Source organism: Pseudotabrizicola sp. (assembly GCF_030656345.1).
Lineage (GTDB): Bacteria > Pseudomonadota > Alphaproteobacteria > Rhodobacterales > Rhodobacteraceae > Pseudotabrizicola.
The window spans coordinates 279,269-333,243 of the sequence record NZ_JAUSNR010000026.1 but is presented as its reverse complement, the minus strand read 5'-3'; the positions used below and the strand labels follow the sequence as shown (position 1 = coordinate 333,243).

57 protein-coding genes and 1 other RNA gene (2 of these 58 running past the window's edge) are annotated in these 53,975 nt (G+C 65.0%); 26 read left to right on the top strand and 32 right to left on the bottom strand.

Features of this window, described 5'->3' with window-relative positions; translation table 11 throughout:
* The 7 genes from Q7J44_RS16825 to Q7J44_RS16795 all read left to right on the top strand — a co-directional run.
* On the top strand, positions 1-855 hold the 3' portion of the coding sequence (locus Q7J44_RS16825) for a cupin domain-containing protein (protein ID WP_304881844.1). Its footprint begins 231 nt before the window's first position; only the last 855 of its 1,086 coding nucleotides appear in the window; its start codon lies off the left edge, out of view; the stop codon is at positions 853-855.
* A 64-nt stretch (positions 856-919) separates the two neighbouring features.
* Complete coding sequence (locus tag Q7J44_RS16820; protein ID WP_304881842.1) at positions 920-1,312, top strand: cytidine deaminase; 393 nt, start codon at positions 920-922, stop codon at positions 1,310-1,312.
* Positions 1,312-2,619 (top strand): thymidine phosphorylase, encoded by a 1,308-nt coding sequence (locus Q7J44_RS16815; protein WP_304881840.1) that lies wholly within the window; start codon positions 1,312-1,314, stop codon positions 2,617-2,619. The genes Q7J44_RS16820 and Q7J44_RS16815 overlap by 1 nt, the downstream gene beginning before the upstream one ends.
* Positions 2,619-3,815 carry a phosphopentomutase gene (locus tag Q7J44_RS16810; RefSeq protein WP_304881838.1) on the top strand — a complete coding sequence of 399 codons (1,197 nt, stop codon included), beginning with the start codon at positions 2,619-2,621 and terminating at the stop codon, positions 3,813-3,815. The genes Q7J44_RS16815 and Q7J44_RS16810 overlap by 1 nt, the downstream gene beginning before the upstream one ends.
* A gap of 75 nt (positions 3,816-3,890) precedes the next feature.
* Entirely contained in the window at positions 3,891-4,862 is a 972-nt protein-coding gene (locus Q7J44_RS16805) for an adenosine deaminase (RefSeq protein WP_370693026.1), read from the top strand.
* Positions 4,863-4,864: 2 nt separating this feature from the next.
* A complete protein-coding gene (gene upp, locus Q7J44_RS16800; protein WP_304881835.1) occupies positions 4,865-5,497 on the top strand; it encodes a uracil phosphoribosyltransferase in 633 nt (210 codons plus the stop codon).
* Positions 5,498-5,564: 67 nt separating this feature from the next.
* Positions 5,565-6,698: an SPOR domain-containing protein gene (locus Q7J44_RS16795; RefSeq protein ID WP_304881833.1), complete on the top strand. Its 1,134-nt coding sequence runs from the start codon at positions 5,565-5,567 to the stop codon at positions 6,696-6,698.
* A gap of 35 nt (positions 6,699-6,733) precedes the next feature.
* Here Q7J44_RS16795 and Q7J44_RS16790 read toward each other — a convergent pair whose 3' ends face one another.
* Positions 6,734-7,756 (bottom strand): hypothetical protein, encoded by a 1,023-nt coding sequence (locus Q7J44_RS16790; protein WP_304881830.1) that lies wholly within the window; start codon positions 7,754-7,756, stop codon positions 6,734-6,736.
* A 176-nt stretch (positions 7,757-7,932) separates the two neighbouring features.
* Between Q7J44_RS16790 and Q7J44_RS16785 the strand changes: the two genes are divergently transcribed.
* Positions 7,933-8,865, top strand: coding sequence for a DMT family transporter (locus tag Q7J44_RS16785; RefSeq protein WP_304881828.1), 933 nt, complete (start codon positions 7,933-7,935; stop codon positions 8,863-8,865).
* Between the two features lie 6 nt (positions 8,866-8,871).
* Here the strand turns inward: Q7J44_RS16785 and Q7J44_RS16780 are convergent, their stop codons facing one another.
* Both Q7J44_RS16780 and Q7J44_RS16775 read right to left on the bottom strand, forming a co-directional pair.
* The gene (locus Q7J44_RS16780; protein ID WP_304881826.1) at positions 8,872-9,447 is read right to left on the bottom strand and encodes a thymidine kinase; all 576 of its coding nucleotides are present in this window, start codon (positions 9,445-9,447) and stop codon (positions 8,872-8,874) included.
* A 300-nt stretch (positions 9,448-9,747) separates the two neighbouring features.
* On the bottom strand, positions 9,748-11,088 hold the full coding sequence (locus Q7J44_RS16775) for a DEAD/DEAH box helicase (RefSeq protein ID WP_304881824.1): 1,341 nt from the start codon (positions 11,086-11,088) through the stop codon (positions 9,748-9,750).
* Between the two features lie 294 nt (positions 11,089-11,382).
* Here Q7J44_RS16775 and Q7J44_RS16770 point away from each other — a divergent pair, with 294 nt between their 5' ends.
* The gene (locus tag Q7J44_RS16770; RefSeq protein WP_304881822.1) at positions 11,383-11,805 is read left to right on the top strand and encodes a BrnA antitoxin family protein; all 423 of its coding nucleotides are present in this window, start codon (positions 11,383-11,385) and stop codon (positions 11,803-11,805) included.
* Between the two features lie 92 nt (positions 11,806-11,897).
* On the opposite strand, the gene Q7J44_RS16765 is transcribed toward Q7J44_RS16770, so the two are convergent.
* The 3 genes from Q7J44_RS16765 to carB all read right to left on the bottom strand — a co-directional run bounded on the left by Q7J44_RS16765 (position 11,898) and on the right by carB (position 16,497).
* Positions 11,898-12,539: a hypothetical protein gene (locus Q7J44_RS16765; protein WP_304881820.1), complete on the bottom strand. Its 642-nt coding sequence runs from the start codon at positions 12,537-12,539 to the stop codon at positions 11,898-11,900.
* Positions 12,536-12,988, bottom strand: a complete 453-nt coding sequence (locus tag Q7J44_RS16760) for a hypothetical protein (RefSeq protein WP_304881818.1) — start codon at positions 12,986-12,988, stop codon at positions 12,536-12,538. Before Q7J44_RS16760 ends, Q7J44_RS16765 begins: the two co-directional genes overlap by 4 nt.
* Positions 12,989-13,167: 179 nt before the next feature.
* The gene (gene carB, locus Q7J44_RS16755; protein WP_304881816.1) at positions 13,168-16,497 is read right to left on the bottom strand and encodes a carbamoyl-phosphate synthase large subunit; all 3,330 of its coding nucleotides are present in this window, start codon (positions 16,495-16,497) and stop codon (positions 13,168-13,170) included.
* A gap of 361 nt (positions 16,498-16,858) precedes the next feature.
* On the opposite strand from carB, the gene Q7J44_RS16750 reads away from it, so the two are divergent.
* From Q7J44_RS16750 to Q7J44_RS16740, 3 genes are all read left to right on the top strand, one after another.
* Complete coding sequence (locus Q7J44_RS16750) at positions 16,859-17,998, top strand: aminodeoxychorismate synthase component I (protein ID WP_304881814.1); 1,140 nt, start codon at positions 16,859-16,861, stop codon at positions 17,996-17,998.
* Complete coding sequence (locus Q7J44_RS16745) at positions 17,956-18,582, top strand: aminotransferase class IV family protein (RefSeq protein WP_370693025.1); 627 nt, start codon at positions 17,956-17,958, stop codon at positions 18,580-18,582. The genes Q7J44_RS16750 and Q7J44_RS16745 overlap by 43 nt, the downstream gene beginning before the upstream one ends.
* A gap of 108 nt (positions 18,583-18,690) precedes the next feature.
* Positions 18,691-19,542: a DMT family transporter gene (locus Q7J44_RS16740; RefSeq protein ID WP_304881812.1), complete on the top strand. Its 852-nt coding sequence runs from the start codon at positions 18,691-18,693 to the stop codon at positions 19,540-19,542.
* On the opposite strand, the gene Q7J44_RS16735 is transcribed toward Q7J44_RS16740, so the two are convergent.
* Genes Q7J44_RS16735 through mce form a run of 3 tightly spaced genes read right to left on the bottom strand, consistent with a single transcriptional unit; the run spans position 19,518 to position 20,682 of the window.
* Entirely contained in the window at positions 19,518-20,000 is a 483-nt protein-coding gene (locus Q7J44_RS16735) for an N-acetyltransferase (RefSeq protein ID WP_304881810.1), read from the bottom strand. The genes Q7J44_RS16740 and Q7J44_RS16735 overlap by 25 nt on opposite strands.
* On the bottom strand, positions 19,997-20,281 hold the full coding sequence (locus Q7J44_RS16730; protein ID WP_304881808.1) for a DUF1467 family protein: 285 nt from the start codon (positions 20,279-20,281) through the stop codon (positions 19,997-19,999). The genes Q7J44_RS16735 and Q7J44_RS16730 overlap by 4 nt, the downstream gene beginning before the upstream one ends.
* Positions 20,278-20,682: a methylmalonyl-CoA epimerase gene (gene mce / locus Q7J44_RS16725; RefSeq protein ID WP_304881806.1), complete on the bottom strand. Its 405-nt coding sequence runs from the start codon at positions 20,680-20,682 to the stop codon at positions 20,278-20,280. Before mce ends, Q7J44_RS16730 begins: the two co-directional genes overlap by 4 nt.
* Positions 20,683-20,898: 216 nt before the next feature.
* Between mce and Q7J44_RS16720 the strand changes: the two genes are divergently transcribed.
* Positions 20,899-21,660 carry a response regulator gene (locus Q7J44_RS16720; protein ID WP_304881804.1) on the top strand — a complete coding sequence of 254 codons (762 nt, stop codon included), beginning with the start codon at positions 20,899-20,901 and terminating at the stop codon, positions 21,658-21,660.
* 5 nt (positions 21,661-21,665) lie between these two features.
* On the opposite strand, the gene Q7J44_RS16715 is transcribed toward Q7J44_RS16720, so the two are convergent.
* The 6 genes from Q7J44_RS16715 to Q7J44_RS16690 all read right to left on the bottom strand — a co-directional run bounded on the left by Q7J44_RS16715 (position 21,666) and on the right by Q7J44_RS16690 (position 28,230).
* Complete coding sequence (locus Q7J44_RS16715) at positions 21,666-22,394, bottom strand: GNAT family N-acetyltransferase (RefSeq protein ID WP_304881803.1); 729 nt, start codon at positions 22,392-22,394, stop codon at positions 21,666-21,668.
* Positions 22,395-22,469: 75 nt separating this feature from the next.
* Positions 22,470-23,669, bottom strand: coding sequence for a DUF1501 domain-containing protein (locus Q7J44_RS16710; protein WP_304881801.1), 1,200 nt, complete (start codon positions 23,667-23,669; stop codon positions 22,470-22,472).
* A gap of 3 nt (positions 23,670-23,672) precedes the next feature.
* A complete protein-coding gene (locus tag Q7J44_RS16705; RefSeq protein WP_304881799.1) occupies positions 23,673-25,034 on the bottom strand; it encodes a DUF1800 family protein in 1,362 nt (453 codons plus the stop codon).
* 134 nt (positions 25,035-25,168) lie between these two features.
* A complete protein-coding gene (locus Q7J44_RS16700) occupies positions 25,169-25,639 on the bottom strand; it encodes a DUF1993 family protein (RefSeq protein ID WP_304881797.1) in 471 nt (156 codons plus the stop codon).
* Complete coding sequence (gene aspS / locus Q7J44_RS16695; RefSeq protein ID WP_304881795.1) at positions 25,639-27,420, bottom strand: aspartate--tRNA ligase; 1,782 nt, start codon at positions 27,418-27,420, stop codon at positions 25,639-25,641. Before aspS ends, Q7J44_RS16700 begins: the two co-directional genes overlap by 1 nt.
* A gap of 66 nt (positions 27,421-27,486) precedes the next feature.
* A complete protein-coding gene (locus Q7J44_RS16690) occupies positions 27,487-28,230 on the bottom strand; it encodes a triacylglycerol lipase (protein ID WP_304881794.1) in 744 nt (247 codons plus the stop codon).
* A 77-nt stretch (positions 28,231-28,307) separates the two neighbouring features.
* On the opposite strand from Q7J44_RS16690, the gene Q7J44_RS16685 reads away from it, so the two are divergent.
* On the top strand, positions 28,308-28,757 hold the full coding sequence (locus Q7J44_RS16685; RefSeq protein WP_304881792.1) for an NUDIX domain-containing protein: 450 nt from the start codon (positions 28,308-28,310) through the stop codon (positions 28,755-28,757).
* Between the two features lie 92 nt (positions 28,758-28,849).
* Here Q7J44_RS16685 and dtd read toward each other — a convergent pair whose 3' ends face one another.
* The 11 genes from dtd to Q7J44_RS16630 form a co-directional block, all read right to left on the bottom strand.
* Positions 28,850-29,284, bottom strand: coding sequence for a D-aminoacyl-tRNA deacylase (gene dtd, locus Q7J44_RS16680; protein ID WP_304881790.1), 435 nt, complete (start codon positions 29,282-29,284; stop codon positions 28,850-28,852).
* Complete coding sequence (locus Q7J44_RS16675; protein WP_304881788.1) at positions 29,281-30,204, bottom strand: carbohydrate kinase; 924 nt, start codon at positions 30,202-30,204, stop codon at positions 29,281-29,283. The genes dtd and Q7J44_RS16675 overlap by 4 nt, the downstream gene beginning before the upstream one ends.
* A gap of 77 nt (positions 30,205-30,281) precedes the next feature.
* Positions 30,282-31,346: a sensor histidine kinase gene (locus Q7J44_RS16670; protein WP_304881786.1), complete on the bottom strand. Its 1,065-nt coding sequence runs from the start codon at positions 31,344-31,346 to the stop codon at positions 30,282-30,284.
* Positions 31,347-31,441: 95 nt separating this feature from the next.
* Positions 31,442-32,416 carry a phosphoribosylaminoimidazolesuccinocarboxamide synthase gene (locus tag Q7J44_RS16665; protein WP_304881784.1) on the bottom strand — a complete coding sequence of 325 codons (975 nt, stop codon included), beginning with the start codon at positions 32,414-32,416 and terminating at the stop codon, positions 31,442-31,444.
* 301 nt (positions 32,417-32,717) lie between these two features.
* The gene (locus Q7J44_RS16660; protein WP_304881782.1) at positions 32,718-33,965 is read right to left on the bottom strand and encodes a lytic murein transglycosylase; all 1,248 of its coding nucleotides are present in this window, start codon (positions 33,963-33,965) and stop codon (positions 32,718-32,720) included.
* A gap of 70 nt (positions 33,966-34,035) precedes the next feature.
* On the bottom strand, positions 34,036-35,133 hold the full coding sequence (locus Q7J44_RS16655) for a primosomal protein N' (replication factor Y) - superfamily II helicase (protein WP_304881780.1): 1,098 nt from the start codon (positions 35,131-35,133) through the stop codon (positions 34,036-34,038).
* Between the two features lie 12 nt (positions 35,134-35,145).
* Positions 35,146-36,252, bottom strand: coding sequence for an SPFH domain-containing protein (locus tag Q7J44_RS16650; protein ID WP_304881778.1), 1,107 nt, complete (start codon positions 36,250-36,252; stop codon positions 35,146-35,148).
* A gap of 45 nt (positions 36,253-36,297) precedes the next feature.
* A complete protein-coding gene (locus Q7J44_RS16645) occupies positions 36,298-37,254 on the bottom strand; it encodes a DUF2927 domain-containing protein (protein ID WP_370693024.1) in 957 nt (318 codons plus the stop codon).
* A 10-nt stretch (positions 37,255-37,264) separates the two neighbouring features.
* Complete coding sequence (locus tag Q7J44_RS16640; RefSeq protein ID WP_304881774.1) at positions 37,265-38,437, bottom strand: toxic anion resistance protein; 1,173 nt, start codon at positions 38,435-38,437, stop codon at positions 37,265-37,267.
* 47 nt (positions 38,438-38,484) lie between these two features.
* A complete protein-coding gene (locus Q7J44_RS16635) occupies positions 38,485-39,363 on the bottom strand; it encodes a 5-bromo-4-chloroindolyl phosphate hydrolysis family protein (protein ID WP_304881772.1) in 879 nt (292 codons plus the stop codon).
* 225 nt (positions 39,364-39,588) lie between these two features.
* Complete coding sequence (locus Q7J44_RS16630) at positions 39,589-40,863, bottom strand: pseudouridine synthase (RefSeq protein ID WP_304881771.1); 1,275 nt, start codon at positions 40,861-40,863, stop codon at positions 39,589-39,591.
* A gap of 117 nt (positions 40,864-40,980) precedes the next feature.
* Between Q7J44_RS16630 and Q7J44_RS16625 the strand changes: the two genes are divergently transcribed.
* Positions 40,981-41,445 carry a nucleoside deaminase gene (locus tag Q7J44_RS16625; RefSeq protein ID WP_304881769.1) on the top strand — a complete coding sequence of 155 codons (465 nt, stop codon included), beginning with the start codon at positions 40,981-40,983 and terminating at the stop codon, positions 41,443-41,445.
* A gap of 94 nt (positions 41,446-41,539) precedes the next feature.
* Here the strand turns inward: Q7J44_RS16625 and Q7J44_RS16620 are convergent, their stop codons facing one another.
* A complete protein-coding gene (locus tag Q7J44_RS16620; RefSeq protein WP_304881767.1) occupies positions 41,540-42,238 on the bottom strand; it encodes a metal-dependent hydrolase in 699 nt (232 codons plus the stop codon).
* A gap of 139 nt (positions 42,239-42,377) precedes the next feature.
* On the opposite strand from Q7J44_RS16620, the gene gatC reads away from it, so the two are divergent.
* The 7 genes from gatC (at position 42,378) to Q7J44_RS16585 (ending at position 47,190) form a co-directional block, all read left to right on the top strand.
* Positions 42,378-42,665, top strand: a complete 288-nt coding sequence (gene gatC / locus Q7J44_RS16615) for an Asp-tRNA(Asn)/Glu-tRNA(Gln) amidotransferase subunit GatC (RefSeq protein WP_304881765.1) — start codon at positions 42,378-42,380, stop codon at positions 42,663-42,665.
* 8 nt (positions 42,666-42,673) lie between these two features.
* On the top strand, positions 42,674-44,155 hold the full coding sequence (gene gatA / locus Q7J44_RS16610; RefSeq protein ID WP_304882024.1) for an Asp-tRNA(Asn)/Glu-tRNA(Gln) amidotransferase subunit GatA: 1,482 nt from the start codon (positions 42,674-42,676) through the stop codon (positions 44,153-44,155).
* A gap of 37 nt (positions 44,156-44,192) precedes the next feature.
* Complete coding sequence (locus Q7J44_RS16605; protein ID WP_304881763.1) at positions 44,193-44,924, top strand: hypothetical protein; 732 nt, start codon at positions 44,193-44,195, stop codon at positions 44,922-44,924.
* Complete coding sequence (locus Q7J44_RS16600) at positions 44,921-45,619, top strand: N-acetylmuramoyl-L-alanine amidase (protein ID WP_304881761.1); 699 nt, start codon at positions 44,921-44,923, stop codon at positions 45,617-45,619. The genes Q7J44_RS16605 and Q7J44_RS16600 overlap by 4 nt, the downstream gene beginning before the upstream one ends.
* Before the next feature lie 12 nt (positions 45,620-45,631).
* An RNA gene (gene rnpB / locus Q7J44_RS16595) (RNase P RNA component class A) lies at positions 45,632-46,084 on the top strand.
* 305 nt (positions 46,085-46,389) lie between these two features.
* Complete coding sequence (rpmG, locus tag Q7J44_RS16590; RefSeq protein ID WP_100197186.1) at positions 46,390-46,557, top strand: 50S ribosomal protein L33; 168 nt, start codon at positions 46,390-46,392, stop codon at positions 46,555-46,557.
* Between the two features lie 99 nt (positions 46,558-46,656).
* Entirely contained in the window at positions 46,657-47,190 is a 534-nt protein-coding gene (locus Q7J44_RS16585; RefSeq protein ID WP_304881759.1) for an AAA family ATPase, read from the top strand.
* Here the strand turns inward: Q7J44_RS16585 and Q7J44_RS16580 are convergent.
* From Q7J44_RS16580 to Q7J44_RS16570, 3 genes are all read right to left on the bottom strand, one after another.
* Positions 47,172-47,648, bottom strand: a complete 477-nt coding sequence (locus Q7J44_RS16580; protein WP_304881757.1) for a cupin domain-containing protein — start codon at positions 47,646-47,648, stop codon at positions 47,172-47,174. The two genes, Q7J44_RS16585 and Q7J44_RS16580, sit on opposite strands and share 19 nt — an antisense overlap.
* Before the next feature lie 94 nt (positions 47,649-47,742).
* The gene (locus Q7J44_RS16575; RefSeq protein WP_304881755.1) at positions 47,743-48,465 is read right to left on the bottom strand and encodes a Bax inhibitor-1/YccA family protein; all 723 of its coding nucleotides are present in this window, start codon (positions 48,463-48,465) and stop codon (positions 47,743-47,745) included.
* A gap of 160 nt (positions 48,466-48,625) precedes the next feature.
* Complete coding sequence (locus tag Q7J44_RS16570) at positions 48,626-48,868, bottom strand: DUF1127 domain-containing protein (protein ID WP_304881754.1); 243 nt, start codon at positions 48,866-48,868, stop codon at positions 48,626-48,628.
* Positions 48,869-48,999: 131 nt separating this feature from the next.
* On the opposite strand from Q7J44_RS16570, the gene Q7J44_RS16565 reads away from it, so the two are divergent.
* Positions 49,000-49,875, top strand: a complete 876-nt coding sequence (locus Q7J44_RS16565) for a LysR family transcriptional regulator (RefSeq protein ID WP_304881752.1) — start codon at positions 49,000-49,002, stop codon at positions 49,873-49,875.
* Positions 49,876-49,959: 84 nt separating this feature from the next.
* Here the strand turns inward: Q7J44_RS16565 and Q7J44_RS16560 are convergent, their stop codons facing one another.
* Positions 49,960-50,838 carry a hypothetical protein gene (locus Q7J44_RS16560; protein ID WP_304881751.1) on the bottom strand — a complete coding sequence of 293 codons (879 nt, stop codon included), beginning with the start codon at positions 50,836-50,838 and terminating at the stop codon, positions 49,960-49,962.
* Between the two features lie 154 nt (positions 50,839-50,992).
* Entirely contained in the window at positions 50,993-51,970 is a 978-nt protein-coding gene (locus tag Q7J44_RS16555; protein ID WP_304881749.1) for an NADPH:quinone oxidoreductase family protein, read from the bottom strand.
* Between the two features lie 360 nt (positions 51,971-52,330).
* Between Q7J44_RS16555 and Q7J44_RS16550 the strand changes: the two genes are divergently transcribed.
* From Q7J44_RS16550 to Q7J44_RS16540, 3 genes are all read left to right on the top strand, one after another.
* Positions 52,331-52,696 (top strand): helix-turn-helix domain-containing protein, encoded by a 366-nt coding sequence (locus Q7J44_RS16550; RefSeq protein WP_304881747.1) that lies wholly within the window; start codon positions 52,331-52,333, stop codon positions 52,694-52,696.
* Positions 52,697-52,834: 138 nt separating this feature from the next.
* Positions 52,835-53,635 carry an inositol monophosphatase family protein gene (locus Q7J44_RS16545; RefSeq protein ID WP_304881745.1) on the top strand — a complete coding sequence of 267 codons (801 nt, stop codon included), beginning with the start codon at positions 52,835-52,837 and terminating at the stop codon, positions 53,633-53,635.
* Positions 53,636-53,811: 176 nt separating this feature from the next.
* Positions 53,812-53,975, top strand: partial view of an 8-oxoguanine deaminase gene (locus Q7J44_RS16540; RefSeq protein WP_304881743.1) — the start only. Its footprint extends 1,177 nt past the window's final position; the window shows 164 of its 1,341 coding nt (coding positions 1-164); it begins with the start codon at positions 53,812-53,814; the stop codon falls past the right edge of the window.

The window sequence follows — 53,975 nt, the reverse complement described above, 5'->3', positions numbered from 1 at the left end:
CAGCGCGTTCTGACCGCGCCCAACGGCACGCGGGTGGAGATTGACGAGATCAATCCCCCGCTGGTTCTGCCGCAGACCGAGCATGCTTTTGTGGTGCGCCGTCTGGCCGATCAGGCCCCTTGGGTGATTGGCCGCGCCGGGATGCACTACCGCGATCTGGTGCCCAGCCGGTTGGGCGGGGCAATGATCGCCAGCCATATCCGCATTCCCGATGGCGGCCCGGTGCCCGATATGGTGCATTTCCACCGGGTCGGGTTTCAGCTGATCTTCTGCATCAGGGGCTGGGTTGATGTGGTCTATGAAGATCAGGGCGGGCCGATCCGGTTGCAGGCAGGCGACTGCTTCATCCAGCCGCCGGAAATCCGCCACCGGGTGCTGGAGGCGAGCGACGGGATCGAGGTGATCGAGATCGGCGTGCCTGCCGAGCATGTGACCGAGATTGACCATGACATGACGCTGCCCACCCCGCATCTGCGGCCTGACCGCGAATGGCAGGGTCAGCGCTTTGTGTTCAACCGGGGCAGCGACGGGGCGTTTGGGCCATCGCGCCTGCCGGGCTTTGTCGCGCGCGATACCACGATCAACGCGAACACCGGCGGCGTGGCCAGCGTGATGGTGCTGCGGCCGGGTGGCGCAGCCGCGCCCTGGACGCGGCATGACGGTGACATTCTGTTCACCTTTGTCAAGGCAGGCGAAATGACGCTGGAGGGCGAGGGCAAAGAGCCGTTCCGCTTGTCGCCCGGGGATGCCTTTGTCATTCCGCCGGGCATGGCGACGCGCTATGCTGATCCGACCGCAGATCTGGAACTGCTGGAGGTGTCTTTGCCGGGTGACCCCGCCACCACCGTTCTGTAACCTTGCGCTTTGCGCGGTGCGCGCCCACACTTCCTGACCCATTGCTCAAGACCCGAGGCCCAAGATGACCCTTTTGCAAGCTGCCACCGATGTTCGCCTGCGGGCCTATGCGCCCTATTCCCGGTTTCTGGTCGGTGCCGCGCTGCGCAGCCCTTCTGGTGCGGTATATGTCGGCTGCAATGTGGAAAACGTGGCATACCCTGAGGGCACCTGCGCCGAGGCGGGCGCGATTGCCGCGATGATTGCCGGGGGCGATACCCGGATTGCCGAGCTGTTCGTGATCGCCGACAGCCCCGATCCGGTGCCGCCCTGTGGCGGCTGCCGCCAGAAGATCGCGGAATTTGCTGATGCGGGCGTCAAGGTCACGCTGTGCACCACCGATGGCAAGCAGCGCACCCTGACGGTGGGGGACCTGCTGCCCGGCGTGTTCACCGCCGCCCATATGGACCGCGCCTGATGGATGCGCGCAGCATCGTAGCGCAGGTGCGGGATGGCACGACGCCTTCGGCTGATGCGCTTGCGTGGTTTGCCCAAGGGCTGGCCTCCGGCACGGTGACCGACGCGCAGGCCGGGGCCTTTGCCATGGCGGTGCTGCTGCGCGGGCTGTCGGAAGAGGGGCGGGTGGCGCTGACGCGCGGGATGCGTGACTCTGGGCGGGTCATGGAGTGGGATTTGCCCGGCCCGGTGCTGGACAAGCATTCCACCGGCGGGATCGGCGATTGCGTGTCCTTGCTGCTGGCCCCGGCGCTTGCAGCCTGTGGGGCCTATGTGCCGATGATCTCTGGGCGCGGGTTGGGGCATACCGGGGGCACGCTGGACAAGCTGGAGGCCATCCCGGGGTTCCGCACCGGACTGTCCGAGGATCATCTGCGCCGCCAGATGACCGGCGTGCATTGTGCCATCGTGGCGGCCAGCGCCGACCTCGCCCCCGCCGACCGGCGGCTGTATGCGATCCGCGATGTGTCGGGGACGGTGGAAAGCATCGACCTGATCACTGCGTCGATCCTGTCGAAAAAGCTGGCGGCGGGGCTGGAGGGGCTGGTGCTGGATGTCAAATGCGGATCGGGCGCGTTCATGAAGACGCCGGAACGGGCCGAGGCTTTGGCGCGCGCGCTGGTCAGCACGGCGCAGGGCGCGGGCTGCATGACCACGGCGCTGATCACCGATATGTCGCAGCCGCTTGCCACGGCGGCGGGCAACGCGCTGGAGGTGATCGAGGTGATGGAGACGCTGACCGGCACATCCGTCAACGCGGCGCTGTGGGATCTGACCTGCGCTTTGGGCGGTGAGGCCCTGGCGCTTGGTGGCCTCGCGGCGGATGCTGAAGACGGGGCCGGGCGCATCGCGCAGGCGCTGGAATCGGGTGCTGCGGCAGAGGTGTTCGGCCGCATGGTCGCGGCACAGGGCGGGCCTGCGGACTTTGTCGAACGCTGGCCCGACCGGCTGCCTGCAGCACCTGTGGTGCGGGAAGTGCCCGCACTGGATGATGGGTTCATCGCGCATATTGATGGCGAGGCTTTGGGCCATGCGGTGGTGCATCTGGGGGCCGGGCGTCTGCGCGAAGGCGACAAGGTTCACCCGGCGGTGGGTCTGTCCGACCTGATCGGGCTGGGGGAAGAAATCGGGGCCGGGGTGCCTTTGGCCATGGTTCATGCGGCGACGGAAGAGGCGGCGGATGCGGCGGTGCGCGCGGTGCAGGCGGCCTACCGCGTCGGCACCTCGGTGCTGGAGGAAGGCCCGCTTGTGATGAAGCGGATCACCTGATGGCGCGCGCGTTTCTGATTGTGCTGGATTCTGTCGGCTGCGGCGGTGCGCCCGATGCGGCCGAGTTTTGCGATGCCGGGGCCAATACGCTGGCCCATATCGCGCAGGCCTGTGCGGACGGCCGGGCTGATACAGGCCGCAGCGGGGCGCTGCGGATGCCCAATCTTGACGCGTTGGGGCTGGGGGCGGCGGTAAAGCTGGCCTCTGGCGTGGAGGCCCCGGGGCTTGGGGCCGCGCCCGCCGGGCTGTGGGGGGCCGCGACCGAAGTGTCGCGCGGCAAGGACACACCCTCGGGCCATTGGGAGCTGGCGGGGGTGCCGGTGCCGTGGGACTGGACCTATTTTCCCACCGAAGGCCCTGCCTTTGCGCCCGATCTGGTGGCCGAGGTCTGCCGTCTGGCGGGAACAGATGGCATCCTTGGCAACTGCCACGCCTCTGGCGTGCCGATCATCGCTGCGCATTGCGAGGCGCATCTGCGCAGTGGCTGGCCGATCTGCTACACCTCTGCCGATTCCGTGTTCCAGATCGCCGCGCATGAAGAGGTGTTCGGGCTGGACCGTCTGCTGAAGCTGTGTGAGGGTCTGGCCCCGACGCTGCACGCGATGCGGGTGGGCCGGGTCATCGCGCGGCCTTTCACGGGCAGTTGCGGTGATTTCAGGCGCACCGCAAACCGCCGCGATTATGCGATTGCCCCGCCTGCGCCGACTCTGCTGGACTGGGTGGCCGGGCAGGGGCGGATGACCCATGCGGTTGGCAAGATCGGCGACATCTTTTCCATGCGCGGCATCAAGGCCCTGCACAAAGGCAAATCCGACGCTGAGCTTTTCGAACATCTGGTGCGGCTGGGGGTCGACGCGCAACCCGGTTCCTTGACCTTTGCAAACTTTGTCGAGTTTGACAGCCTGTATGGTCACCCGCGCGATGTGGCGGGCTACGCCCGCGCGCTGGAGTGGTTCGATGCCAACCTGCCGCGCTTTCTGGCCAGCCTTGGCCCCGGTGATCTGGCACTCTTTACCGCCGACCACGGCAATGACCCGACCTTTCCCGGCACCGAGCACACCCGTGAACGGGTGCCGGTGATTGGCCACGGCCTTGGGATGCGGCCCATCGGTCTGCGCGCCTTTGCAGATGTGGGGGCAAGTGTGGCAGCGCATCTGGGAGTGCGTGCCGCCGCGCCGGGCGACAGCTTTCTCTGACCAGGCAGAAGCGGGGGCCAGCCCCCGCACCCCCGGAGTATTTTTGTCAAGATGAACGAGAAGGACGCGAGAGCCATGATACCCAAAGTCGAGTTGCACCTGCATCTGGAAGGGGCAGCGCCCCCGGCGTTCATCCGCGGGTTGGCATCGGAGAAGCGGCTGGATATCGCGGGCATTTTTGATGAGCACGGGCATTATCAGTACACCGATTTCTGGGATTTCCTCAAGGTCTATGAGGCTGCAACCTCGGCGCTGAAATCACCCGAAGACTATGCCCGCCTGACGCTGGCGGTGCTGGAGGAAAGTGCGGCCAGCGGTGTGGTCTACTCTGAAACCTTCCTCTCGCCCGATTTCTGCGGCGGGCGTGACATCGGGGCCTGGCGCGAATATCTGCATGCGATCCGTGAGGCGGCGGATCAGGCGGAACGGACGATGGGCATCACCCTGCGCGGTATCATCACCTGCATCCGGCATTTCGGCCCGGAAAAGGCCCGCGAGGTTGCGCGCTGTGCCGCCGATACGGCGGGCGACTGGATTGTGGGCTTCGGCATTGCGGGGGATGAAAAGGTGCTGACGCCAAAGGATTACTTGTGGTCGTTTGACTGCGCGCGTGAGGCCGGATTGCGCCTGACCGCCCATGCCGGGGAATGGGGCGGGCCCCAGTCCGTGCGCGATGCGGTGAATGATCTGGGCGTCGAACGGATCGGCCACGGGGTGCGCGCGATTGAGGATCTGGCGCTGGTGGATGAACTGGCCGAGCGCGGCATCGTGCTGGAGGTCTGCCCCGGATCGAACGTGGCTTTGGGGCTTTACCCCGACTGGCGCAGCCATCCGATTGGCCAGCTTTATGACCGGGGCGTCAAGGTGACCGTCAGCACCGATGATCCGCCGTTTTTCCACACCACCATGGAACGGGAGTTTGAGGAGCTGCACCGCGCCTTTGACTGGGATGACGGGGTTTTCAGGACGCTGAACCGCACTGCGCTTGACGCCGCCTTCTGTGATGCCGATACACGCGCACGTATCGCCAAACTTCTGGAGGCCTGACCATGCTGGACCATCTGACCGTCGTTTCGCACCCGTTGGTCCAGCACAAGCTGACCCTGATGCGGGAAAAGGACACTTCTACCGCGTCATTCCGGCAGCTCTTGCGGGAGATATCCCTGCTGCTGGCCTATGAGGTCACGCGCGAACTGCCGATGACCACCAAGCGGATCGACACCCCGCTGGAACCGATGGACGCCCCGGTGATCGAGGGCAAGAAGCTGGCGCTGATCTCTATCCTGCGGGCAGGGAACGGGCTGTTGGATGGTATTCTGGAGCTGATCCCGGCGGCGCGGGTGGGGTTTGTCGGTCTGTACCGCGACCCCGAGACGCTGCAGCCGGTGCAGTATTACTTCAAGGTGCCGACACAGCTCGAAGACCGGGTGTGCATCGTGGTCGATCCGATGCTGGCGACCGGCAATTCTTCGGCGGCGGCGGTGCAGTTGCTGAAGGACAACGGCGCGAAAAACCTGCGCTTTTTGTGCCTGCTGGCCGCGCCCGAAGGCATCAAGCGGATGCAGGAGGCGCATCCCGATGTGCCCATCGTCACAGCTTCGGTCGATAGCCATTTGAATGATCACGGTTATATCGTCCCGGGGCTAGGGGATGCGGGTGACCGGATGTTCGGCACCAAATAGCGGGTTTATCCCTTTACTCGGAAACAATATTATTCCAGTATCCCCCATAAGCTACTTGGGGGTAGTCATGGTGTTGAGATGGGTTCCGGCCGCCGTTCTGGCGGTCGTGGCTGGGTTGAGTGTTGCCAATGCTCAGTCGGCCGGTGATTTTGGTGGTCCGCGTGAACTGCCGCCTGCGTCCTTTTCCGGACAGCAATATGTGGACAGCCGGGGCTGTGTGTTCCTGCGCGCCGGGTTGTCGGGGCGCACCAACTGGGTGCCACGCGTCAGCAGCAACCGCGCGCCGCTGTGCGGCTACCCGCCGACCTTCGGGAACAATCAGGTTGCCATTGTCGAACCTGCACCAAGCGCGAATCCGGCACCCGATGCCGCAGCCAGCGCCGCCCCCGTGCGCACGCAGCAGGCCCCGCGCGTTGTGGCCCCCGCCGGCACTGTGCCCGCACCCGCCGTTCCGGCGGCGCGGATCGTGCAGCAGCCCCGGCCAGAGCCGCAGCGCCAGATCGCAGAGCGGGTGGCGACGACCGGCACCCGGGGCACCATCGGCTGCTACACCACTGCGCCGGTGGCAGAGCGCTTTCGCCTGCGAAACGGTGGCAGCATCGTGCTGTGCACCCGTGGTGACGGCGATATTGCCCATGCCCGCGCGCCGCGTGTGCTGGCCGGGGTGGCTGCCATTGCACCATCAGGCTATCTGGAAGGGCCTGATCCGGCGGCGCATGTGGGCCAACGCCAGGTGCAGCGCACAACCGCCGCGGCAGAGCCGCAGGTTATTCCCAAAGGCTACCGCGCGGCGTTTACCGATGACCGGCTGAACCCCAACCGTGCCAAGGGCACGCAGCAGGGCTGGGCGCAGCAGGATCAGATCTGGACCCGCGAGGTTCCCGCCCGGCTGGTTGCAGATGTCGCAAAGGAACAGGGCAAGCCCGTTGCCACGCCCAAGGTCTACGCCTCGACCAAATCGGAACCGGCTGCCTCGGGGCGCAGCTTTGTGCAGGTCGGCACCTTTGGTGAGGCATCGAATGCCGATGGGGCGTCCTCGCGTCTGGCGGGCCTCGGGCTGCCGGTGGCGCGGTCCAGGATCTCCAGCAAGGGCAAGCCGATGCAGATCGTCTTTGCCGGGCCGTTCGGATCGCGGGCGGAGGCGCAGGCCGCTTTGAACGCCGCGCGGCGGGCCGGGTTCGGCGACGCGTTCATCCGTTAAGGCAACAGGGCTGCGGCGCTGCCGCAGCCTTCGCGTCAGCCCGTGGCGCAGATATCCTGCAGGCTGACCCAATCGCCATCTGCCATCAGCGGTTCCGGGATCAGCCCGGCCAGCGGATCAGCCTCGATCAGACCGATGGTCGTCTCGCCGCTCGGGTCAATCGCATAGGCATAAGGCCCTGACGACAGGCCCGCCGATTTGAACCGGGCGAGTGCCACATCGTCGGGCACGGCAACCGCCTTGTTTTGCAACAGAACCTCGCCGTAGCCCGCCACCGCGCTGCTGGGCAACGTGCCCGATGTCAGAAGGCGGAAGGTCGCGGTCAGCCCTGCATGCCGCAGCACCGGCAGGATCGGATCGCGCGCTTCGGCCCGCAGACGTTCCATCAGCGCCAGTCCCGCCAGAACCTCGGGGCCGCCTTCATCTTCCACCAGATTGCGACCGATCAGGATGATCCCGCTGGGCAGATGCGCGGCCCCGGTCAGCCCGTCACGCAGGATCAGGATCTGCGCCCTATGCGGGCCAAAAAGCTTGTCGCTCAGCGTGGTCAGGGCAAAGGTGCCCAAAGGGCTTGTGCAGGGCGACCCGGTCAACCGCTGCACATCGGCCAGGGCCGCCTGACCGATTGCCGCCCGCGTTGCTGCGGGCAGGACCGATGCGGTGTGTTTGATCAGGGCCTCGGGCAGCCAGAAAATTCCCAGCGCCAGCACCAGAACCGTGCCCGACCCCAGCAGAACCCCCCGCAACCGCCCGGGTTTGGGCCGTTGCCCGGCAATCGCGTTGCGAACGGTTTCCAGCGCGGCAATCATGTCGCTGTCATCAAGTTCCAGCGTCTCAATCGCTTCGGCACCAGGGGCGAAAACGGCTGGCAATTCCCCCGGATTGACCCGCTCGATCGCGGGCAAGGACCAGTGACTGAGCGCGGTTTCACTTTTGGGATCTGACAGCACCAGCGTCGCCTCACGGAACGCCACCACGACCTCGCGCCGCTGTGCCAGCGGGCTGTCGCGCCAGAGCCCGCTGCTTTCCAGCCGGGTGTATTTTTTCAAAGCCGTCATGGCGCGCGGTGCCTTGCCTGTCATGCGGCGACAGTAGACCAAGGCCGTTCGGGCCACAATCACCCGACTGCATGCTGCGCAGGCCTTTGCAGGGGCCGGAACGTGCGGCAGGTGTCGCTTTCCGGCGCGCAGGGCGGGGTGGAGTGGGGTTCAACAAGACAAAGAAGGATGCCCCGATGCCCAGCGTGACCCAAGACCGCACACTTGCCGCTGCCGGGTTGCTTTGCGGCTATGCGATGCTGATCGGTTTTACCGACAACTACGTCCGGGTCATCGCGCAGGATCATGGCTTGTGGCAGTTTCACCTGACCCGCACGGTGATGGCGCTGTTGCTGCTGGGGCTGGCGGTGCCGCTGCTGGGTTTGCGGCTGCGGGCGGTCAACCGCCGGGCGGTGCTGGCGCGCAGTCTGATCCACGGGATGGCGATGCTGATCTATTTCGGCGCATTGGCGTTTCTGCCTGTCGCCATCGTGGCTGCAGGGCTGTTCACCGCGCCGATCTTTGTGCTGCTGATCTCGCGCTTTGCCTATGGCCATGCAATTGGCCCGGTGCGGATTCTGGCGGTCGCTGTGGGATTTGTCGGGGTGATTCTGGTGCTTGGGCCAGAGGCAATGTCGGGGGCCTCGGCCGCCGCGATGCTGCCGGTGCTGGCGGGGGCGCTGTATGCGCTTGGCAATGTGGCCACGCGCGAATGGTGCCCGGAGGAGAGCGCCGAAACTTTGGTGGCCGGGTTCTTCGCTGTTCTGGGGGTGTTCGGGGCAGTGGGGATGGCACTGCTGACCCTGCTGCCGCTGGTGGCACCCGTTGGGCCGGACGGGTTTCTGATGCGCGGCTGGGTCTGGCCGACAGGGCCGTTCCTGCTGTGGACCTTTGTGCAGGCGGCGGGGTCGCTGCTTGGCGTGGGCCTGATGATCCGCGCCTATCAGATCACCGATGCGGGGCGGGCGTCGGTGATCGAATATGTCATCCTGCCGGCCTCGGCCTTCTGGTCATGGATGCTTTGGGGCGAATTGCTGGCCCCGATGGCGGTGGGGGGCATGGTGCTGATCGTGGCTGCAGGCAGCATGATCGCGCTGCGGGCGCGCGCGGGCGAGCCTGTTGCGCCGTGATGCGGGTCAGCCGACCGCCTCACGCCAGTGGCGGCGGCACAGGCTGACATAGGTTTCATTGCCGCCGATCACCACCTGATCGCCATCGCGCAGCGCCCGGCCATCGGGGCCTTTGCGCACCACCATCGTGGCCTTCTTCCCGCAATGGCAGATCGTGCGGACTTCGCGCATCTCATCCGCCCAGGCTAGCAAGGCAGCCGAGCCGGGAAACAATTGCCCTTGAAAATCAACGCGCAAGCCATAGCACATCACCGGCACCGACAGGTCATCGACCGCGCAGGCCAGTTGCCAGACCTGCTGTTTCGACAGGAATTGCGCCTCGTCAATGAACACGCAGGCCACCGGGCCAAGACTGATCCGCGCCTTCAGCTTGGCGAACATGTCTTCGTCGGGGGCAAAGGTATCAGCCGGGTCGCCGATGCCGATGCGACTGGCGATGCGGCCCATCCCGGCGCGGGTGTCGAATTGCGCGGTGATCAGATAGGTGTCCATCCCGCCTTCGCGGTAGTTATGCGCGGCCTGCAACAGCAGGGTCGATTTGCCGGCATTCATCGTGGAATAGTGGAAGTAGAGCTTTGCCATGGCAAATCCCCTATCCGATTCCCGCAACGGCCTGCAAGCGCAGGCTTGGCGGGTCGGGGCCCAGATCGCCCGGCTGGCAGATGCCGGGGGAGCGGCGTGAAGGGTGGGCCTGCCGTGCTTTGGCCCATAGGCCAAGGGACGGCAGGCCCCCTACTCACACCAATGCTGGGGACATCGGCCACTCGGTACAGATCCGGAACACAACCCGGTGATCTCTTGTGCCCGAAAATTGGTTTCCAACTCGTTAACGCAAAGCCGCGGACGCCTCTTTTCGGTTGAAAAAACCAAGGCCATCCGGGCTTAGCTGGTGCGGCGTTGCCCGGCGGGTTTGCCACCTTCGGCGCGGCGCGGGGTGTTGCCGCCGCCCATCGGCTTGGCTTTGGCGGCGGGGCGGCCCTGCTGCGGCTTTGACCCGGCAGGTTTGCCCCCCTGCGGGCGCCCCCCTTGCGGGCGGGCCGGGCGTTGGCCACGGTTCTGGCCGGGTTTGGGGGCGGCTGCCACCATATCAGCCGACCACGGCGCGCCACCCAGAATCGGCAGCGGCTTTTTCAGCAGCTTTTCAATCGCTTGCAGCTCGCCCATCTCTGCCGGAGCGCAGAAGCTGACCGAGGTGCCTTCAGCCCCGGCGCGCGCGGTGCGGCCGATGCGGTGGACGTAATTTTCGGGCACGTTGGGCATGTCGAAGTTATACACGTGACGCACTGTCGGAATATCAATGCCGCGCGCGGCGACATCGGTGGCCACCAGCACATCAAGCTCGCCATTGCGGAATTCGGTCAGGGTGCGGTCGCGTTGGCTTTGCGACTTGTTGCCGTGGATCGAGCCTGCCTTGAAGCCCCAGCCCGCCAGCAATTTCATCAGCTTTTCCGAGCCATGCTTGGTGCGGCCAAAGACAAGTGCCTGCTCTGTCGGGTGTTTTTTCAGGTAGTCTTCCAGAACGCGGGCCTTGTCGCCGTTGGGCAGGAAGTGCACGCCTTGCGTCACCTTGTCGGCGGTTTTGCCGGCGGTAGTGACCTGAACCCGGACCGGATCGCGCAGGTAAGTGTCTGCGATTTCAGAGATATCCTTGGGCATCGTGGCCGAGAACAGCATGGTCTGACGCTTCAGCGGGATGTGCTTGGCAATCTTGCGCAAGCTGTGGATGAAGCCCATGTCGAGCATGTGGTCGGCCTCGTCCAGCACCAGATAGCCGCACTGGTCAAGCTTGACATCGCCACGCTCCAAAAGGTCGATCAGACGGCCCGGGGTGGCGACCAGAACGTCGCTGCCCTTGGACAGCGCCTGGGCCTGACGGAACAGCGATGCGCCGCCCACCACCATGGTCACCTTGACCGGCGTTCCTTTGGTAAAGACTTCCAGGTTGTCCTTGATTTGCAAGGTTAATTCCCGGGTCGGCGCCAGGATCAGGGCGCGCACGTTCTTGGGCCCCGGCGGGTGGCCGATATCCAGCAGGCGGTGCAGCAGCGGCAGGCCGAAGGCCGCCGTTTTGCCGGTGCCGGTCTGGGCCAGACCCATCAGGTCACGGCCCGCCATGATATAGGGGATCGCCTGCGCCTGAATGGGCGTCGGCGTCTGCAGGTTGGTTTTCTCAAGCGCTTTCAAAAGCTTCGGGCTTAGCCCGAGGTCAGCAAAGGTGGTCATGTGGATCGTTCCATCAAACAAAAAGCAGGCGGTCCTCGCCCCCCGACAAATCGGGTGACCGTGCGCGCCGTCGGCGCCCCTGCGTGATGGTGGGAACCTTTATCCGGGCCTTTCGGTGCTCACGCGGCACGGGCTTCGGATTGGGGGGAGATGAGGGTTTTTGCGGCAGAAGTCAAGGGTCTGGTTTGGGTATGGTCTGCGTATGGGCGACGTATGGCCAACGTCATGACCTGCGTGCGCACCGTTTACCGGGCTTTCGCGCGGTTGGGGCAGGGTGGCGGCAGGAGGTGCGACATGACCAAAGCCGATGACACCCGCAAAGCCAGCTATCACCGGATGGCCGAGGGCCTGCGCGATCTGGAACGCGCGCTGCACTGGCCCGCAAAGGGTGCCGGGGCGGTGCCCGAGGAATGGCACGCGATTGCCCAAGGCGTGGGCGCGGGCCGCAAGGTCAAGCTGACGCTGTGGGTCGAGGCCGATGTGCTGCGGTTCTTCCGCAGTCTGGGCAAGGGCCACACCACCCGGATGGCCGAGGTGCTGTCCACCTTCATGCACGCCCGGCTGGCGGGGGTGGTGAAGGGACCGGAGGATGTGGATTATTCCGCGCCGTACCGGACGGAGGAGGAGCGGGCGGCACTGGCGGAGCGGCAGCGGGGCTATGACGCGGCGTTGGCGGCGGATCTGGAGACGTTGAAGCGGGTGACGCGTGGGGGATGAGGGGGGGTGGAGGCCGTGGTGCGTCAACCCGGCCGGGGTGGGGGGAAGGGAATTAGCCTAGGTACTACCCACAAGCTTTACCGCAACGCGCATTATTGAACTTCACCGAACAGACGAGTCGCAATTGTGCCCACCGACACCAGCGTCGAAACTTGGTCAATAAGCACCTTAAACTGCTCAGGCCGACTCTCTTGCATGCTGAGGAAATTCTCCGCAACAAAGCGAGATAACGCATCACAATGGCTTGCTGCTGCAAGAAGCACGTCGCGCCGCGTAAGCTCTGACAGGCCTTGTATGTTGGACTGTGTTAGTTCAATTTGAAATCTTGCTGTCGGGCTGAGGTTGTTAGAGACCAGAGCATCAGCTGACTCCTGAACAAGTTGAAACCAGGTTAAAAAAACAAACAGATCTTCTGTCGGTATCGAATCCGAAATAACTAACTGATCTTGAGAAAAAGTTGCTTCTGATAGCACTGTGAACTCATTTGATGCGTTTCGAAGAAAATCCTCCGTTAGTCGAAGATGTCCGTTTGCAGTATCGTAAGAGCGAAACTCCGCGTCCCTCAATGCAGTGAACAGTTGGATGGCAGAACTCACCAGTGCAGCACTTGCCTTTCGAGACTCCTCATCGGCCTCAGCCGGGAAGTTAATATTGAAGGGATTCTCTGCCTTCGCCTCAATCGGCACTAGAAGCACAGCTAAAAACGAAGTCAGAAAAAATAATAGCATTTTCATTCTGGACTACACCATGATTGCTTCATTTTAATTCTCTCTGCTCCATATTTTTTAGCGTTTACCTGTAAATCCCAGAAATCTTGAACACTTTTAAAGCTAAACCATGAACAAAAGTCGCGAGCCATCTCATCTTCAAATCTATCAGACAAGCTACCGCCTCTGGCATGTTGGTAAACTGAATGGTAAAAATTAAAACCTAGCCCTAGCCCAACGAGTGTTCTTCGTCGATCAGATTCGGTGCAGTCAGGCGCTCCGTTGAGACAGCTTGCAAAAAGTCGATCTGACAGAGTAGCAGCCATTTCGCGGGCGTCAGCACGAATTGCGTATTCGTTGGCCGCCTGCAACTGAAGACGCGTTGCCGAAATTTGACATACGGTCAGATAAAAGCCAGCGCTAGCAACCAACGTGGCTGCAACTGTGGCATACGAACTGACGGCAACATAGTTCATGCTATACCCCGCAGCTTCAAATTTTTACAAAAAATACCCAATTTTGCAAGTGAAGAAGCACCAGGGTGCTGCGCTGTCGCTCGCCTCGCCACATGAATCGAAAAATTGTAGGGCGGGGTTCACCCCGCCATTGCGTCGGTAAGGCGGGGTGAACCCCGCCCTACGGGACGCGGCAGGGTTTACCCCTGCAACGTCCGCACCCCATACCCCTCACCCCGGGCCTTCATCGCTGCCACGGCGGCGATGCTGGCTGCTGCGGTCGTGAAATACGGGATCTTGTCCATCAATGCCACGCGGCGGATGTCGCGGCTGTCGTTGATGGCTTGGGTGCCTTCGGTGGTGTTCAGGACCAGAGCTATGTCGTTGTTTTTCAGGCGGTCCACGATGTTGGGGCGGCCCTCATAGACTTTGGCGACGGGGGTGGTTGCGACGCCCACCGAGGCCAGCCAGCTGGCGGTGCCTTTGGTGGCGACGATCTCGAACCCCATGGCCACCAGATCGCGGGCGGCGCTGGCAAGCGGTTCGGTCTTGTCCATGTCCTTGACCGACAGGAAGACGCGGCCCGCTTCGGGCAGGATGGTGCCTGCGCCCATCTGGGCCTTGAGGAAGGCCAGTGCGAAGGTGCGGTCCCAGCCCATCACCTCACCCGTGCTGCGCATTTCAGGCCCGAGAACGGGGTCGACGCCGGGGAAGCGGGCGAAGGGCAGCACCGCCTCTTTCACCGAGAACCACGGGGTGATCGGGTCGGCGAGGGTGAAGGGGTTGGCGAGTGGCAGGTCGGTGTCGGGGCCGACGCCAGCCTCATACGGGGCGCGGAGGGGGAAGTTCGACATCGGCTCGCCGGCCATCAGGCGGGCGGCGATGGCGGCGATGGCGGAATCGGTGGCCTTGGCGACGAAGGGCACGGTGCGCGAGGCGCGCGGGTTGACTTCGAGCACGTAGATGGTGCCGTCCTTGATCGCGAACTGCACGTTCATCAGCCCGACCACGTTGAGGGCGCGGGCCATGGCGACGGTCTGGGTTTTCAGCTCTGCGATGGTCTCAGTCGAGAGGGAGTGGGGGGGCAGGCAGCAGGCGGAGTCGCCGGAATGCACGCCGGCCTCTTCGATATGTTCCATGATGCCGGCGACATGGACGTTGTGACCATCGGAGAGGGCGTCGACATCAACCTCGATCGCGCCGGACAGGTAGCTGTCGAGCAGCACCGGGTTGTTGCCGGAGACCTGAACGGCTTCACGGATATACCGTTCCAGCTGGGCGTCGTCGCGGATGATTTCCATCGCGCGGCCACCCAGCACGAAGGACGGGCGGATGACGAGGGGGTAGCCGACCTGTTTGGCGACGGCGAAGGCCTCATCCCGCGACCGGGCGGTGCCGTTGACGGGTTGTTTCAGGTTCAGGGTGTTGAGCAGTTGCTGGAACCGCTCGCGGTCTTCGGCAAGGTCGATGGCGTCGGGGGTGGTGCCGAGGATCGGGATGCCTTCGTTTGCAAGGGCCTGGGCCAGTTTCAGCGGGGTCTGGCCGCCGAACTGCACGATGACGCCGTGCAGGGTGCCGTTGTCCTGTTCCACCCGCAGGATTTCCAGCACGTGTTCCAGGGTGAGCGGCTCAAAATACAGCCGGTCCGAGGTGTCGTAATCGGTGGAGACGGTTTCAGGGTTGCAGTTGACCATGATCGTCTCGTAGCCCGCGTCGGTGAGGGCGTAGCAGGCGTGGCAGCAGCAATAGTCGAACTCGATGCCTTGCCCGATGCGGTTGGGGCCGCCGCCGAGGATGACGACCTTTTTGGCGTTCGAGGGGCGGGCTTCGCATTCCACATCGCCCATGACCGGGGTTTCGTAGGTGGAATACATGTAGGGGGTTTGCGCTTCGAACTCCGCCGCGCAGGTATCGATGCGTTTGAAGACGGCGGTGACGCCGAGGTTGCGCCGCGCGCGGCGGACCTGTGCTTCGTCCCGGCCTGTGAGGGTGGCGAGGCGGGCATCGGTGAAGCCCATCATCTTGAGCTTGCGCAAGGAGGGGGCGTCGAGCGGCAGGCCGTCGTGGCGGATGCGGGCCTCGGCGTCGATGATCTCGCGGATGCGGGCGAGGAACCACGGATCGAACGAGGTGATGGCGTTGATCTGGTCGTCGGTGAAGCCTTCGCGCATGGCCTGGGCGATGACACGCAGCCGGTCGGGGGTTTGCAGCGACAGCGCCTTGGAGACGGCGGCGCGGTCGGGGCCGCCGGGGATGGCGATTTCGTCAAAGCCGGTGAGGCCGGTTTCCAACGAGGCGAGGGCCTTTTGCATCGATTCGTGGATGGTGCGGCCAATGGCCATCACCTCACCCACCGATTTCATGGCGGTGGTGAGGTTGGGCTCGCTGCCGGGGAATTTCTCGAAGGCAAAGCGGGGGATCTTGGTGACGACATAGTCGATGGAGGGTTCAAAGCTGGCGGGGGTGACTTTGGTGATGTCATTGTCGAGCTCGTCCAGCGTGTAGCCGACCGCGAGTTTGGCGGCGATTTTGGCGATGGGGAAGCCTGTCGCTTTGGACGCGAGAGCGGAGGAGCGCGAGACGCGTGGGTTCATTTCGATGACGACCATGCGGCCATCGGCGGGGTTGATCGCCCATTGCACGTTCGATCCGCCGGTTTCGACCCCGATCTCGCGCAGCACGGCGATACTGCCGTTGCGCATGATCTGGTATTCCTTATCCGTCAGGGTCAGCGCCGGGGCCACAGTGATGGAGTCACCAGTGTGCACGCCCATCGGGTCGATGTTTTCGATGGCGCAGACGATGATGGCGTTGTCGGCGGTGTCGCGCACCACCTCCATCTCGAACTCTTTCCAGCCGAGCAGGGATTCGTCGACGAGGATCTGCGCCATGGGCGAGGCTTCCAGCCCGCTGCGGCAGATTGCCTCGTAATCATCGCGGTTGTAGGCGACGCCGCCGCCGGTGCCGCCGAGGGTAAAGGCGGGGCGGATGATGGCGGGCAGGCCCACGTAATCGAGCGTGGCGATGGCCTCCGTGATCGCGGCGTTGATGTCGTATTTGCCATTGGGCAGTTTGGGGGCGGCGATGATGGTGGCTTTGGGGTTTTCCAGCCCGATCCGGTCCATCGCTTCGCGGAACAGCTTGCGATCTTCTGCCATTTCGATGGCTTCGCGCTTGGCACCGATCAGTTCAACGTTGAACTTTTCCAATATGCCGAGGTCAGCCAGCGCCAGTGCGGTGTTCAGCCCGGTCTGGCCGCCCATGGTGGGCAGCAAAGCATCGGGGCGTTCTTTTTCGATGATCTTGGCCACCACTTCGGGGGTGATCGGCTCGATATAGGTCGCATCCGCCAGACCGGGATCTGTCATGATCGTGGCGGGGTTCGAGTTGACCAGAATGACGCGGTAGCCTTCTTCGCGCAAAGCCTTGCAGGCCTGGGCACCCGAGTAGTCGAATTCGCAGGCCTGTCCGATGACGATGGGGCCTGCACCGATGATCATGATGGATTTGATGTCGGTTCTTTTCGGCATGGTCTTGGCCCCTGTCCATGGCTGAACCCGCGCCACGGTGGCCGGGCTCGCGGATTCGTGCGGTCTGCGCAAATTGACGGGGGTTTAGGGGGTTGCGCGGCGGGGCGCAACCCTTTGCGATGGGGGTCAGGGCGGCGGCGTGATCGGGGAGTATGGGGTAGGGCGGGGTTCACCCCGCCAATGCCGGGGGCAGGCGGGGTGAACCCCGCCCTACCGGGGCTGCCTATGCGGCGATGGCCGGGTTATCGGGGGACAGGAGGGGCCGGAATGGGTCGCTTGCCGCCTGTTCCGGCCGGGGGGTGCGTGCTAGATGCGTCAGGCGGGCAAGGGGCGGATTTCGGGCGATGCTGGGGGACTTTCGATGATTGTCATTGAACATGGGCCGGGCGGGCGGGCAGCGGTGTTTGCGCAGCCCACGGCGCTGTTCGTGGCGCAGGAGGCGGGGGAGGTTGCGCCTTGCCTTGCTGCCGCCGAGGCGGCGCGGGCGCGGGGTGCGTGGATTGCGGGCACCATCGCCTATGAGGCGGGTTATGCTTTGGAGCCAAGGTTGGCGGGGCTGATGCCTGCGGGGCGGCGCGGACCGTTGGTCTGTCTGGCGGCGTTTGACGGGCCGCAGGATGCAGGTCCGGTGCTGGCCGAGGCGGCAGAGGCGGCGCGCGGGGTGCGGCTGGAGCCGTTGGAGCCTTGTGTGACCCGGGAGGCTTATGGTGCGGCGTTCGTGCGGGTGCAGGGGTATATTGCGGCTGGGGATTGTTATCAGATCAACCTGACGTTTCCGATCGCCTCGCGCCTGTCGGGCGGCACGGCTTTGGGGCTTTATGGTGCGCTGCGGGTGGGGCAGCCGGTGGGTTATGGGGCGTTTGTCGATCTGGGGGTGGGGCCGGTGGTGGTGTCGCGCAGCCCGGAGTTGTTTTTCCGGGTCACGGGCGGGGTGATTGAAAGCCGCCCGATGAAGGGCACGGCCCCGCGCAGTGATGATCCGGTGGAGGATGCCGGATTGGCGGCGGCGTTGCAGGCCAGCGAGAAGGACCGGGCCGAGAACCTGATGATTGTGGACCTGCTGCGCAACGACATTGCGCGGATGGCGGAGGTCGGCTCGGTCAAGGTGCCGGAGCTGTATGCGGTGGAGAGTTTCGCGACCGTGCATCAGATGAGCAGCCGGGTGCAGGGGCGGTTGTTGCCCGGCGCGGGGTTGCCGGGGCTGATGGCGGCGCTGTTTCCCTGCGGGTCGGTGACGGGGGCGCCGAAGATCCGGGCGATGGAGATCATTGCCGGGGTCGAGGCCGAGCCGCGCGGGGTGTATTGCGGCGCGGTGGGCTGGGCCGGGCCGGACGGGGATCAGTGCTGGTCGGTGGCGATCCGCACCGCGCGGGTCTGGCCGGATGGCGAGGTGCGGCTGAATGTGGGCGGGGGCGTGGTCTACGATTCCACCGCTGACGGGGAATGGGAGGAGGCGCTGTGGAAAGCACGCTACGCGACGGGGCTGGTGCACCGGGGCTGAGGCTGATTGAGACGATGCTGTGGGACGGGGCGCGGCTGCCACGCTGGCCGCTGCATCTGGCCCGGCTGACGGCGGGGGCGGCGGCGCTGGGCTGGGCGGTGCCTGTGCTGGAGGTGCCAAGCCTGATTATGACCGCGCCGGCGGGGGCGGCGGCGCGGCTGCGGCTGACGCTGGATGCGCATGGGGCGGTTGAGGTTGAGGTGGGGGCGGTGCCCCCTGCGCGCGGGCTGTGGCGGCTGGGGCTGGCGGGCGAGCGCCTGGCCTCGGGCGATCCGTGGTTGCGGGTGAAATCGACGCGGCGCGGGGTGTATGACCGGGCGCGGGCGGCGTTGCCTGCGGGGGTGGATGAGGTGGTGTTCCTGAACCAGCGGGGGGAGGTCTGTGACGGGACGATCACCACGCTGTTCTTTGATCGCGGGGCCGGGTTGCGGACGCCCCCGCTGGCTTGCGGGCTGTTGCCGGGGGTGTTGCGGGCAGAGATGGCTTGTGTGGAAGAGGTGCTGATGGGGCATGATCTGCCACGGGTGCGGCTGTGGGTCGGCAATGCGCTGCGCGGGATGGCAGAGGCGGTGTGGGTTGGATAGGGCGGATGCAGGCCGCGGGAGTATCTGGGCAAGCAGCAATGGGCAGGCGTGGTGCATGGGGGACAGGATGGGAGCCTCCGGCGGGAGTATTTCAGAAAGGTGCAAGCCATGAGTGCTGCGCGGGTGTTTGGCTGGACGGCACTGGCGATGCTGGCGTTTGCGGCCAATTCGGTGCTGAACCGGATGGCGGTGGGCGGCGGCGGGATGGACCCGCTGGCCTTTGCGGCGGTGCGGGTGGTGGCGGGGGCTGTGGTGCTGGCGGCTCTGGTGGGGGTTCGCGGCGGTGTGGTCTGGCAGGGCGCGCGCGGGCGTGGGGCCGGGGTGTTCGGGCTGGTGGTGTATCTGGTGGGGTTCTCAATGGCCTATCTGGCGCTGGGGGCCGGGGTCGGGGCGCTGATATTGTTCGGGTCTGTGCAGGTGACAATGTTTGGCGGTGCGCTGCTGTCGGGGGAGGCGGTGCCGGGGCGGCGCTGGCTGGGGGCCGGGCTGGCCTTTGCCGGGCTGGTCTGGCTGGTGGCACCGGGCGGGGCCGAGGTGCCGCTGGCGGGGGCGCTGGCGATGGGGTGTGCGGGCTTTGGCTGGGGGGTGTATTCACTGGCCGGGCGGGGGGCCACGGATGCGCTGGCGGCGACGGCGTGGAATTTCGTTCTGGCGGTGCCGGTGATGCTGGGGATTGCGTTGGTCTGGGGCGGGATGCGGATGGAGGCGCAGGGCATCTGGCTGGCGGTGCTGTCGGGGGCGGTGACATCAGGGCTGGGCTATGCGCTGTGGTATGCGGTGCTGCCCGCCTTGGGGGCGGCGCGGGCGGCGGTGGCGCAGCTGACGGTGCCGGTGCTGGCAGCGCTGGGCGGGGCCGCGGTGATGGGCGAGGGCGTGGGCTGGCGGTTCTGGGCGGCCACGGCGGTGATTTTGGGCGGCGTGGCGATTGCCAGCGTTCAGAGCGGTTTGACCAGACGGTGAATGCTGTGGCCGGTGTCGGCGTCAAGCCGTGACACGCCGGTGGGCGCAAAGCCCATGCGGGCCCAGAACGCGGCCCCGCGCGGGTTGGCTTCCAGCACGGCGAGGCAGAGCCGGGGGGCATGTGCGGCGCGCGCGCGGGTTTCGATGGCGGTGAGGAATGTTGCCCCGTGACCCTGTGACCGCACGGCGGGGTCAAGGATCATCAGGCCAAGATAGGCGTCTTCGGGTTCGGGGAAGCCGAACGACAGTTCGGCCACGCCTGCCAGCTGGTCATCAAGAAACAGCCCCAGCCGGTGCGAGGCAGCGGGGTCGCAGCCGGGCGGGGTGCTGGTGAAAACCTCTTCCACCTCGGCCGCGCCGGGAGCGTGGCCTTTCCACAGCTGGTAGTAATCCTGCGCGCGGGTGAGCAGACCTGCCACCGCCGCGCGGTCGCGCCTCGCATCCAGCGCGCGGATCATGGGGCGCTGGAGATCGGGGGCATCCGGCCCATCCAGTCGAAATCGCGCACCGTGATGGTGCCCGAGGTGATGATGCCCGCCAGCAGACCCCAGACGATGATGGCGAACAGCGTGGTGACCTTGGCCTTGCGGCCCACCATTTCGTCACGCGGCGCGCCACGTGGCGTGCCGGGCACCACCGAGCCTGCGTCGCCTTGCGTGGTCAGACGCAGCGGCAGCACGATGAAGAACACCATGAACCAGACCACGGCGAACAGGACGACGACGGAGGTGATGGTCATACTTGCTCCAGCTCGATCAGGCAGCCGTTGAAATCCTTGGGATGCAGGAACAGCACCGGCTTGCCATGGGCACCGATCTTTGGCTCGCCCGAGCCCAGCACCCGCGCGCCCGAGGCTTTCAGCGTGTCGCGCGCGGCGAGGATGTCTTCCACCTCGTAACAGATATGGTGGATGCCGCCTGCGGGGTTCTTGTCGAGAAAGCCTTTGATCGGGGAGTTTTCGCCCAGCGGATACAGCAATTCGATCTTGGTGTTCGGCAGGTCGATGAAAACCACGGTGACGCCGTGATCGGGTTCATCCTGCGGGGGGCGCACCGATGCGCCGAGCGTGCCCGCATATTGCGCGGTGGCGACGGCAAGGTCTGGCACGGCGATGGCAACGTGGTTCAGGCGGCCGATCATGGGCGTCTCCGTTGGTTCAGGCTGGTTATGGGCGGGGCGGCGTGGTGAGGCAAGAGGCCGATCGGTCGCAGGGCGAGTTTTGGCGCGATCCTGACGCAACGGCGTGAGCCTTGGCACCTGCGCAGGGTGCGGCCCCTGAAACGCGGCATGGTTTTAACCGGCTGTTATCCGGAATCGGCGTCTGATCAAGGGGCCACTTCCAGAATGGGGATCGCCATGCCTGTGCCAGACCGCGCCGTCCACGCCACCGCGCCCAGCTTTTTGCCGCAGGGGGGGGCGGCCCCGGCGCAGGGCGGCTTGCCGCTGTCGGGTGTGACCATTCTGCTGGTGGAAGACAGCCGGTCGGCATCGGATATGCTGCGGATGATGTGCCAGCGCTCGGGGGCGCGGCTGCGGCGGGCCGACTGTCTGGAACAGGCGCGGTCGCATCTGCGCACCTATTGCCCCGATGTGGTGATTGTCGATCTTGGCCTGCCCGATGGCTGTGGCGACCAGCTGATCCGCGAACTGGCCACTGCGGGGCGTGACATGCTGGTGCTGGGCCTGTCCGGCGACCCGGATGGCAGGCGGCTGGCGCTGGCCGCAGGGGCACAGGGGTTTCTGGCCAAGCCGGTTGCCGGTCTGGGGGTGTTTCAGGCCGCGATCTTGCAGCATCTTCCGGGCCTGCGCGCGCGGACCGGGCGGCGGTATTTCTGGGGCCAGTTTGTCCCGCCCTTGCCCGAATGGCACGACCCGGCGGTGGCGCGGTGTGACCCGCTGGCGCTGCGCGATGATCTGACCCATGCCGCAGACTTGCTGGCCAAGGGGCCCGATGCGGCGGCGCGGGCCTATCTGGCGCGGTTTGTGGCCGGCATTGCGCGCAGTGCCGGTGACGCCGCCCTGGCCGAGGCTGCGCAGGACGCGGCCCTGCGCGCCGAGGCGCTGCCGCGCCTGCAGCGTCTGGTGCAGCACCGTCTGGGCGAGGCGGCGCGGTTCTGATTCTGCTACAGCCCCGGGTCAGAGGCGGCGCGCACCAGCCGCGACAGGTCGGACAGCCGTTCGCGCTGCTGGCCTGTCGCGCCAAAATTGGCCGGGGCCAGCCAGGCGGCAAAGGCTTCGCGCAGGGCGGGCCATTCGCTGTCGATCACCGAAAACCACGCGGTATCACGGTTGCGGCCTTTGCTGACGGTGTGGTTGCGGAAGATGCCTTCATAACTGAAGCCAAGCCGTTGTGCGGCCCGGCGCGACGGCAGGTTCAGGGCGTTGCATTTCCATTCATAGCGCCGGTAACCGGCGCGGAAGGCCCAGTCCATCATCAGAAACATGCTTTCCGTCGCGGCAGGGGTGCGTTGCAGCGCGGGGGACAGGCAGATGTGGCCGACCTCTATGCTGCCCGCCTCTGGCGTGATGCGCAGGTACGAGGCGACCCCCACGGCGTGGCCGGTGGCCGTGTCGCGCAGGGCAAAAAACACCGGGTCTTCGCGGCCCTGATGGTCCTTGACCCAGCGGTGATAGGCCGAGGCCGAGGAAAACGGGCCATAGGGCATGTAATCCCACAGCGCATCATGGCCGGAAAAGGCGGTGAACAGATCGGCGGCGTGGTCATCGGCCTCCAGCGGTTCGAGACGGATATGCGTGCCTTCCAGGGTCAGGCCGGCGGGCGGGCGCGGCGGCGGGGTCCAGCCGGTGAGCAACTGCCCCTGTGGTGCGCCCTGTGGTTGCTGGTTTTGCATGCCGTTGCCCCTGTGATCCTGCTGCGGTTATGTCCTGCGCAAGGTGCAGTGCGCAATGGCGATTTTGCGGCAGGGTCAGGCCAGAAGGCCGGGATCATCGCCCATGGTCAGCCCGGGAAAGATGCTCGATTCCAGCAGGCTGCGGTCGAACCCATACATGCCGCGCATCGCCCAGGCGGCCCAGGCCCGCACATCGGATGTGGGCATCAGGTCGCGGCGTTCATAAAGCGCGGCCTCGTCCAGCCCGGGCCACTGGCCCATCACCCGCCCGCCGTTCAGCGCGCCGCCTGCCATCAGCATCGCCCCCCCGGTGCCGTGGTCGGTGCCCTTGGAGCCGTTTTCGGCCACGGTGCGGCCGAATTCGGTCATCGCCAGCAGCAGGGTCTTGTCCCAGATCTGCGGCCCGAGCCGGTCCTGCAACCGCAGCACAACCCGCTCCAGCCGCCGCAGCGGCGGGGTAATGGCGCCCTGCTGGTTGCGGTGGGTGTCCCAGCCGTTGAGCGAAAACGCGGCAATGCGGGTGTCTTGCCGCAGCCGGTCGGCGGCGAAATCGGTCAGCCGGTCGGTATCGGCCAGCGGGCCACCCCTGGGGCTGGCCGCGCCGTCCATCTGGGACAGGTCGATGCTTTCGGTCAGCGATACCGCCTCGGTCGCGGCTTCGCGGAACAGGGCGTCGTCGTGGTAGATATGGTCCAGGAGCAGGCGGCTTTGCGCAGACAGGTCCAGCCGCAGATCGGGTTGCCAGTTGCTGACCGGGGCCGGCCCCTGCAACAGCGGGGCAGCTTCGGTGCCGATGGCAAAGGCGGTCTGGGCGCGCAGGCCGGGCACCGCCTGCAGCATGCGGTTCAGCCAGCCATCGCGCACGGACCCGTCGGGCACGTCAAGGCCGGTCCCGGCCTCCAGAATATCCTGCCCGTCGAAATGGCTGCGCTGGTCGCGGTAGGGGGTCGATGTGGCCTGCACAAAGCCAAGCTGTCCGGCCTGCCACAACGGCACCAACCCCTGCAACGTGGGGTTCAGGCTGAAATAGCCTGTCAGCTCCGGCCCTTCGGTGGCCGAAAGCGTCGGGCGATAGCGGGCAAACAGCGGGTCACCCGAGGGGCGCACCAGATCGAGCCCGTCCATCGCGCCGCGCAGGATCACCACCACAAGCCGGTGGTCGCCCAAGGGCGCGCTGCCATCCGATGCGGCCAGTGTCACCGTTGTCATCATCGGATGGGCGGCGACCGAACAGGCGGTGCCGGTCAGGGCTTTGAGAAACAGGCGGCGGTCCATCACTTACCTCCGGTTGAATTCGGGGCTGGCCAGAACCAGACCGACGGCTTCGCGGATGTTTTCCGACTTTGGCACTGCCCAGGCCAGACGCTCGCCCAGATTGGCCCCCAGAGCGCGGGTCATCAGGGCGGCGGGGTCTGGCAGCGGGTTCACCAGCCGCGACGGCATTTCCATCGCCCAGGTGATGCGCGCGGCCATCGCCTCGGGGGTGATCCAGACCTCTGCCGCCTCGGCCCAGCCATCGGGGCCGGGCGGGCGTTGCCAGGGCTGGCCCATCGCGGCCATCGGTTGCAGGATCATCTGCTGGAACGGGTCATCCGCCATGCGCATCACATCGGCCCCGTCCAGCCCCAGTGCGCGCAGAGCGGCGACAATGAAATCATAGGGTTGGCGGGCCTTGTCCTGCAGCCTCGACCACGAGGCGGGCTGGGTCAGCAGCGATTCCGTCACCGCCAGCAGATCGCCGCCGGAACTGCGCCACGCATCGGTGACGGCCTGCACCAGATCGGCATTCGGCTGGTCCGACACGAAATGCACCGCCAGCTTGCGGGCCAGATGGGCGGCGGTGGCCGGGTGTTCGGCCAGATCTTCCAGCGCCTTGAGGACAGTGGCCAGCGTGTCGCCGTGATAGGTGCTGCCCAGCACGGTTTCCGGCCCCGGCTCGGCCCGGCGCGGGTCATAGGTGGGGCCCTTTTTGCCGACGGTCAGGCCGGTCAGCAATTCGGCCATCTGGGTCACATCATCCTGCGCATAGCCAGAGCCGACGGTGTGCAGTTCCAAGAGCTCGCGCGCGAGATTCTCGTTCAGCCCCTTGGTGCGGCGCTGGCCGATGCGGGAATTCGGGCCAAAGCTGGCCGACTGATCCAGATAGCCCAGCATCGCCGGGTGCTGGACCACGGCTTTGAGCATGTCGGCGAAGCGGTCGGTGACATGGGGGCGGATCGCCTCTTCCACCATGGTGGCGGGCAGGGGGCTGTCGCGGCGCGCGCGGGGAGAGGTGGTGAAATGGTCGGCCCAGAACTGCACAAGGCGTTCACGAAAGCCATCCGGCGCATCGAGGGCGCGGGCGATGGTGGTTTTGGCGGCCTGCAGGGCAATCCCTTCCAGCCGGGCGATGGCCTGACGGTAATCTTGCCGGGCGGTCTTTGCCGCCTCGCCTGCCGCACGGCGCGAGGTGCGTAAGCTGGTGTCGGCGCGCAGCAGCGTTTCCGTCAGGTCCGCCAGTTGCGGGCCGGGGTAAGTGGTGGCCATGACATCAGGACCGCGCAGCGCGGCCAGCATCGACGCGGGTTCGGTCGGCGCAGTGGCGGGCAGCGGCAGGCCATAGCCAAAGCGGAAGGCTGCGATGGTGCTGTCCTGGGTCATCGGGCGTGGATCATGGGGCTGTGGTCACGGGGCTTGGGGGTCATCTGGCTTGGGGTCATCGGGCCGTCCTGAAGGTCTGGTGAGCATAGGCAGTAACGCGCGCCTTTGCACCGTCCGTCGGCACGCAGGTCCGCTCAGTCGAACCGGAAATCATCCGGATAGCTGTGGAAGCCGTCAAAATCGCCCTTGCCCAAGGTGATGCCAGAGGCGCGCAGGGAGGCGTAACCCATTGTCATATGAAAGAAAAAGTTGGGCAGGCCGTAGAGGAACACAAAATCATGCGCGGTTTGTTCCAGATCGGTAAATCCTGCGCGATGTTGGATGATGCGGCCCTCGGCACCGTCAAATTCGGCGGCTTTCATCGCGCCAAGGGTGGCGCGCGCCACCGCCATGCGCGGCGCGAGGGCGGTGGGCAGGTCCGGCACCGCGCGGCCCGCGATGGGGCAGGCGATGCGCAGGGTAAAGCCTGCGGCGGTGGCGAAGTGCTGGGACGCGGTAAAGCTGTCGCCGATCTGCGCGGTCATCGCCGCCCGCCCCGCCTTGTCCACGATCCCCGCCATCTGGGCGAGGTAGTGGCGAAAGACGGGGACGGTGGCGTTGTACATCAGGCGTCTTTCGGCAGCACGCGCAAGCGAAGCTCGCGCAGCTGGTCGTTGGTGGGGTCTGATGGGGCATTCATCAGCAGGTCTTCGGCGCGCTGGTTCATCGGGAACATGATGACCTCGCGGATGTTGGTGGTATCGGCCAGCAGCATCACGATGCGGTCGATGCCCGCGGCACAACCGCCGTGGGGCGGTGCGCCGTATTTGAACGCCTTGACCATACCGCCGAAGCGCTTTTCCACTTCGGAGTTCGGGTAGCCCGCCAGTTCAAATGCCTTGAACATGATCTCGGGCTTGTGGTTGCGGATGCCGCCGGACAGCAGTTCATAGCCGTTGCAGGCCAGGTCATACTGGTAGGCGTAGACGTCCAGCGGGTCGCCCATCAGCGCGTCCATCCCGCCTTGCGGCATCGAGAACGGGTTGTGGCTGAAGTCGATTTTGCCCTCGTCGGTCTTCTCATACATCGGGAAATCGACGATCCATGCGAAGCGGAAGGTGTCTTTCTCGGTCAGGCCGAGTTCTTCGCCGATCACATTGCGGGCGCGTCCTGCGACGGATTCGAAGGCATCAGGCTTGCCGCCGAGGAAGAAGGCGGCGTCGCCGAGGCCGAGGCCGAGTTGCTGGCGGATCGCTTCGGTGCGCTCGGGGCCGATATTTTTGGCGAGGGGGCCTGCGGCTTCCATGCCGGATTTGTCTTCGGCTTCACGCCAGAAGATATACCCCATCCCCGGCAACCCCTGCTGTTGGGCGAAGGCGTTCATCCGGTCGCAGAATTTGCGGCTGCCGCCTTTGGGGGCGGGGATGGCGCGGATTTGCGTGCCATCCTGTTCCAGCAGTTTGGCAAAGACGGCGAAGCCGGAGCCTGCGAAATGGTCGGACACCACCTGCATCTTGATCGGGTTGCGCAGGTCGGGCTTGTCGGAGCCGTACCACAGGAGGCTGTCGCGATAGGCGATGCGGGGCCAGTCGGCATCGACAGGCTTTTCCGGGGCGAATTCCTGGAACAACCCTTGGATCACCGGCTGGACCACGGCGAAGACGTCTTCCTGTTCGACAAAGCTCATCTCGATATCAAGCTGGTAGAAATCGGTGGGCGAGCGGTCGGCGCGGGGGTCTTCATCGCGGAAGCAGGGCGCGATCTGGAAATAGCGGTCAAACCCGGCGACCATGATCAGCTGTTTGAACTGCTGCGGGGCCTGCGGAAGGGCGTAGAACTTGCCCGGATGCAGGCGCGACGGCACGAGGAAGTCGCGCGCGCCTTCGGGGCTGGAAGCGGTGATGATCGGGGTCTGAAATTCGTTGAACCCCATGTCCCACATGCGGTTGCGCAAAGACCGCACCACGTTAGACCGCAGCATCATGTTGCGGTGCATGCCATCGCGGCGCAGGTCGAGGAAACGGTAGGTGAGGCGGGTTTCCTCGGGGTATTCGGTTTCGCCGAACACCGGCATCGGCAGTTCCGCCGCCTCGCCCAGCACGGTGATGCCAGTGGCGTAAACCTCGACCTCACCCGTTGGCAGTTTGGGATTGATCAGCGACGCGTCGCGGGCCTTGACCCGGCCTTCGACCTGAATGACCCATTCGGCGCGGACCTTTTCGATGTCGGCAAAGGCCGGGGAGTCGCTGTCGGCGATGATCTGGGTGATGCCGTAATGGTCGCGCAGGTCGATGAACAAGACGCCGCCATGATCGCGCACCCGGTGCACCCAGCCCGACAGGCGGATGGTTTCGCCGACATGGGCGGTGTTCAGGGCGGCGCAGGTATGGCTGCGATAGGCGTGCATCGGTAATCCCCTTTCAAGGGTTTTGGTCTTTGCGCCGATACACCCTTACACGCGGGCGAAGTCAAGCTAGTCCTGCAACAGCAGGTCTTCCACCGCCTGCGCATAGGACAGGCCCGGATCGAACGCGCCGGTGCGCAGGAACAGGATGGTTTCGCGTAAGGCAAGCGGGTTCATCATCAGGAAAGTGTGGGTCGCGGGCAGGGTCAGGTGGGCGGTCATGCCATCGACCCGGGTCGAGGCGACGCTGACCTTGCCGTCATCGGGGCCGGGGATCAGGCTGGAATAGACCGGGTTCACCGATTGGTTGCCCGCGATGATGCCCAGCGGATAGTCCGGCTTTGGCAGGGTCAGCGGGATCGAGTCTGCCCCGGTGCCAAGCTGCGCGCCGGCCGGGCCGTTGAGCCAGCCGAAGGGCGCGATGCCGGCGAAGGCATCCACCAGTTCCGACCCCTGATTGGGCGGTGCCAGCATCACCACGCGGCCAAGGGCGTCGGGCCGGTGATCGGCAAGGTATTGCCGCACCAGAATGCCGCCCATCGAATGGGTGACGAAATGCACCTGTTCGCCTTGGGTCAGCGCGCAGGCGGTGATGCCATCGCCGACAAAGCCCGCCAGATCGCGAATCGGGGCCGAGGTCGAGGGGTAGGACTGGTTGACGGTGCGAAATCCCGCCCCGTTCAGCGCCTGTGCCATCAGCATAAGGGACGCATCAGAGCGCGCCAGCCCGTGCAGAAGCACGACGCAATCCGCCTGCGCAGGGGCGGCCATGGGCGCAGCAATCAGGAGGGAGAGGCCAAGGGCACGGATCATGCGCTGAACATGGCGGTCTGGCAGCGCGATGCCAAGGGGGAGTGGACAAACAGCGCGCAACGTCACAGGCTGCGGCCATGTCACACCGCACGCCCCGCCTTGCCACCCGCGCGCTGATCCTTGCCGATGACCGGCTGCTTTTGGTGAACGCCTATCGCGGCGGGATCTCGGATCTGTGGTGCGCGCCGGGGGGCGGGGCTGTGGTGGGGCAATCGCTGCATGACAATCTGAAGCGTGAGATCTGGGAAGAGACCGGGCTGACGGTCGCGGTTGGTGCGCCCTGTCTTGTAAACGAATTTCACGATCCCAGGCGCGGGTTTCATCAGGTGGATCTGTATTTCCGCTGTGAAATCGTGGGCGGGCAGATCGATGACCTGTGGCGCGACCCCGAGGGGGTGGTGACAGAGCGGCGGTTTTTCAGCCGCGATGCGTTGCGCGGGATCAGGTTCAAGCCTGACAGCCTGCCCGAGGCGGCCTGGGGGATGGGGGAAAGCCTGTATGATCCGCTGGAGCTGATCGTGCGCTAAGGTCTGGAGCGGCGGGAGGGCCAGACCCCCGGGGCTCTGCCCCGGACCCCGGAGTATTTTTCAAAGGTGCAACCGGCAAGCGCTCAGGTTTCTCAGAGGTCCAGCCAGATGGTGACGGGGCCGTCATTGGTCAGATCGACCGCCATATCGGCGCCAAAGATGCCGGTGGCGGTGGGGATGCCGAGGTCTTTCAGCTGGGCCGTAAAATGCTCATAAAGGCGTTTGCCATCCTCGGGGGCGGCGGCGGTGGAAAAGCCGGGGCGGTTGCCGCGCAGATCGGCGGCGAGGGTGAACTGCGACACGATCAGGGCTGATCCGGCGATGTCGAGGATCGAGCGGTTCATCTTGCCCTGATCATCCTTGAAGATCCGCAGTTTGGCGATCCTGGTGGCCATGGCATCGGCATGCGCCGGGGTGTCGCCCGCCATGGCGCAGATCAGGATCAGCAGGCCGGGACCAATCTCACCCGTGATGGTGCCGTCGACGGTCACGGACGCGCGCGTGACGCGCTGAACGACGGCCCTCACAGCTCATGCGCCCAGGGCGGGTTGGCACCGGGGCGGCTGACGGTGATGGCGGCGGCGCGGGTGCCGAGCGACAGGGCGGCGTCGAGTGTGGCATCGGGCAGGCTGGTCAGCGCGGCCTTGGTCAGCACGCCTGCGGTGTGCAGGGCGGCCAGAGCGCCTGCGTTGAAGGTGTCGCCCGCGCCCACGGTATCGGCCACGGTGACCGGGGTAGCGGCAATGAAACGGTTTTGCGTGGCGGTCAGGGCGCGGGCACCGGCGGCGCCTTCGGTGATGAACACCAGCTTCGGCCCGGTGGTGATGATCTGCCGCGCGAGGCTGGCGATATCGCCCGCACCCATCAGCCAGTGCAGGTCTTCATCCGACAGTTTGACGATATCGGCGCGGGCGATCATGCGTTCGATGCGGGCGCGATAGCTGCCCTCTTGCCCCGCGATGAAGCCGGGGCGGATGTTGGGGTCGATCATGGTGACGCGGGTGGCGGAGTCACGCATCTGCAACGCTTCATAGGTGCTGGCGGCGGGGTCGTTCACCAGAGAGATGCCGCCGAAGAACAGGGTGCTGACCGTGCCGGGCAAAGTGGGCAGCTGATCGGGGGAGAGCATGCGCCCGGCGGTGGCTTCGTCATAAAACGCGTAAGTTGCCTGACCGTTCACCAGCTTGACAAAGGCCACGGTGGTGGGCCGGTCAGAGCGGGCGAGGAATTGCGTGTCGACCTGTGAGGCGGTCAGCGTATCGGCCAGGATCTCGCCCAGCATATCGGTCGAGACGCCGGAGAAAAACGCCGATGGCGCGCCCAGACGGCCAAGGGCGATGGCGGTGTTGAACACCGCCCCGCCGGCATAGGGGGCAAAGCAGGCCTCGCCACTGGTGGCGGTGCGGGGCAGCATGTCGATCAGGGCTTCGCCACAGCTGAGAATCATCGGGGCCTCCGGCGGGTGTCGTTTGGGGGTGCTGCGCGGGATCATATCCGCTTTGGCGCTGTTAGCGCAAACACTGGTTACGCCTGCGGCGAGAAGGTCAGGGTTGCGGTCATTTTGCCCGCTGCAAACTGCCAGTCCAGCGCGCCCGCCAGCGTGGTGGCGTAGGTTTCGCAGATCAGCGTGCCAAGGCCCTGTTCTGCCTCCCCGCCGGGAGGGCGGGGGGCGCTTGCGGCATTGACCACACGCAACGCGGCACCGTTGGCGGTTCGCTGCAGATCGACGGTCACCGGGTCAGACCCGCTGCCGTGCCGCACAGCGTTGGCGACAAGTTCATTGACGATGATGCACAGGGCCGAGGCGCGTTCTGACAGCATCGGCAGATCATTTTCGCTGGTAGCGCTGAACCGGACCGGACGGCCGAAGGACAGGGAAAACTCGGCGCAGAGGCGCTGCAGCAGCGGCACGACGGGGATCGACCGGAAATCGCTGCTCGATTGCAGCTGTTCATGCACCCGCGCGATCGAGGCGACGCGGCGGGCCGCCTCATCCAGCGCCTCGCGCACGGTGTCCGGGGACCGCCGGGCCTGCAGCCGCAGGATCGAGGCGACCTGCGACAGGCTGTTTTTGACCCGGTGATCGACTTCGCGCATCAGGAAGTCGCGCTGGGTCAGGATTTCGGACTTTTCGGCCAGTTCGCGTTCCAGCGCCGCGGCGTATTCCCGCTGTTCACGCTCGCGCAGCACGCGTTCGGTGATATCGCGCGATGCGGCCAGCATCTTGTGGATCCGGCCATCGGCGGTGCGGATCGGCAGCACCGAGACATGCCACCATTTCAGCGTGCCCTTTGCGGTGGGGCATTCCGCCTCAAACATCACCCGCTCGCCGCTGCGGGCACGGTGGAGCGCATCTTCCAGCGTGGGGCGCATGGGTTCGGGCCACATCTCTGGCCAGCGGATACCGGCAACAGTGTGGAAGGCGTCAATCTCCAGCGCACACATGCCGTTTTCGTTCATGAACGACAAAGCGCCGTCAGCTTCGATCAGCTTGACGCAATCCTGTGAGGCGTTGAGGATGGAGAGCAGAAAATCCGCCTCAAATCCGCCCATCAGTGACAGCGCAAAACGATCGCCGGAATCCCGCATGACTAGCCCTTCGATCATCGTGATGCAAATTTCACAGGTGTTTAATTCTCGCGGCCAATCTATGCACTGCAGCGTTCTTTGCAAGACGGGTCACGTCAGACGAACCATGGCGACAGGTTGGCGCGGATCCGGTCCAGCGGGGTCGGGCCGGAGCTGTCGCCGTGGAAGGTCTGGCCGGTAATCGCCTCAAAAGCCTCGATATAGACCCGGGCGGTGTGCGTAATGATATCAGCGGGGATCTCGGGGATCGGGTCGGTATAGGGGTCGCAGCGGGCGGCGACCCAGGAGCGGATCACATCCTTGTCAAAGCTGGGCGGGCGGGTGCCGGAGTCGTACGCCTCTGCATAGCCGTCGGCGCGCCAGTAGCGGCTGGAATCGGGGGTGTGGATTTCATCAGCAAGCAGGATGCGGCCCTGCGCATCGGTGCCGAATTCATATTTGGTGTCAGCCAGGATCAGCCCACGCGCCGCCGCCATCTTCTGGCCTCGCACAAACAGCGCGAGGGCGTAGGCCGAGACCTCCTCCCATTGCGCAGGGGTCAGCAGGCCCTGCGCGAGGATGTCGTCGGCGGTGAGCGGTTCGTCATGGCCGCCGTCAAACGCCTTGGAGGTGGGGGTGATGAGCGGCTGCGGCAGTTGCTGATTGTCGCGCATCCCGTCGGGCAGGGTGTGGCCATAGAGCTTGCGATGGCCGGCGCGGTACTGGGTCAGCACCGAGGTCGAGGTGGTGCCGGCAAGGTAGCCGCGGACCACGATCTCTACCGGCAGAATGGTCACATGGCTCCCGATCACCACATTCGGGTCGGGGTAGCCCAGCACATGGTTGGGGCAGATGTCGGCGGTCTGGTCGAACCAGAACCGGGCGGTCTGGGTCAGCACCTGACCTTTGTAGGGGATGGCGGCCAGGATGCGGTCAAAGGCAGAAATCCGGTCGGAAGAAATCAGGATGCGCCGGCCACCCGGATGGTCCGCCGTGGCGGGCAGATCATAGCAGTCGCGCACCTTGCCGAAATAGGGGTTCGGCAGTTCGGGAATGCGGGCGTGGGGCAGAACGCGGGACAGATCAAGCATCAGGGCCTCCGGTCGGGGATAAAAGCGCTATTGCGCGGGCGGGGCGGCGAGTCAACGCCCCGGCGGTGTGCAGGGGGCCAAGGGTGATCTGATGGAGCGGCTGCGCCGCGTTGTTTTTATCTCGTCGCGCGCGTGCCGCGCGTCTCCTCGGGCGTGCGCTGCCCGCACGGGGAGTATTTGGATCAAGATGAAGGGAGAGCGTGCTTTGCGGCTTCATCTTGATCCAAATACTCAAAGAGCGACAGTCAGGCTGCGGGCCGGGGCAGGCTCCACTAGAACGGCCCCCCTGCACAGCTTTCTGTCAGCCGCCGAGCATCTGCAGCAGAGCGCGCGACGGTTCCCCGGTGACGGCCATGCCGCGCGCGCGCTGGAAGCCTTCGATTGCGGCGCGGGTTTTGGCACCGATGACGCCGTCGCTGCCTTCGGTGTCAAAGCCGGCGGCGGTCAGGCGGCGTTGCAGGTCCTGGCGGTCGGCGATGGTCATGCCGGTGGCGTCTGGCGGGAAATTGCCGCGGATGGGCCCGCCGCCGCGCAGGCGGTCGGACAGGTGGCCAACGCCGATGACGTAGTTCACCGCGTTGTTGTAGCGGGCGATGGCGTTGAAATTGTTGAAGATCAGGAAAGCCGGGCCACCCGCGCCCTGTGGGATGAGGATCGATCCTGCGCCATGGTTGGGCAGGCGGCCACCGTCGGCGGTGGTGATGCCCATCGCGGACCACTCGGCCGGGTTGCGGCCCTTGCCGCGCCCGGTGACGGCGGTGTTGAAGCCTGATGGCAGGCGCACCTCGACCCCCCAGGGCTGACCCTTGCGCCAGCCGGAGCGCGACAGGTAGGCCGCGGCGGAGGCGAGCGCGTCGGTCGGGTCATCGGCCCAGATGTCGCGGCGGCCGTCGCCGGTGAAATCGACGGCGAATTCCAGATAGCTGGTCGGGATGAACTGGGTGTGGCCCATCGCCCCCGCCCAGCTGCCGGTCATGTTGGCGGGGGTGGTGTCGCCGTTCTGCAGGATGCGCAGGGCGGCGGTGAGCTGTTGTTCGAAGAACGCGCCGCGCCGCCCGTCATAGGCGAGGGTGGCGAGCGCCGAGATCACCGGAACGGTGCCGCGCCGTTCGCCGTACTGGCTTTCCAGACCCCAGACGGCGGTGACCACCTCAGCTTCGACCCCGTAGCGGGCCTCGATCGCGGCCAGCGTGCCGCGATGCCGGGCCAGTGCTGCGCGGCCCTTGGCGATGCGGTCGGGGCTGGCGGCGATGGCGAGGTAATCTTCCAGCGTGCGGGTGAATTCGGTCTGGTTGCGGTCGCGCTCGACCACGCCGGGCAGGTAGCCTGCAGAGCGGAACGCGGTGTCGATGGTGGATTGCGAGATGCCCCGGCTGGCGGCGCGGGATTTGTAGCTGGCGACCCATGCGTCAAAGCCGGCATTGGGCACCGGCGACATGCCGGGTTCCGGTCCGCGTGGGACGATGGAACCAGTGCCGCCGCCGCCCACGCAGCCAGAAAGCCACAGGGCACCCAGACCCAGAGTGAATGCGCGTCGTTTCATCTGCATGACCTGCCCCTGCTTTTTATTATGATGTGATTCTAGACCATTGTGGCCGGGTCGGAAAGACGGCCCGGCGCTACATCTGGCTGAGATACGCAATACCGCCGATCACGATTGCGGCGGCGAGGACGGCAAAGGCGATCTTCCATGCAGAATAGGGCCGTTCGCCCTGTACCTTGCCGGTCTGGCCGTTGACGACAAAGCGGTAGGTCTTGCCGTTGTATTTATAGGCGGCCATCCAGATCGGCAGCAGGATATGCTTGAACGTTTCCGCACTGTAGGCGGTGTCGATCTGGTCGATCCGCTGTTCATCGCCGCCGATATCGTGGCGGATGTCCTGTGCGATCTGCCCGGCCATCACGTCGCGGGCGATGGTCTGGCCATCGGCAAGGCTGACGGTGTAGCCCTCTGACGTGAACCCGGCGAGGTAATCGGCGGAATAGGGCAGCAGCGCGCCCAGATCCCACGGGGCCAGCGCATCGGTGTAGCGGCGCGGCAAGGACGCACTGGCCAGCACCAGCACATCATCAAACCGGCGCGAGACCCAGCCTGAGGCGGCGTGCCAGCGGGTCTTGCGGACCTGTTCCTGCCGCCGTTCGTTCTTGCCGTTGACCTGCACGGTGATGGTGCGGGTTTCATAGTAATAGACCCCCCGCGCGCCGGAATAGCGGCTGCGGGTGGCGGCGTCGTAGGTCCAGTATGGGACGTAGAGGCCCGCAAGGCTGCGGCCCTTGCGGGCGTAGTCCACAAGGCCGCCGGGGGCAAACCACAGGCTGCCCAGCCATCTGACCATGGCCTCGCGCCCCTGCCGTTGGGTCAGGGCGAAGGGCAGCACGGCCTGCGGCTTGATCAGGCGCTGGGTGCCGGTACCGATGGCGACGGGGGTGGCGCAGAACGGGCATTCGGTGGCGTGTTCGGCCCCGTGGAATTCCACCTGCGCGCCGCAGGAGGGGCAGGGGGTGATCCGCACCTCTTCCATATCGGCGGGCGGCAGGTCGTCTTGCAACGCCCGGTTCAGGTCGAGTTCGTCCAGCGCGGCCTGTCGGGCCGGGGGGGCTTCGGGCAGGGCCTGCACATGGCCGCAATGGTCGCATTTCAGCGACAGGTCGCCGGGGGAAAAGCGCAGGTCTGCGCCACAGCTTTCGCAGGGCCAGCGGTGTTCCTGTTCAGCCATGATCTGCGCCTGTCACGCGCCGGGTGGTGGGGGCGGGACGGAGTCGAGCAAGCGTTTGAGCGGGGTGTCGGTTGCCAGTTTCCAGCCATCCTGCCCGGTGGTCCAGACCATGCTGGCACCGGACAGCTGACCCGAAGCCGCCATCGCGGCAAGGGTGGGTTCGTCGAACGGGCCTGTGGTCGCGCCATTTTCGGCGACATGCCAGAGGGTGGCAGCAGGCAGAGGCGGCGGCGGTGGCGGCGGGGCTGCTGCTGCCGGGGCGGCGGGGGGTGCCCCCCATGGCCCGGCGGCCTGCGCCATCGCGGCCCCCATGCCTGCAGCCATGCCAGCGCCCATCATCGCGCCCGCGCCCGAGGCCGGGTTGGCGATGCCCTCAGCCGCGTTGAACTGCATGTATTTGTTCAGATCCCCCGCGATGCCGATCGAGGTGCGCTTGTCGAGCACCTTTTCCACCTCTTGCGGCAGGCTGATGTTCTCGATGTAGAATTCCGGCAGGCTCAGCCCGTATTCCGCCACCAGCGGGTTGATCGCGGTGGTGATGATCTTGCCCAGATCGCGGGTATTGGCGGCCATGTCCAGCACCGGAATGGCGGAGGAGGCGATGGTCTGGCTGAATTCCTGCACGATGATATTGCGGATCTGCATCGACACTTCATCGGCGGTGAATTCCCCGTCGGTGCCGACGATTTCACGCAGGAACAGGGCCGGATCGCTGACCCGCATCGAATAGGTGCCAAAGGCGCGCAGGCGCACGGGGCCGAATTCGGGGTCGCGCGTCATGATCGGGTTCTTGGTGCCCCATTTCTGATCGTTGAAGCGCGTGGTGTTGATGAAATACACCTCGGACTTGAACGGGCTGGAGAAGCCGTGATCCCAGTGCTGCAGGGTGGTCATCACCGGCATGTTGTTGGTTTCCAACATGTAAAGACCGGGGCCGAACACATCGGCAATCTGGCCTTCATGCACGAACACCGCCGCCTGGCCTTCGCGCACCGTCAGCTTGGCCCCGTATTTGATCGCCTGCCCCCGGCGTTCGAACCGCCAGACCATCGTATCGCGGGTGTCATCGAGCCAGGAAATGACGTCGATGAATTCGCCTTTCAGAAAGTCAAATACCATGGCTCGTCTCCGTTGGTCTGAGGGATGTTCAGCGCGCGTGTGACGTCAACTTTCGCCACCCAAAAGGGCGCGCGCAAGGGATTCGACGATGGGCCGCGCCTCGGCCTCGGTCATGCCGGGGCGCAGGGCAGGGTTGTAGAGCATGCGCAGCATCAGCTCGTCCTGCACGGTCAGCAGGGCGAATTCCTCGTCGTCGTTGAAGATCGACGGGCGCGCGCGCGGGCTGTCATTGGCAAGGCCCATCGCCTGCGCGATTTCTTCATGCATGCACGACAGGCGCAACAGGTCGGGATGTTCGGCCCGGATCACCGCAAAGGCGCGGCTGTAGCGGCCGGAACTGCCTTCCGACATCGCGTAGACCAGACAGTAGGTTGAAATCGGCATGTTGGTGATGCCCGCGAGCTCACCCGCCGACAGGCCGGGCAGGGCAGCGGCGGCGACCGGGCCAAGCGCGCGGCGTTCATCCTCGTTCACGATGTAGACGTAGAAGTTCGGGGCCGAATCGTTCAGGGCGATCGGGTGGCCGGTCAGACGGCTGAGCCGGGCAAGGTAGGACCGGACCCGCGCGGTGTCAGTCGCGCGGGCGCTGGGGCTGACCGAGGCCCCAAAGCGCAGGCCCACCCGCACCGGGGTTTCCCAGCGGCGCAGCCGGCTGGCGGTCTGGCGCTGGATGGGGCCTGCACTGCCGCGCGCATATTCATCGTACAGCGCAATGCGGATGAAGTTTTCCGCCAGCATCCGGTCGGTAAAGGGCGTGTCGCGCCCGCCACCATCGGTGCGCAGCAGCCCGTTCGCCAGAAGGTCAGCCTGCACCCGCGCGAAATGCTGGCGCACGGCCATACTGGCGGCAGAGGGTGGCGTCTGCGGCACCATCACCGCCGCCGTGGGGCGGTTCGGGGCGTCGGGGGAGGTGCGCGGAGCTTGCGGACTGGCCACGCAGCCCACAAGCGCAAGACCGCACAAGGCGGACACAGTACTACGGAAAACAGCGGAAACGCGCATTTGGTCAGGCTTATCCTTTGGACGGCGGGGCAGGGCGGCGCGCGGTGGCCGCAGACAGCGTGTCGCGCAGCTCAGCCTCCATCTTCTGCAGCTCGGCTTCGGCGGTGGCGCGGCGGGCCTTGCCTTCATCGGCGATCTGCAGACTGTCGTTGATGGTGGCGATCAGCTGGTCATTGGCCTGCTTGACCGAGGCGATGTCGAACACGCCCCGCTCCATTTCCTCACGCACGACGCGGTTGGTTTCGCGCAGGTTGTCCGCGTTTTTGGTCAGCAACTCGTTGGTCAGATCATTCGCCCCGCGCACCGCATCGGCCGCCTCGCGTGAGCGTTGGATGGTAACGGCCTGTGCCAGCTGGGTTTCCCACAGCGGCACTGTGTTCACCAATGTCGAGTTGATCTTGGTGACGAGGCTTTTGTCGTTTTCCTGCACCAGCCGGATCGAGGGCAGCGATTGCATGGTGACCTGACGGGTCAGCTTCAGATCATGCACCCGGCGCTCCAGATCGTCGCGCGCGGCACGCAGGTCGCGCAGTTCCTGCGCCATTTTCACCTTATCATCTTCTGGTGCTGCGGCCACCTCTGCCTCTTTCGCCGGGATGGTGGTGGCGTCCAGATCGGCCATCTTCGCCTCACCCGCCGCGATATAGAGCGCGAGTTCGTCGTAGAAGTTCAGGGTTTTTTCATAGAGCACATCCAGCGAGCGGATGTCTTTCAGCAGCGTGTGTTCATGGCGCAAAAGGTCTTCGGTGACCTTGTCGATCTGGCCCTGCACGGTTTCATAGCGCGAGACGAATTTGCTAAAGGGTGCGGCCCGGCCGATCAGTTTTTCCCACCAGCTGCGGTCGCGGCGCAGGTCCAGCTCTTCGGCCCCGAACCCCCGGATGGTGGACACGATCTGGCGTAAGGAGTCGCCCGCGGGGCCGGCATCCTTGTTCCTCACATCGGCCAGCATTTCCTGCGAAATCACCTGCAATTCCGCCTGCGCCTTTGACCCGAAAGAGATGATCGACTGGGTGTTGTCCATCTCCAGCTCTGCCATGCGGCTGCGGATCAGCGTGGCTTTCTCGCCGGTGGCACCCGTCAGCGGCACGATCTCTGTTCCCGGTTCGGGCAGAACGACAGCGGTGACTTCTTCGATCTGGGTCAGGGTCTGTGCAGCCTGTTCGCGGGTGGTGGTTTTCATGGCGCTACTCTCAATGGGGTGTCGGTCAATGGGTTTGGGCTGGTCTGTTATGCTTCGGTTTTAAGCCGGTCGCGCAGCACGGAAATCTCGACATCCAGATCGCTGCGGTTGTCGGTCAGCAGGCGGCGCGAACGGTCGGCAAAGGTGGTTTCCAGATCATCCAGCAGCGCCAGATAATCGCTGCGCGCCTGCGCGTCACGGGTGCGGGCATAAAGGTCGGTAAACTTGACTGTCGCATCACGCGCCCCCATCAGATAGACCGACAGGTACTTGCGGGCAGCGGTCAGATCGCGTGGGTCATCCTCGACCGTGCGGAACAGCTGGCGCGCGGCGGCGGTGAAGCGGTCGACCCGCATCTCCAGCTGGCGGTCACCCGCGCGCAGGATGGCGTCGCGCATGGCGGTCAGATGCTTTTCCGCCTCATCCACGGCGCGGGCGACGCGGTCGGTCTGAAAGGTATCCATCCCCTCACTGCCTTTGTCGCGCATCGGATCGGGGCCGAAGGTGTTGAAATGCAGCGCCGCCCCGGCAAAACCGAACAGCAGCGGATACAGCAGGGCATCATGGCTCATCAACCCGCCTGCCACCAGAGCGGCCCCGGTCAGCACCGAGCCGAAGATCTTGCGCGGAAAGGCCGGGCGGCGCGCGATCTTGCGCGCGTCAAAGGCGGCATGGGCCTTCAGCCCCTCTCGCGTCAGAAAGGCGGCGGCGAGCATAAGGCCGGTGGCCGCCAGCCCGAACAGCAGCGCGCGCGGGGTGCCGGTAAAGGCGGCGGGCAGGAACAACAGCGCCGCGATCCCCAGAAACCGCGCTCGGCCTGCGCCTTTGAGCGGTTGTTTGCCATCGAAGGGGTGGGCCGGTGGCTGGGTGCCCTTGGCATCAGGTGATGCCCCCGGACTGAACCTGCCGCCAAATCGCTGCGCCATCTACAGCCCCCCGCCAAAAGCGACATAGCCGACAAGGCCGATCAGCAGGATGAAAGACAGGGTTTGCATCCCGTTTCCGGACATTTCAGCCTCATTCTGGCGGCAGCGGCACGGCGACGGACGGGCCTGTTTGCCTAGTATAGGCCAAGCGCCAATCGCTTGCCAGTGGTGACGCGGGCAGCAGGCTGTGGAAGGCAGTCCCCCGCCGCCACCCGCCGCCAAGGGTCATTTCCGGCGCGGCGGTTTGGGGCTGCCGCTGCGGGGTGCTGCGGGGCCTGCGTTGCGGGTGCTGGGCTTGGCCGCGGTCTTGGTGCGGCTGCGCGGCCTTGGCGCGGCGGTGTCGCCTTCGATCTGCAGGGGGGCGGGGCGGCGGGTGGATTTGGCCTCAGGCTTCGGGGCGGGTTTGGCGGCGGGTTTGGTGGCCGTGCCCCAGCTGTCGGCGAGTTGGCCCAGGGCTTTGCGGCCCCGGGTCGAGGTGACGGTGCCGGGGCCCTTTGCTGCGACGCTGGCGCGGGGCTGTCTGCCGGTGGTGGTCCGGCCGGGCTTTGGGGCTTCGTCGCGCGCGGGGGTGGCCGCGCTGCGCAGAGGTCTGTCGCCGGGCGTGGCGCGGGCGGGGCGCGGGCCGGTGCCGCGCGCCGGGCGGTCGTCATCGCCTGCGGTGCGGCTGGTGGTGCGGACGCGGGATTTCACCTTGGTCGGAATGTCGGTGGCGTCTTCGATCTGGCCGGAGATCAGCGCGCCCAGCTGGTCACGCAGGACGCGGGCCTTGATTTCCTCGACATCGCCCGGCTCCATCTCGTTCAGGCGGAACGGGCCGTAACTGATGCGGATCAGCCGGTTCACGGTCAGGCCGATGGCGAACATGGCGCGGCGGATCTCGCGGTTCTTGCCTTCGCGCAACCCGATGGTCAGCCAGGCATTGGCACCCTGATGCCGGTCGATCTTGACCTCCATCGGCTGAAAACGCTCGCCCTCGACGGTGATGCCTTTGCGCAGCGGCTCGATTTCCGGTTCGGTCGGGTTGCCCTTGACCCGCACCCGGTACTTGCGCAGCCAGCCGGTGGAGGGCAGTTCCAGCTGGCGTTTCAGCGCGCCGTCGTTGGTCAACAGCAACAGACCTTCGGAGTTCAGGTCGAGCCTGCCGATCGACATCACACGGGGCATGTCTTCGGGCAGGTTGTCGAACACGGTGTCGCGGCCCTTTTCATCGGAAGCAGAGGTCACCAGACCTTCGGGCTTGTAATACAGCCACAGCCGCGCGGGTTCGGGCGCGCCGACATGCTGGCCGGACACGCTGATCCGGTCAGCGGCGGTGACGTTCAGGGCGGGGGAAGAGATGACCTTGCCGTTGACGGTGACCTCGCCTGCCTCGATCAGCCGCTCGGCTTCACGCCGTGACGAGATACCAGCGCGGGACAGGACCTTGGCGATGCGCTCGCCTTCCGGTGAGGCGGCTTTGGGCGCGGCCTTCGGGCGGGGTGGCTTTTCATTTGCGGTCATGACTGTCATCCTTGGCACCGGGTGGCCGGCCCCGGGGGCTGTCTGCCCCCCAGGCCAATTGGTCTTTTGGACCAATGGCGAACCCGATTGGCTGAGCCTGAGAGTATTTGAGCCACGATGAAAGAGCAACGCGGGTTTACCTCCTTTATGGAAGAGGCGCTGGAGGAGGCGCGGGCGGCGGGCTTGCGCGGTGAGGTTCCGGTGGGGGCGGTGCTGGTGTCACCCGGCGGCAGGATCGTGGCGCGGGCGGGGAACCGGACGCGGGAACTGAGTGACCCGACGGCCCATGCCGAGGTGCTGGTGATCCGTGAAGCGTGCCGTCTGGCGAGGTCGGAACGGCTGCTGGGGTATGATCTGTACGTGACGCTAGAACCCTGCCCGATGTGTGCCGCCGCGATCTCGGCGGCCCGGGTGGGGCGGTTGTATTATGGGGCGTCGGACCCGAAAAGCGGCGGCGTGGCGGTGGGGGCGCGGGTGTTTGCGCACCCGCAGTGCCACCATGTGCCAGAGGTTTATGATGGGATCGGGGCGGGGGAGGCGGAGGCGCTTTTGCGGGCGTTCTTTGCGGGGCGGCGGGGCTAGGTTCCCGCCGTTTTGCCCGTTGTCAGGGGTTTCTTAACATTTGAGGGTGCCCGGGACCGGGCAGGCCCGTCTGGTGACGGGCCTGCGGGAAGGGTCAGAACCGGATCGGGTGCATCACCTGCGGCTCGATCAGGGTGGTGCCGGCGGGCAGGCCGGCCTTCAGCTCGGACGCGTCCTGCGCCAGCAGGCCGAAAGTTTTGTAATGGCAGGGGATCACGGTGTTGAAGTTGAAATACCGCCGCGCGGCATAGGCGGCGCGGGCCATGTCCATTGTGTAATGCCCGCCGCAGGACAGGATGCCGATGGTGGGTTTGTGGTAATCGGCCATCCAGTCCATATCGGCCATGATGTCGGTATCGCCCGAAACATAGATCACCTGACCTTCACCGGCGATCATAAACCCGGCCTCCGACCCGGCGGGAATGGGATTGCCGCCCGCAAAGTCGACGCTGGAGGAATGCGTTGCGTTGACCATCGTCACCTTGGCACCGCCTGCATCAATTGTCCCGCCCTTGCCAAAGCCGGTCACCTCTGGCGCGCCTTCACGCTTGAGGTATTCGGCCAGCTCGTGAATTGCGGCAATCGGGGCCCCGGTTTCCTGTGCGATGGCCACCGCACCGGACGCATGGTCGCCATGGCCATGGGTCAGAAAAATATGGGTCACGCCCGCCAGTGCGTCGGCGCGGCGGTCGGCGGGAAACATCGGGTTGCCGTCAAGCCATGGGTCGATCAGCAGGACCGCGTTTTCAATCTCGATCCGGAAACCGGAATGGCCAAGCCAGATGATCTGCATGGGTGTCTTCCTTGATGTGAGTGATCCTGAAATTGAGCACGCGGGTGGCCTTTGGCAAGGCCAGACGTGGTTTGCCGGGCTTGCAGGCTGCAAGGCGGGGGGCTAAACGAGGCGGGACATTGCAAGAAAGGGGCCAACCATGTCCATCGACATCGACACTGCCCGCAAGGTGGCGAAACTGTCCCGCATCCGGGTGGAAGAGGGCGATCTGCCCGATCTGGCGGAAAAGCTGTCGTCGATCCTTGGGTTCATGGAGCAGCTGAAGGATGTGGATGTGGACGGTATGGAGCCGATGACGAGTGTCACGCCGATGCGGCTGAAACGCCGGGCCGATGTGATCAGCGACGGCAACCAGCAGGCGGCGGTTCTGCGCAACGCGCCCGATGCGCGTGAGGGGTTCTTTGCAGTGCCGAAGGTGGTGGAATGAGCGCGGATATGACGGCTGCAAATGGCTGGACGATTGCAGCGGCGCGCGATGCGCTGCGCAAGGGTGAGGTGACGGCGGTCGATCTGACCATGGCCTGTCTTACGGCGATGGATGCGGGCGATGCGCTGAACGCGTTCGTGCACAAAACGCCGGAGTTGGCGCTGGAGCAGGCTCGGGCGGCAGATGCGCGGCTGGCGGGTGGCGATGCGCCTGCCATGTGCGGGATTCCGGTCGGCGTGAAGGATCTGTTTGCGGTCAAGGGCGTGCCCACACAGGCCGGGTCGAACATTCTGCGCGGGTTCCGGCCCGAGTACGAATCGACGGTAACCACCAAGCTGTGGGATGCAGGCGCGGTCTGCCTTGGCAAGCTGAACATGGACGAATTTGCCATGGGATCGTCGAACGAATCGTCGTGCTATGGCCCTGCGGTGAACCCGTGGAAGGTCGATGACCGCAAGCTGACGCCGGGCGGATCGTCGGGCGGATCTGCGGCGGCGGTGGCGGCCGATCTGTGTCTGGCCGCCCTGGGCACCGATACCGGCGGGTCGATCCGCCAGCCCGCGGCGTTCTGCGGGATTACCGGGATCAAGCCGACCTATGGCCGGGTCAGCCGGTGGGGCGTGGTGGCCTTTGCGTCCAGTCTGGATCAGGCCGGGCCATTGACCCGGACGGTGCGCGATGCGGCGATCATGCTGGGCGCGATGGCCGGGCATGATGCCAAGGATTCCACCAGCGCCGAGCTGGCGGTGCCGGATTTCGAAGGCGCGCTGACCGGCGATATCCGTGGCAAGAAGATCGGCATTCCGCGCGAATACCGGCTGGACGGGATGCCGGGCGAGATTGCAGCGCTGTGGGATCGCGGCATGGATATGATGCGTGATGCCGGGGCCGAGATTGTGGATATCTCGCTGCCGCATGCGAAATATGCGCTGCCGACCTATTACGTGATTGCACCTGCGGAAGCGTCATCCAACCTCGCCCGCTATGACGGGGTGCGCTATGGCCACCGCGCAAAGCTGGCGCAGGGCGATGGCATCACCGAAATGTATGAGAAAACCCGTGCCGAAGGCTTTGGCCCGGAAGTGCAGCGCCGGATCATGGCGGGCACCTATGTGCTGTCGGCCGGGTTCTACGACGCCTATTACAACCGGGCCCGCAAGGTGCGCGCCCTGATCAAACGCGATTTCGAGCTGGCGTTCGCGGCCGGAATCGATGCGATTCTGGCCCCGGCCACGCCATCCTCGGCCTTTGGGCTGGGGGAACAGGGCGGGGCGGACCCGGTGGAGATGTATCTGAACGACGTGTTCACCGTGACGCTGAACCTGGCCGGTCTGCCGGGGGTGGCGGTGCCAGTGGGGCTGGACGCCAAAGGGCTGCCGCTGGGGCTGCAGCTGATTGGTCAGCCGTGGCAGGAGGGCGAGCTGCTCAATCACGCCTATGTGCTGGAGCGTGCGGCGGGCTTTGTGGCCAAGCCGGCAAAATGGTGGTAATCGCTGCGTTTGAACTTCAATCTGGGTCTGACTGATCATGCGTGTGTCGCTGCTATTGCTTTTGCCATTGACCCTTGCGGCCTGCGCGCCGGCGGTGCCGGACAGCGGGGCCGGGGTCGGGTTTCAGGACTATAACGCGTATGTGCGCGACCGCGATGCCGCGTCCGGGCGCGCCCCGATTGTGACGCCGGGGTTTTCGCCCGACCAGATCGGTGCCGCGATTGACAGGGCCGATGGCGGGATTGCGCCTGCCGGTGGGCCGGTGACCGGATCGGTGATCGGGGCGAATTCGTTTGACACCTCGGCTGCGCGGCCGCGCGGCAATGCGCCTGCGGGCATCCGCGAAGAAACCGGCGAGGCGGCGCGGATTGCCACCCTTGGCGGGGGGGCTGCGATCTCGGACGAGAACGACTTTGACGCGGTTGCCAGCCGCGAGACGATTGAAAGCGACCGCGCCCGGATCGACCGCAACCGCGCCCAGTATCAGGTGATTCAGCCCGGTGCCTTGCCGGTGCGGAGCGGTGAACAGGGGCCGAACATTGTGGATTACGCACTGGCCACCAGCCATCCGCGCGGCACGCAACTGTACAAGCGGTCGAGCTTTGGCGCGGGCAATGCGGCGGCGAAATGCGCGGCCTACGCCTCGCCCGATCTGGCGCAGCAGGCGTTTCTGGAACGCGGCGGGCCGGAGCGCGACCGTCTGGGCCTTGACCCCGACGGCGACGGCTACGCCTGCACCTGGGACCCGAGCCCGTACCGGCTGCGGTGAGCAGGCTGTCGTCGCGCAGCGGCGAGCAGCAGCCGTCACCGAACTTCGGCGACCGGCGCGGCGGGGTGCGCCCGTCGCTGATCGTGATCCACTACACCGCGATGGAGAGCTGCAGCGCCGCGCGCGCGCGGCTGTGTGACCCCGGGGCAGAGGTCTCGGCCCATTGGCTGATCTCACGCCATGGCGGGACAGAGGCGCTGGTGGATGAGGCGCAGCGCGCCTGGCATGCCGGGGCCGGCGAATGGGCGGGTGTCACGGACGTGAACAGCCACTCCATCGGGATCGAACTGGACAATCGCGGCAATCATCCTTTCCCCGCGCCGCAGATGGCGGCGCTGGAGGGTCTGCTGGTCGATATCATGGCGCGCTGGTCAATCCCGCCGCAGCGGGTGATCGGCCATTCCGACATGGCGCCGCACCGCAAATCCGACCCCGGCCCGCGCTTTGACTGGCACCGGCTGGCGCGGCAGGGTCTGTCGGTCTGGCCGGGGCTGACCGGGGACGCTGCGGCGCGCGACTTCGTCTCGCATGCCTGCCGCTTTGGCTACCCGGCTTTGGCCGAAGACATCGTGCTGCGGGCCTTTCGCTGGCGCTTCCGGCCCTTTGCCACCGGCCCGGTCACGGCGGCGGATGCCGCCATGGCGGCTGACCTTGCCACACGCTTTGGCGTTGACGCCCCGCCCGCGCAGGCGTAATCCCCAACTCGCGCGGATGGCTGGATGACCGCGGGTGGCAACACCCGAGGAAAGTCCGGACTCCATGAAGCAAGGGTGCCGGGTAACCCCCGGCGGGGGTAACCCCAGGGAAAGCGCCACAGAGAACAGACTTCCCTGTTGTTTGAGAGGTTCGCCTCTCGCTTGACAGGGAACAGGTGAAACGGTGGGGTAAAAGCCCACCGCGGGACTGGCAACAGGACCGGCACGGCAAGCCCCACCCGGAGCAATGCCGAATAGGGGCCTTGTGTGGAAAGGTCTGCGACTGCCAATGGTGCAAGCCTGCGGCGACAGCAGAGACCTCCACAGGGACGCTTCAGCCCAGAGGCCCGGGTTGGCAGCTTGACTGCATCTGGTAACAGATGTGGCAGAGGAATGGTCATCCAGAGGCGCCCATCGCAAGACAGGGGCCTTGGACAGAATCCGGCTTACAGGCCATCCGCGCATTCTTTGCCAGCGTTGCAAGGGGGCTTTGCCCCCTCGGCTTCGCCTCACCCCCAGGATATTTAAGAACAGATGAATGCCAGTCATCTGTTCTTAAATATCCCCGCGCGGCGCGCATCGCCCGAGCCGGTTGCGGCCTGCCGCAGAGGCGAGAAAAAAGTCTGCGCGCGCTTTGCGCGCTCTACCATATCCCAAGAAGATCGGGGGGCACCACGTTTGGCTGTTGACTCTGCGGTGCGCACGGGTAAAAGGCGGGCTTCAAGGATTTCGCGGGGCAACGGTGTTTCCCCGATGCAGGAGAGACGACTATGGCCAAACCGGCGACGATCAAGATCCGTCTGAACTCGACGGCTGGCACCGGGCACTTCTATGTCACCAAGAAGAATGCCCGGACCATGACCGAAAAGATGACGGTCCGCAAATATGACCCTGTAAAGCGGGAGCATGTTGAGTACAAGGAAGGCAAGATCAAGTAAGATCTTGCTGTCCTGTGCCTGGGGGCCGCCTTCGGGCGGCCTTTTGCGTTTTGGGTATAGGGGGCGGATGGCGGGGGTGGTCCTTCGGCGGATTTTGCCATGAAACGTATCATGATCGTCGGACAGCCGGGATCGGGCAAATCAACCCTCGCGCGGGCGCTGGGGGCCAGGACCGGGCTGCCGGTGGTGCATATCGACCATATCCACTGGATGCCGGGCTGGCGGGAACGTGCGCGCGACGACAAGACCCGTCTGTGCCACGCGGTGGAGGCCGGTGAGGTCTGGATCTTCGAGGGCGGGCATTCGGCGACCTGGCGCAACCGGCTGGCGCGGGCCGAGATGCTGATCTGGCTCGATGTGCCGCTGCCGCTGCGGTTTTGGCGCGTGGTCTGGCGCACCGTGCGGTTTCAGGGCCGCAACCGGCCCGATCTGCCAGAGGGGTGCCCCGAGGGCTTTCACCGCGAAACCTTGCCGTTCTGGCGGTTTATCTGGCGCACGCGGCATAGCTCGCGCGCGGGCATTCAGCGGCTGTGGGACAGCGCCCCGGCGGGCAAGCGGCTGGTGCGGCTGACCGGCGCGCGCGATGTGCGGCGGTTCGTGCGCGGCTTTGGCGATCAGTCCGGTTTGCGGTAGGGCGAGTCTGCGGGTTGGCCCTGCAGGTCGGTATAGCGGCGCTGGAGCGGGCTGCGGGTAAAGTGCAGCACGCGGTCATGGTCGGGGTAGGTGATCACGTCTGACGCGCCACGGGTGCCGATCACCAGATAGCGGGCCTCGGCATCGCTATGGTTGTGCAGGCAATGGCCCAGGGCCATGCCTGCCTTGAAGGTGGCGGTGTCGCCGGGGCGCAGGATTGTGGAGGTGTCGCCCTCCTGCAGCGTCACCTCGCCGGTCAGCATGTGGATCATCTCATCCTCATTGGCGTGCCAGTGCTTGATTGAGGAGGCGGAGCCGGGCGGCAGGAGCTCGATAAAGGCACCGAACTGGGTCAGGCCGCCGGTGTCGGACAGCAGATGCGCGCGGTAGGGGCCAGTGGGAGAGCCGGTGCCGTCTGACTCGTCGGTCAGGGCGTCGGCGAGCGGGAAGTGGGGCATGGCGGTTCTCCTTTGCCGCGCAGGATGGCCGGAGCGATGCCAAAAGAAAAGGGCCGCCCAAAGGCGGCCCTGTCGTAGTTCTGAACCCGGGGTGTTATTCGCGGTTGCCCATGAACGACAGCAGGAACATGAACATGTTGATGAAGTCGAGATACAGCCGCAGCGCACCCATGATGGCGGATTTGCCGAGCCATTCTTCATCCATCGATGCAGCGTGCTGCACATATTCGTTCTTGATGCTTTGCGTGTCATAGGCGGTGAGGCCGGCAAAGATCAGGATACCGATCACCGAGATGGCGAATTGCAGCGCGGACGAGCCCATGAAGATGTTGACGACCGACGCCACGATCAGGCCGATCAGGCCCATCATCAGGAAGGTGCCCATGCCCGACAGATCGCGTTTCGTCGTGTAGCCGTAAAGCGACAGGCTGGCGAAGGCGATCGCGGTGGCAAAGAAGGTCTGTGCGATCGACACGCCGGTATAGACCGCGAAGATGAAGCTGATCGACAGGCCCATCAGCGCCGCGAAGGTGTAGAAAAACAGCTGTGCCGCAGCGGCCGACAGCTTGTTGATCATCGCGCTGAAGGCAAAGACCATGATCAGCGGCGCGAACATCACGACCCATTTCAGCGGCGTGCCGAAGATGGCCCCGAGCATCGCGTCATTGGTGCCGACAGCCCAGGCGACGCCACCCGTCAGCGCCATGCCGACGGACATCAGCCCGTAAACCTTGTTCATGTGGGCGCGAAGGCCCTCGTCCAGCTGGGCGGTGCGTACACCTGCGCCGGCTGTACGGATCGTTGTATAGTCAGCCATGTGAAAGCCTCCGAATATTGACCCCGTGCCCCGCGCGGTTTGTCCGCGCAGGATTTATGGGTTCAATATCGGGAAGGTGGCGGCTGATTTCAAGGATTTCCGCCCCGCAGCGATGCCTAAAACCTGACATTTCTGCAATACGGGCCGGCAGGTGCCGGTATCAGGCCAGAATGCGGTTGTTCCAGTTGGCCGGAATGTCCCACATCGGGCGCTGCGCCTCGGATACGGCTTGATCGCGGGTGAGGCCGATATCGGCGAGGGTGCGGTCATCGAGCCGGGCGAGGAACTGGCGCTGGCGGTGCGCGGCAAGGCCTGCGCGCACGAGCGTCCAAAGGCGCGGGGCGCTGCCAGCCGACTGCACGCGCCGGGTGGCGAGCGTTGCGGTGTGGAGCGAGGCAAACATGGTCTTTCCTTTCAGGGTCATCATCAGTGGTGACGAAGCGCGCGGCGTTCTCAAATCACTTGCCTCAGATAGCCGAATCACAGACATTAGGAAAGTGAATGGTTTTGAAGCCTCACATCAGGATTTGTGATATGGCGCGCAATCTGGACCTGACCGCGTTGCGGTCTTTCGTGGCGGTGGCGGATGCGGGCGGGGTGACGCGGGCCTCGGGCTTTCTGAACCTGACGCAATCGGCGGTGTCGATGCAGATCAAGCGGCTGGAAGAGATGCTGGGGGTCGAGGTGCTGGACCGTTCCGGCCGGCAGGTGGCGCTGACGGCGGCGGGGGAGCAGCTGTTGGGCTATGCGCGGCGGATGCTGGCCTTGAACGACGAGGTGATGGGGCGGCTGACTCGCGACCCGCATGAGGGTGAGGTGGTGCTGGGGGTACCGCACGACATTGTCTATCCGGTGATCCCGCAGGTGTTGCAGCATTTCGCACGGACCTTTCCGCGGATGAAGGTGTCGCTTATTTCGTCCTTTACCCGGGTGCTGAAGGCGCAGTTCGGGCGTGGTGAGTGCGACATCATCCTGACCACCGAAGACACGGTTGATCCGGGTGGGGTGACGCTGGCCGAGCTGCCGCTGGTCTGGGTCGGCGCGCCGGGCGGTGTGGCGTGGAAGGGGCGGCCGCTGAAGCTGGCCTATGAACACAACTGCATCTTCCGGCAGGGTGTGCAGGCGGCTTTGGATCGGGCGGGGGTGCCCTGGCAGATGGCGGTGGAAAGCGACAGCACCCGCACGATTGAGGCGAGTGTGAGCGCCGACCTTGCCGTGCATACCGTGCTGGCCGGATCAGAGCCGCCCTATGTGGAGCGGATCAGCCATGGCGGAGCCTTGCCCGACCTGAAACGGATGAAGGTGAACCTGTATGTCGCCGACCCGGTGCACAGCCCGGCAGTGCTGGAAATGGCCGCGATGATCCAGCGCGCCTATCAGGCGCGGGGGGTGGTAAAGGCGGCGGGGTGAGGGGGCTAGCCTTGCGGACATTGAATACTTAAGATGCAAACATGTGGGCGTACGGTTTGAAAAACTATCTACCGATTGATCGATTTAAAAGTGGTTGGCCACCACATTCGCCTGTGTTTTGATATAGTCCTCGTATCCCGCTAGATAAGCGGTCCTTTGCGGGCAGTCTTCCATCATGGCTAACTGCAAAGCAGCGTATAGTGACCAGCACATCTGATCAAAATTGACATCATTAAGTCGTCCTTCCTTAAAGGTATCATTCCTGATTTTAAAAATTCTTTTCACCTCTTCACTTGCGACCTGCGAACCGAGTTCTTTATAAAAGTAACGGTGGCGTTTTTTTCCATTACTTCCACCACCTGAATGGGTGTGGATTACCGCCTCGAATGCAAGCCACATCAGGATGAAGCGCTCATAAGGATAGCGTTGGGCGAAAGCACTGTCCAGCAGCGTTGACGCTTCAAGCGGCATGGGGCGTAGCTTCGCTTCTTCTATAGGTGGACTATCGTATGTGTTGAGGTTTTGGACATCGAATGCTGAAGCAAAGCCAACGTCTGAGATATCAAAGATAATGGACTTTCCATGACAATCGAGTTCGGCGTGCCTCACGAGAACAAGCTCGCGGGCAATAGGCACCCCAAACATCATGCGTAATGCGTTTGCCACAAGGACGTTTTGAATACGCCCAGCGTCGCGCGCATCGACGCTGTCATAATTGAAAGTCAACTTTAGAAACATCGAACCAACTGGAATTGGCGTACTGTAATTCTGTGAGATGCAATGACCTGTCGCATCGTAATAGGTAGACCACCGAACTCGAGTGGCGTGAACTTTCTGCGGTGGTGTTAAAGCCACGTCAATGCTTTGAAAGCCATTGTTCTCCAGAAAATCTCTTACTCGCGGAAGGTCAGCCTGCTGCAGTGAAGAACTCCATAGAGTTTCTGCGAGGAATGATGACCGCATGAGTTGGTTTTATCCTCCTGTACTAGTGATCACAAACGGCTGTGATCTCCGATCATTCGCAAGTGGCTTTTGAGTACTTTTTATACCATAAAAAGCTGACATTCGTCTGTTGTGCACCATCGATCAATGTGGGCTCATATTACGCTCATCTACCTCACCCGATCTGCATCACCACCTTGCCTGTCGCCTTGCGATCCTGCAACAGCGCCAGCCCCTCTGGCAAAGCCTCCAGCGGCAGATGGTGCGAGATGTGGGGGCGCAAGCCGCCGGTGGCGTACCAGCCCATCAGGGTGGACAGGCTTTGTGTCACCAGATGCGGGGCGAAGTCGAAGTAGGCACCCCACCAGAACCCGATGACCGCGATGTTCTTGACCAGCAGGATGTTGGCGGCGGGTTTGGGTACCTCGCCCCCGGCAAAGCCGATGCACAGGATACGGCCGTCCGGGCGGGTGGCGCGCAGGGCGGCGTCAAAGCCCGCGCCGCCGACGGCATCATAGGTCACATCAACGCCGCCAAGGGCCTTGAGCTGGTCTTTCAGATCGGGCGCGTCGCTGTCGATCAGGTGATCGGCCCCGGCGGCACGGGCCACGGCCAGCTTGTCGGCCCCGCGTGCGGTGGCGATGACGCGGGCACCCATGCGCTTGCCGACCTCTACCGCCGTCAGGCCGACGCCGCCTGCGGCACCGGTGACCAGCAGCGTCTCGCCCTCTTGCAGGCGGGCCTTGTGCCACAGCGCCAGATGCGAGGTGCCGTAGGCGATCAGGAAGGCCGATGCGTGGGCGTAAGGCATGGAATCGGGGATCGGGATCAGCCTGTCGATGGGGAAGCAGCCATAGTCGGCCAGCCCGCCATGCCCGGCATAGCAGGCGACACGCGTGCCGGGGGCAATGATGCTGCTGGTCGCGCCGGTGGTGTCCGGCCCCAGCGCCACCACCTCGCCCGCCAGTTCGAGGCCGGGGGTGAAGGGCAGCGGCGGCTTTGACTGATACTTGCCTTCCGCCATCAGCAGATCGGCGAAATTCAGCGCACAGGCGTGAATGCGAAGCAGGGCCTGACCGGGGCCCGGGGCCGGGGTTGCCTGTGTGATCAGGCGGGCGGGGGTGGAAAGGCTGTCGATCTGCCAGGCGCGCATCGGGAAATCCTGTGGTTTGGTTGCAATCGTAGGACGGGGCGGCGGGCTGTGCCAGAGGGGATGGTGCCGGAACACCTGGTCCCCTGCCGGATTCGTGTAGGCTGATCGGGGGGTGCCGGAGTTCTGTCAGACTGCGAAATGCAAAGCGGCATGGAAAACACCCTGCGCGCGAGTAGGGCCTTGGGTGATTCTTCCACAGGTAACGCTGGACGGATGTTGGTCAGTTGTGTAATTGATCCGGCATAATCGATGTCAGAATTGTTGGACTGTGTAACAATCAGCCCAGAATCGGAAATTTCCTTGCTTTGGCACCAGAATTGCTTGTGTTAAGGTAGGGGACTTACAAGGTCGGAGATTTAGATGAAACACCCAGTCGACGCACATGTTGGGAAGCGGATCCGCCATCGCCGTTGGATGGTGGGGATGACCCAGCAGCAACTTGCGGACAAGGTCGGGATCAAATTCCAGCAGATCCAGAAGTATGAAACCGGCATGAACCGCGTCAGCGCGTCCCGTCTTTGGGATATTGCGGAGACGCTGGGTGTGCAGATCTCGTTCTTCTTTGAGGGACTGTCGGCTGAAAATGCGGCCCCTCTATCGGCGGCCCCCAGTGATTTCCTCGCCGACAAGGAAGCGCTGGATCTGGTGCGGTCCTACTACGCGATTCCCGAGGCGCAGCGCCGCCGCCTGTTCGATCTGGCCCGCGTTCTGAGCGAGGCCGCCTGAAATCCGGGCCCGGTTGTGGCCCGCACCCCCGATACCGACATAGCCTCTGCGGGCCACCTTGATCTTGACCCCGGCACCTGGCAGCGCTAGCGCATGCCCGTGCCGGGGGCGTTCATGCCCCCGCGACAGGGGAAAAGCATGGCCGATCTGACGTCTGACATTCGCGCCGAACTGATCGCGACCGCGCACGCGCTGGCAGATGCCGCGCGGGAGGCGACGCTTTTGCATTTCCGCAAGCCCGGCTTGCTGGCCGACAGCAAGGAAACCGCGCGGTTTGATCCGGTGACGGTGGCTGACCGGCTGGCGGAACAGCGGATGCGTGCCATTCTGGCGCAGCGCCGGCCCGACGACGCGGTATTGGGTGAGGAATACGGGGCCGCTGCCGGCACCTCGGGGCTGACCTGGGTGCTGGACCCGATTGACGGCACCCGCGGCTATCTGTCGGGCACGCCGACCTGGGGGGTGCTGATCTCGGTCGCGGATGCCAGCGGGCCGCTTTATGGGCTGATCGACCAGCCGTTTATCCGCGAGCGGTTCGAGGGTGGCTTTGGTCTGGCGCGGACGGTCGGGCCGTCGGGGGCGTCTGCTCTGGAATGCCGGGCGGCAAGGCCGCTGGATCAGGCGATCATGCTGTCGACCTTTCCCGAAGTGGGCACGGCGGCAGAACATCTGGCCTTCCGCCGCGTGGCCGACCGGGTGCGGCTGGTGCGCTATGGCATGGATTGTTATGGCTATGCGCTTCTGGCGGCAGGCCAGGTCGATCTGGTGATCGAGGCCGGGTTGCAGGCCTATGACGTGCAGGCCCCGATTGCGGTGATTGAGGCGGCGGGGGGCGTGGTGACCGACTGGCAGGGCGGGGCGTGCCACGATGGCGGGCAGGTGCTGGCGGCGGCCAATGCGGCGATACATGCCGAAGCGCTGGCGTTGCTGAACGGGTGAAAGGGGGCTTTCAGCCCCCTCGGCCTGCGGCCTCACCCCCTGAGGATATTTAAGAACAGATGAAACCGGCTTGCGATGTGCGGCCCGGGTTTGTTAGGATTTACGGGCGGTGACCGAGTCCTTTCCCCTTCTGTCGGCCCGCCATAGGTTCCACCGAAGGGGCGGAGGAACCTGTTTTGCGTGAAATTCTGATCAGGAATGCGGATGTCGTGGTGACAATGGATGCCACCCGCCGCGAGTTGGCGGGGGCGGATGTGCTGCTGCGCGGGGGCGTGATTGCTGCTGTGGGAGTGGGGCTGGACGTGCCGGGGGCCGAGGTGGTGGAGGCGCGCGGCTGTGT

What these genes read in the sequence shown, in the direction of transcription:
- Q7J44_RS16820 (WP_304881842.1), top strand. Translation starts at nt 920, where the DNA reads ATGACCCTTTTGCAAGCTGCCACCGATGTTCGCCTGCGGGCCTATGCG.
- Q7J44_RS16815 (WP_304881840.1), top strand. Translation starts at nt 1,312, where the DNA reads ATGGATGCGCGCAGCATCGTAGCGCAGGTGCGGGATGGCACGACGCCT.
- Q7J44_RS16810 (WP_304881838.1), top strand. Translation starts at nt 2,619, where the DNA reads ATGGCGCGCGCGTTTCTGATTGTGCTGGATTCTGTCGGCTGCGGCGGT.
- Q7J44_RS16805 (WP_370693026.1), top strand. Translation starts at nt 3,891, where the DNA reads ATGATACCCAAAGTCGAGTTGCACCTGCATCTGGAAGGGGCAGCGCCC.
- upp (WP_304881835.1), top strand. Translation starts at nt 4,865, where the DNA reads ATGCTGGACCATCTGACCGTCGTTTCGCACCCGTTGGTCCAGCACAAG.
- Q7J44_RS16795 (WP_304881833.1), top strand. Translation starts at nt 5,565, where the DNA reads ATGGTGTTGAGATGGGTTCCGGCCGCCGTTCTGGCGGTCGTGGCTGGG.
- Q7J44_RS16790 (WP_304881830.1), bottom strand. Translation starts at nt 7,756, where the DNA reads ATGACGGCTTTGAAAAAATACACCCGGCTGGAAAGCAGCGGGCTCTGG.
- Q7J44_RS16785 (WP_304881828.1), top strand. Translation starts at nt 7,933, where the DNA reads ATGCCCAGCGTGACCCAAGACCGCACACTTGCCGCTGCCGGGTTGCTT.
- Q7J44_RS16780 (WP_304881826.1), bottom strand. Translation starts at nt 9,447, where the DNA reads ATGGCAAAGCTCTACTTCCACTATTCCACGATGAATGCCGGCAAATCG.
- Q7J44_RS16775 (WP_304881824.1), bottom strand. Translation starts at nt 11,088, where the DNA reads ATGACCACCTTTGCTGACCTCGGGCTAAGCCCGAAGCTTTTGAAAGCG.
- Q7J44_RS16770 (WP_304881822.1), top strand. Translation starts at nt 11,383, where the DNA reads ATGACCAAAGCCGATGACACCCGCAAAGCCAGCTATCACCGGATGGCC.
- Q7J44_RS16765 (WP_304881820.1), bottom strand. Translation starts at nt 12,539, where the DNA reads ATGAAAATGCTATTATTTTTTCTGACTTCGTTTTTAGCTGTGCTTCTA.
- Q7J44_RS16760 (WP_304881818.1), bottom strand. Translation starts at nt 12,988, where the DNA reads ATGAACTATGTTGCCGTCAGTTCGTATGCCACAGTTGCAGCCACGTTG.
- carB (WP_304881816.1), bottom strand. Translation starts at nt 16,497, where the DNA reads ATGCCGAAAAGAACCGACATCAAATCCATCATGATCATCGGTGCAGGC.
- Q7J44_RS16750 (WP_304881814.1), top strand. Translation starts at nt 16,859, where the DNA reads ATGATTGTCATTGAACATGGGCCGGGCGGGCGGGCAGCGGTGTTTGCG.
- Q7J44_RS16740 (WP_304881812.1), top strand. Translation starts at nt 18,691, where the DNA reads ATGAGTGCTGCGCGGGTGTTTGGCTGGACGGCACTGGCGATGCTGGCG.
- Q7J44_RS16735 (WP_304881810.1), bottom strand. Translation starts at nt 20,000, where the DNA reads ATGATCCGCGCGCTGGATGCGAGGCGCGACCGCGCGGCGGTGGCAGGT.
- Q7J44_RS16730 (WP_304881808.1), bottom strand. Translation starts at nt 20,281, where the DNA reads ATGACCATCACCTCCGTCGTCGTCCTGTTCGCCGTGGTCTGGTTCATG.
- mce (WP_304881806.1), bottom strand. Translation starts at nt 20,682, where the DNA reads ATGATCGGCCGCCTGAACCACGTTGCCATCGCCGTGCCAGACCTTGCC.
- Q7J44_RS16720 (WP_304881804.1), top strand. Translation starts at nt 20,899, where the DNA reads ATGCCTGTGCCAGACCGCGCCGTCCACGCCACCGCGCCCAGCTTTTTG.
- Q7J44_RS16715 (WP_304881803.1), bottom strand. Translation starts at nt 22,394, where the DNA reads ATGCAAAACCAGCAACCACAGGGCGCACCACAGGGGCAGTTGCTCACC.
- Q7J44_RS16710 (WP_304881801.1), bottom strand. Translation starts at nt 23,669, where the DNA reads ATGGACCGCCGCCTGTTTCTCAAAGCCCTGACCGGCACCGCCTGTTCG.
- Q7J44_RS16705 (WP_304881799.1), bottom strand. Translation starts at nt 25,034, where the DNA reads ATGACCCAGGACAGCACCATCGCAGCCTTCCGCTTTGGCTATGGCCTG.
- Q7J44_RS16700 (WP_304881797.1), bottom strand. Translation starts at nt 25,639, where the DNA reads ATGTACAACGCCACCGTCCCCGTCTTTCGCCACTACCTCGCCCAGATG.
- aspS (WP_304881795.1), bottom strand. Translation starts at nt 27,420, where the DNA reads ATGCACGCCTATCGCAGCCATACCTGCGCCGCCCTGAACACCGCCCAT.
- Q7J44_RS16690 (WP_304881794.1), bottom strand. Translation starts at nt 28,230, where the DNA reads ATGATCCGTGCCCTTGGCCTCTCCCTCCTGATTGCTGCGCCCATGGCC.
- Q7J44_RS16685 (WP_304881792.1), top strand. Translation starts at nt 28,308, where the DNA reads ATGTCACACCGCACGCCCCGCCTTGCCACCCGCGCGCTGATCCTTGCC.
- Q7J44_RS16675 (WP_304881788.1), bottom strand. Translation starts at nt 30,204, where the DNA reads ATGATTCTCAGCTGTGGCGAAGCCCTGATCGACATGCTGCCCCGCACC.
- Q7J44_RS16670 (WP_304881786.1), bottom strand. Translation starts at nt 31,346, where the DNA reads ATGCGGGATTCCGGCGATCGTTTTGCGCTGTCACTGATGGGCGGATTT.
- Q7J44_RS16665 (WP_304881784.1), bottom strand. Translation starts at nt 32,416, where the DNA reads ATGCTTGATCTGTCCCGCGTTCTGCCCCACGCCCGCATTCCCGAACTG.
- Q7J44_RS16660 (WP_304881782.1), bottom strand. Translation starts at nt 33,965, where the DNA reads ATGCAGATGAAACGACGCGCATTCACTCTGGGTCTGGGTGCCCTGTGG.
- Q7J44_RS16655 (WP_304881780.1), bottom strand. Translation starts at nt 35,133, where the DNA reads ATGGCTGAACAGGAACACCGCTGGCCCTGCGAAAGCTGTGGCGCAGAC.
- Q7J44_RS16650 (WP_304881778.1), bottom strand. Translation starts at nt 36,252, where the DNA reads ATGGTATTTGACTTTCTGAAAGGCGAATTCATCGACGTCATTTCCTGG.
- Q7J44_RS16645 (WP_370693024.1), bottom strand. Translation starts at nt 37,254, where the DNA reads ATGCGCGTTTCCGCTGTTTTCCGTAGTACTGTGTCCGCCTTGTGCGGT.
- Q7J44_RS16640 (WP_304881774.1), bottom strand. Translation starts at nt 38,437, where the DNA reads ATGAAAACCACCACCCGCGAACAGGCTGCACAGACCCTGACCCAGATC.
- Q7J44_RS16635 (WP_304881772.1), bottom strand. Translation starts at nt 39,363, where the DNA reads ATGGCGCAGCGATTTGGCGGCAGGTTCAGTCCGGGGGCATCACCTGAT.
- Q7J44_RS16630 (WP_304881771.1), bottom strand. Translation starts at nt 40,863, where the DNA reads ATGACCGCAAATGAAAAGCCACCCCGCCCGAAGGCCGCGCCCAAAGCC.
- Q7J44_RS16625 (WP_304881769.1), top strand. Translation starts at nt 40,981, where the DNA reads ATGAAAGAGCAACGCGGGTTTACCTCCTTTATGGAAGAGGCGCTGGAG.
- Q7J44_RS16620 (WP_304881767.1), bottom strand. Translation starts at nt 42,238, where the DNA reads ATGCAGATCATCTGGCTTGGCCATTCCGGTTTCCGGATCGAGATTGAA.
- gatC (WP_304881765.1), top strand. Translation starts at nt 42,378, where the DNA reads ATGTCCATCGACATCGACACTGCCCGCAAGGTGGCGAAACTGTCCCGC.
- gatA (WP_304882024.1), top strand. Translation starts at nt 42,674, where the DNA reads ATGACGGCTGCAAATGGCTGGACGATTGCAGCGGCGCGCGATGCGCTG.
- Q7J44_RS16605 (WP_304881763.1), top strand. Translation starts at nt 44,193, where the DNA reads ATGCGTGTGTCGCTGCTATTGCTTTTGCCATTGACCCTTGCGGCCTGC.
- rpmG (WP_100197186.1), top strand. Translation starts at nt 46,390, where the DNA reads ATGGCCAAACCGGCGACGATCAAGATCCGTCTGAACTCGACGGCTGGC.
- Q7J44_RS16585 (WP_304881759.1), top strand. Translation starts at nt 46,657, where the DNA reads ATGAAACGTATCATGATCGTCGGACAGCCGGGATCGGGCAAATCAACC.
- Q7J44_RS16580 (WP_304881757.1), bottom strand. Translation starts at nt 47,648, where the DNA reads ATGCCCCACTTCCCGCTCGCCGACGCCCTGACCGACGAGTCAGACGGC.
- Q7J44_RS16575 (WP_304881755.1), bottom strand. Translation starts at nt 48,465, where the DNA reads ATGGCTGACTATACAACGATCCGTACAGCCGGCGCAGGTGTACGCACC.
- Q7J44_RS16570 (WP_304881754.1), bottom strand. Translation starts at nt 48,868, where the DNA reads ATGTTTGCCTCGCTCCACACCGCAACGCTCGCCACCCGGCGCGTGCAG.
- Q7J44_RS16565 (WP_304881752.1), top strand. Translation starts at nt 49,000, where the DNA reads ATGGCGCGCAATCTGGACCTGACCGCGTTGCGGTCTTTCGTGGCGGTG.
- Q7J44_RS16560 (WP_304881751.1), bottom strand. Translation starts at nt 50,838, where the DNA reads ATGCGGTCATCATTCCTCGCAGAAACTCTATGGAGTTCTTCACTGCAG.
- Q7J44_RS16555 (WP_304881749.1), bottom strand. Translation starts at nt 51,970, where the DNA reads ATGCGCGCCTGGCAGATCGACAGCCTTTCCACCCCCGCCCGCCTGATC.
- Q7J44_RS16550 (WP_304881747.1), top strand. Translation starts at nt 52,331, where the DNA reads ATGAAACACCCAGTCGACGCACATGTTGGGAAGCGGATCCGCCATCGC.
- Q7J44_RS16545 (WP_304881745.1), top strand. Translation starts at nt 52,835, where the DNA reads ATGGCCGATCTGACGTCTGACATTCGCGCCGAACTGATCGCGACCGCG.